General features: G+C 59.2%; 43 protein-coding genes, 1 tRNA gene and 1 pseudogene. 18 read left to right on the forward strand and 27 right to left on the reverse strand.

Features of this window, described 5'->3' with window-relative positions; all coding sequences use genetic code 11:
• Positions 1-28: 28 nt before the first annotated feature.
• The 3 genes from QP093_RS09370 to QP093_RS09380 all read right to left on the reverse strand — a co-directional run bounded on the left by QP093_RS09370 (position 29) and on the right by QP093_RS09380 (position 3,751).
• A complete protein-coding gene (locus tag QP093_RS09370) occupies positions 29-1,354 on the reverse strand; it encodes a HAMP domain-containing sensor histidine kinase (protein WP_285016249.1) in 1,326 nt (441 codons plus the stop codon).
• Positions 1,355-1,578: 224 nt separating this feature from the next.
• The gene (locus tag QP093_RS09375; protein ID WP_285016250.1) at positions 1,579-2,259 is read right to left on the reverse strand and encodes a response regulator transcription factor; all 681 of its coding nucleotides are present in this window, start codon (positions 2,257-2,259) and stop codon (positions 1,579-1,581) included.
• 235 nt (positions 2,260-2,494) lie between these two features.
• Entirely contained in the window at positions 2,495-3,751 is a 1,257-nt protein-coding gene (locus QP093_RS09380; protein WP_285016252.1) for an adenylate/guanylate cyclase domain-containing protein, read from the reverse strand.
• 268 nt (positions 3,752-4,019) lie between these two features.
• Here QP093_RS09380 and QP093_RS09385 point away from each other — a divergent pair, with 268 nt between their 5' ends.
• Positions 4,020-4,853, forward strand: a complete 834-nt coding sequence (locus tag QP093_RS09385) for a Maf family protein (protein WP_285016253.1) — start codon at positions 4,020-4,022, stop codon at positions 4,851-4,853.
• A 199-nt stretch (positions 4,854-5,052) separates the two neighbouring features.
• Complete coding sequence (gene dapD, locus QP093_RS09390) at positions 5,053-6,075, forward strand: 2,3,4,5-tetrahydropyridine-2,6-dicarboxylate N-succinyltransferase (RefSeq protein ID WP_285016254.1); 1,023 nt, start codon at positions 5,053-5,055, stop codon at positions 6,073-6,075.
• A gap of 612 nt (positions 6,076-6,687) precedes the next feature.
• Here dapD and QP093_RS09395 read toward each other — a convergent pair.
• From QP093_RS09395 to fdxA, 3 genes are all read right to left on the reverse strand, one after another.
• Entirely contained in the window at positions 6,688-8,046 is a 1,359-nt protein-coding gene (locus QP093_RS09395; protein WP_285016256.1) for a citrate synthase, read from the reverse strand.
• Between the two features lie 136 nt (positions 8,047-8,182).
• Positions 8,183-9,361, reverse strand: coding sequence for a succinyldiaminopimelate transaminase (gene dapC, locus QP093_RS09400; RefSeq protein ID WP_285016258.1), 1,179 nt, complete (start codon positions 9,359-9,361; stop codon positions 8,183-8,185).
• Positions 9,362-9,451: 90 nt separating this feature from the next.
• The gene (gene fdxA / locus QP093_RS09405) at positions 9,452-9,790 is read right to left on the reverse strand and encodes a ferredoxin (RefSeq protein WP_058237065.1); all 339 of its coding nucleotides are present in this window, start codon (positions 9,788-9,790) and stop codon (positions 9,452-9,454) included.
• Positions 9,791-10,096: 306 nt separating this feature from the next.
• Here fdxA and QP093_RS10145 point away from each other — a divergent pair, with 306 nt between their 5' ends.
• On the forward strand, positions 10,097-10,282 hold the full coding sequence (locus QP093_RS10145) for a putative acetyltransferase (RefSeq protein WP_058237840.1): 186 nt from the start codon (positions 10,097-10,099) through the stop codon (positions 10,280-10,282).
• 79 nt (positions 10,283-10,361) lie between these two features.
• Here QP093_RS10145 and typA read toward each other — a convergent pair whose 3' ends face one another.
• Positions 10,362-12,281 carry a translational GTPase TypA gene (gene typA, locus QP093_RS09410; protein ID WP_285016259.1) on the reverse strand — a complete coding sequence of 640 codons (1,920 nt, stop codon included), beginning with the start codon at positions 12,279-12,281 and terminating at the stop codon, positions 10,362-10,364.
• 339 nt (positions 12,282-12,620) lie between these two features.
• On the reverse strand, positions 12,621-13,838 hold the full coding sequence (locus QP093_RS09415; RefSeq protein ID WP_285016260.1) for a hypothetical protein: 1,218 nt from the start codon (positions 13,836-13,838) through the stop codon (positions 12,621-12,623).
• A 696-nt stretch (positions 13,839-14,534) separates the two neighbouring features.
• Between QP093_RS09415 and QP093_RS09420 the strand changes: the two genes are divergently transcribed.
• Entirely contained in the window at positions 14,535-15,449 is a 915-nt protein-coding gene (locus QP093_RS09420; RefSeq protein WP_058237068.1) for a D-hexose-6-phosphate mutarotase, read from the forward strand.
• 163 nt (positions 15,450-15,612) lie between these two features.
• On the opposite strand, the gene QP093_RS09425 is transcribed toward QP093_RS09420, so the two are convergent.
• Positions 15,613-16,476, reverse strand: coding sequence for a DUF3825 domain-containing protein (locus QP093_RS09425; RefSeq protein ID WP_157886376.1), 864 nt, complete (start codon positions 16,474-16,476; stop codon positions 15,613-15,615).
• Positions 16,477-16,908: 432 nt separating this feature from the next.
• Here QP093_RS09425 and QP093_RS09430 point away from each other — a divergent pair, with 432 nt between their 5' ends.
• Complete coding sequence (locus tag QP093_RS09430) at positions 16,909-17,232, forward strand: type IIL restriction-modification enzyme MmeI (RefSeq protein ID WP_285016262.1); 324 nt, start codon at positions 16,909-16,911, stop codon at positions 17,230-17,232.
• 219 nt (positions 17,233-17,451) lie between these two features.
• Here QP093_RS09430 and erm read toward each other — a convergent pair whose 3' ends face one another.
• A complete protein-coding gene (erm, locus tag QP093_RS09435; protein WP_070429178.1) occupies positions 17,452-18,306 on the reverse strand; it encodes a 23S ribosomal RNA methyltransferase Erm in 855 nt (284 codons plus the stop codon).
• 153 nt (positions 18,307-18,459) lie between these two features.
• Positions 18,460-18,903: a recombinase family protein gene (locus tag QP093_RS09440; RefSeq protein WP_223845690.1), complete on the reverse strand. Its 444-nt coding sequence runs from the start codon at positions 18,901-18,903 to the stop codon at positions 18,460-18,462.
• A gap of 288 nt (positions 18,904-19,191) precedes the next feature.
• Here QP093_RS09440 and cmtR point away from each other — a divergent pair, with 288 nt between their 5' ends.
• Together cmtR and QP093_RS09450 are read left to right on the forward strand one after the other, a co-directional pair.
• The gene (gene cmtR / locus QP093_RS09445; RefSeq protein ID WP_154878770.1) at positions 19,192-19,551 is read left to right on the forward strand and encodes a Cd(II)/Pb(II)-sensing metalloregulatory transcriptional regulator CmtR; all 360 of its coding nucleotides are present in this window, start codon (positions 19,192-19,194) and stop codon (positions 19,549-19,551) included.
• Positions 19,548-21,440, forward strand: a complete 1,893-nt coding sequence (locus QP093_RS09450; RefSeq protein WP_285016264.1) for a heavy metal translocating P-type ATPase — start codon at positions 19,548-19,550, stop codon at positions 21,438-21,440. The genes cmtR and QP093_RS09450 overlap by 4 nt, the downstream gene beginning before the upstream one ends.
• A gap of 272 nt (positions 21,441-21,712) precedes the next feature.
• Here QP093_RS09450 and ychF read toward each other — a convergent pair whose 3' ends face one another.
• Both ychF and QP093_RS09460 read right to left on the reverse strand, forming a co-directional pair.
• Complete coding sequence (gene ychF / locus QP093_RS09455; protein ID WP_285016266.1) at positions 21,713-22,795, reverse strand: redox-regulated ATPase YchF; 1,083 nt, start codon at positions 22,793-22,795, stop codon at positions 21,713-21,715.
• Between the two features lie 177 nt (positions 22,796-22,972).
• Entirely contained in the window at positions 22,973-24,091 is a 1,119-nt protein-coding gene (locus tag QP093_RS09460) for a 4-hydroxy-3-methylbut-2-enyl diphosphate reductase (protein ID WP_285016268.1), read from the reverse strand.
• 179 nt (positions 24,092-24,270) lie between these two features.
• Between QP093_RS09460 and xseA the strand changes: the two genes are divergently transcribed.
• The 3 genes from xseA to QP093_RS09475 all read left to right on the forward strand — a co-directional run bounded on the left by xseA (position 24,271) and on the right by QP093_RS09475 (position 27,139).
• On the forward strand, positions 24,271-25,572 hold the full coding sequence (gene xseA, locus QP093_RS09465) for an exodeoxyribonuclease VII large subunit (protein WP_285016285.1): 1,302 nt from the start codon (positions 24,271-24,273) through the stop codon (positions 25,570-25,572).
• 84 nt (positions 25,573-25,656) lie between these two features.
• Positions 25,657-25,941, forward strand: coding sequence for an exodeoxyribonuclease VII small subunit (locus tag QP093_RS09470; protein ID WP_070725725.1), 285 nt, complete (start codon positions 25,657-25,659; stop codon positions 25,939-25,941).
• Between the two features lie 259 nt (positions 25,942-26,200).
• Entirely contained in the window at positions 26,201-27,139 is a 939-nt protein-coding gene (locus QP093_RS09475; protein WP_285016270.1) for a PfkB family carbohydrate kinase, read from the forward strand.
• Between the two features lie 15 nt (positions 27,140-27,154).
• Here the strand turns inward: QP093_RS09475 and QP093_RS09480 are convergent, their stop codons facing one another.
• Positions 27,155-27,916: an isoprenyl transferase gene (locus tag QP093_RS09480; RefSeq protein ID WP_285016271.1), complete on the reverse strand. Its 762-nt coding sequence runs from the start codon at positions 27,914-27,916 to the stop codon at positions 27,155-27,157.
• A 249-nt stretch (positions 27,917-28,165) separates the two neighbouring features.
• Here QP093_RS09480 and trhA point away from each other — a divergent pair, with 249 nt between their 5' ends.
• Both trhA and greA read left to right on the forward strand, forming a co-directional pair.
• Positions 28,166-28,849, forward strand: coding sequence for a PAQR family membrane homeostasis protein TrhA (trhA, locus tag QP093_RS09485; protein WP_058237842.1), 684 nt, complete (start codon positions 28,166-28,168; stop codon positions 28,847-28,849).
• Positions 28,850-29,053: 204 nt separating this feature from the next.
• Entirely contained in the window at positions 29,054-29,539 is a 486-nt protein-coding gene (gene greA / locus QP093_RS09490) for a transcription elongation factor GreA (protein WP_058237079.1), read from the forward strand.
• Positions 29,540-29,738: 199 nt separating this feature from the next.
• Here greA and QP093_RS09495 read toward each other — a convergent pair whose 3' ends face one another.
• Positions 29,739-31,247 carry an AI-2E family transporter gene (locus QP093_RS09495; RefSeq protein ID WP_285016272.1) on the reverse strand — a complete coding sequence of 503 codons (1,509 nt, stop codon included), beginning with the start codon at positions 31,245-31,247 and terminating at the stop codon, positions 29,739-29,741.
• Positions 31,248-31,547: 300 nt separating this feature from the next.
• On the opposite strand from QP093_RS09495, the gene msrA reads away from it, so the two are divergent.
• On the forward strand, positions 31,548-32,168 hold the full coding sequence (msrA, locus tag QP093_RS09500) for a peptide-methionine (S)-S-oxide reductase MsrA (RefSeq protein WP_285016273.1): 621 nt from the start codon (positions 31,548-31,550) through the stop codon (positions 32,166-32,168).
• Between the two features lie 130 nt (positions 32,169-32,298).
• Here the strand turns inward: msrA and QP093_RS09505 are convergent, their stop codons facing one another.
• The 3 genes from QP093_RS09505 to QP093_RS09515 form a co-directional block, all read right to left on the reverse strand.
• The gene (locus tag QP093_RS09505; protein ID WP_058237082.1) at positions 32,299-32,697 is read right to left on the reverse strand and encodes an FKBP-type peptidyl-prolyl cis-trans isomerase; all 399 of its coding nucleotides are present in this window, start codon (positions 32,695-32,697) and stop codon (positions 32,299-32,301) included.
• 42 nt (positions 32,698-32,739) lie between these two features.
• Positions 32,740-33,699, reverse strand: coding sequence for a Bax inhibitor-1/YccA family protein (locus QP093_RS09510; RefSeq protein WP_092648739.1), 960 nt, complete (start codon positions 33,697-33,699; stop codon positions 32,740-32,742).
• A gap of 309 nt (positions 33,700-34,008) precedes the next feature.
• A tRNA-Leu gene (locus tag QP093_RS09515) sits at positions 34,009-34,082 on the reverse strand.
• A 196-nt stretch (positions 34,083-34,278) separates the two neighbouring features.
• Between QP093_RS09515 and nhaA the strand changes: the two genes are divergently transcribed.
• Complete coding sequence (nhaA, locus tag QP093_RS09520) at positions 34,279-35,700, forward strand: Na+/H+ antiporter NhaA (protein ID WP_285016274.1); 1,422 nt, start codon at positions 34,279-34,281, stop codon at positions 35,698-35,700.
• Between the two features lie 105 nt (positions 35,701-35,805).
• On the opposite strand, the gene QP093_RS09525 is transcribed toward nhaA, so the two are convergent.
• The 9 genes from QP093_RS09525 to galT all read right to left on the reverse strand — a co-directional run bounded on the left by QP093_RS09525 (position 35,806) and on the right by galT (position 47,793).
• Positions 35,806-36,804 (reverse strand): Ppx/GppA phosphatase family protein, encoded by a 999-nt coding sequence (locus tag QP093_RS09525; protein WP_285016286.1) that lies wholly within the window; start codon positions 36,802-36,804, stop codon positions 35,806-35,808.
• A gap of 77 nt (positions 36,805-36,881) precedes the next feature.
• Positions 36,882-37,421, reverse strand: a complete 540-nt coding sequence (locus QP093_RS09530) for a DUF501 domain-containing protein (RefSeq protein ID WP_092648742.1) — start codon at positions 37,419-37,421, stop codon at positions 36,882-36,884.
• Positions 37,418-38,323, reverse strand: a complete 906-nt coding sequence (locus QP093_RS09535; RefSeq protein WP_285016276.1) for an FtsB family cell division protein — start codon at positions 38,321-38,323, stop codon at positions 37,418-37,420. Before QP093_RS09535 ends, QP093_RS09530 begins: the two co-directional genes overlap by 4 nt.
• A gap of 162 nt (positions 38,324-38,485) precedes the next feature.
• Entirely contained in the window at positions 38,486-39,766 is a 1,281-nt protein-coding gene (eno, locus tag QP093_RS09540; protein ID WP_058237087.1) for a phosphopyruvate hydratase, read from the reverse strand.
• A 200-nt stretch (positions 39,767-39,966) separates the two neighbouring features.
• On the reverse strand, positions 39,967-40,563 hold the full coding sequence (locus QP093_RS09545; RefSeq protein WP_070725737.1) for a hypothetical protein: 597 nt from the start codon (positions 40,561-40,563) through the stop codon (positions 39,967-39,969).
• Positions 40,564-40,756: 193 nt separating this feature from the next.
• On the reverse strand, positions 40,757-44,434 hold the full coding sequence (gene mfd, locus QP093_RS09550) for a transcription-repair coupling factor (RefSeq protein WP_285016278.1): 3,678 nt from the start codon (positions 44,432-44,434) through the stop codon (positions 40,757-40,759).
• Positions 44,435-44,528: 94 nt separating this feature from the next.
• Positions 44,529-45,140: an aminoacyl-tRNA hydrolase gene (gene pth / locus QP093_RS09555; protein WP_285016279.1), complete on the reverse strand. Its 612-nt coding sequence runs from the start codon at positions 45,138-45,140 to the stop codon at positions 44,529-44,531.
• A gap of 141 nt (positions 45,141-45,281) precedes the next feature.
• Positions 45,282-46,583 (reverse strand): galactokinase, encoded by a 1,302-nt coding sequence (gene galK, locus QP093_RS09560; protein ID WP_502929424.1) that lies wholly within the window; start codon positions 46,581-46,583, stop codon positions 45,282-45,284.
• Position 46,584: 1 nt separating this feature from the next.
• A complete protein-coding gene (galT, locus tag QP093_RS09565; RefSeq protein WP_285016280.1) occupies positions 46,585-47,793 on the reverse strand; it encodes a galactose-1-phosphate uridylyltransferase in 1,209 nt (402 codons plus the stop codon).
• A 304-nt stretch (positions 47,794-48,097) separates the two neighbouring features.
• On the opposite strand from galT, the gene QP093_RS09570 reads away from it, so the two are divergent.
• From QP093_RS09570 to QP093_RS09585, 4 genes and pseudogenes are all read left to right on the forward strand, one after another.
• A complete protein-coding gene (locus QP093_RS09570; RefSeq protein WP_058237091.1) occupies positions 48,098-48,640 on the forward strand; it encodes a 2'-5' RNA ligase family protein in 543 nt (180 codons plus the stop codon).
• Positions 48,641-48,767: 127 nt separating this feature from the next.
• A complete protein-coding gene (locus tag QP093_RS09575) occupies positions 48,768-50,492 on the forward strand; it encodes a YhjD/YihY/BrkB family envelope integrity protein (protein ID WP_285016282.1) in 1,725 nt (574 codons plus the stop codon).
• 1,027 nt (positions 50,493-51,519) lie between these two features.
• A complete protein-coding gene (locus QP093_RS09580) occupies positions 51,520-52,197 on the forward strand; it encodes a DUF6318 family protein (protein ID WP_285016283.1) in 678 nt (225 codons plus the stop codon).
• Positions 52,194-52,677 (forward strand): annotated as a pseudogene (locus QP093_RS09585) (hypothetical protein); the annotation flags it as partial. The gene QP093_RS09580 and the pseudogene QP093_RS09585, both read left to right, overlap by 4 nt.

The raw sequence follows: 52,677 nt of genomic DNA on the forward strand, positions 1-52,677 counted from the left end.
CGCGACCACTCGGCACACACAATAAAAATCAGAAGCGCCGCGAGCGCCTTCCCATTGATACCAGGGGTCCCTGCGGCATGACTCGATCGGGGTCAATCGATGCGGGAATGGCCGCGAGTGACACGGTGAATACCGGTGGCGCTGCCTGCGTCAGTTCCAGTCGCCCGCCCATCGCTTCGGTCAGGTCGTGCGCTAATCCCAGCCCAATTCCACTGGACCCGTGACCGGATACGCCGTAGTCAAAAATCTCGGGAGCCAGTTCCTCAGAGACACCCTTGCCCTCGTCACTCACATCGATCATCACACCGCGCTTCGTGGGTGACTTGCGGGAAACCACTCGCGTTTCGCCGGCACCGTAACGCAAGGAGTTTTCGATCAGTGTTGCCAGCACCTGCCCGAGCTTCGCTGCATCGGCCAGCACCGAAGCACCCGATTCATCGGTGAAAGTCAAAGTCCGACCGGCCTGCGTGAAAGCACTCTCCCACTCTTCGCGAGCCGTGTTGAATACTTCCACCACATGGATAGCCTCGGTGTGCCCGCTGGTGCGTTTGGACGTGTCGAGCAGGTCCGTCACCACGGTCGTCAAGCGCTCGACCTGTTCAAGACAGCTGGATGCTTCTTCACGCACTTCGTCTTGCTCAGCGATCATCTCGATCTCCTCGAGCCGCATCGACAGAGCCGTCAGAGGCGTGCGCAGCTGGTGAGAAGCATCAGCGGAAAAACGGCGTTCTGCCGCCAAGCGCCCCGCCATGCGCTCTGCTGTTCTGGCCAGTTCATCCTGGACCAAGTCGATTTCCTCAATGCCGGATGGCTTCACTCGCGCACGCACCATACCGGCGCCAATTTGCTCAGCCTGAGCAGCCAGATAAATCAACGGGGCGGACAGTCGTCGCGACAGCCGCTTCGCCAAAGCCCAACCAACCAGCATCGACAGCGCTGCACCACCGATGAACAGGACAATCACACCGATCACGCGACGGATCGCGGGCATCGCGGAAGTTTCCATCGTCACGATCGTCCCCAACGAAGATGATTCCGACGACCTGAGTTTAGGGCCCGAAATGGTCTCCCCCACCACGATTTCATCCTGCCCGCGAGCTTTCACACGTGTCCATGCATCAGCCTCTTCCACGATCAGCGGTGTCGCCCAGGCTTCAACCAGATGCTCAGAAATCTGTGTGCCCTCCGAAATGCGGCGGTCGGATGCACGCATGAGGGATTCGACGCGCGCATCCAGAGCATTTTGCTCACTTTGCCACGCCATAATGGAGCCGATCGTCGCGCCCGGAATACCCATCAGCAGGACAACGACTGTCACGGCAGCCAGGATCATTTTTGCTGCTCGGCGTCCCATCGTTCCCTCCGATCTTGGCGTCAGCCCATCGTTTTGTGCAAGCGCTGACCGGTTGCACCGCAACGTGTAGACACCGGTTGGCTGCGAGCGCTTACATGCGCCGGCAGGGTCTAACAGGTGTCAGCGTTGGCTCACTGCTGGGATGAGCATTCACCATTAAGCCCCGCCAATTCTAAGCGCAGCGCAGCAAGGGGAGCGCAGTAAGGGGTTAGAGCAGGAGCGGCCTAGTGACCGTTCTTTTCGAAACGGAAACCCATTCCACGCACGGTTGTGATGTATCGCGGCGATCCGGCATCGTCTCCGAGCTTGCGGCGCAGCCACGACACGTGCATATCCAGCGTCTTGGTCGACCCTGATGGGTCGGACCCCCACACTTCACGCATCAGTGCTTCACGCTCGACCACGTTACCGGCTTCACGTACCAGCACTCGCAGCAGCTCAAATTCTTTGGCAGTCAGATGCAGTTCACGCGATCCGACGAAGGCCCTATGTGCAGAGACATCGATTGTCACGTCCTGAGCGCTGATCTCACCCTCTGACACGTCACCGACCGAGCGGCGCAACAAAGCGCGCACACGAGCCAGGAGCTCAGCCAGGCGGAACGGCTTGGTCACATAGTCATCGGCACCGGCATCCAGGCCTACGACCATGTCTACCTCGTCAGTGCGAGCGGTCAGAATCAGGATAGGTGTGGGGCGGCCTTGCGAGCGGATTTCACGCGCAACCTCAAGGCCGTCAATGTCAGGCAAGCCCAAATCGAGGACAACTAGATCGGCGCCGTCAATCTCATTGAGAGCGCCTTTACCAGTGCCATGAGCTCGGACCTCGTAGCCTTCACGCCCAAGGGCGCGAGCCAGAGGCTCGGAAATCGCGGGATCGTCTTCGACGAGCAGTACTGTAGTCACGGCTTAATGGTACATCCTAGGAGCGCTCTTTCACATTACTTGACCTTTTTCATCTCAATTTGCACCGTTCTTTAACGAGGAGAACGCGGCCTTTGAGCGGGCGAGGTCACACCGTTGTCTCACGTGGCAGGTGTTTTGAGCAGGCCGGAGGCGAAAGCAGCGAGATGGAATTTTATGCGCGCAGCTTAAAACAGACGCTGTAACTGACGCGGCGCTCTCCCCTCGTCCACCACCGTTATTCGTATTGACGCGAGAGCAGGTACGGAGAGACGAGGCCGAAGCCGCGAAGTTCTGTGCTGGGGAAGGTTTCGATCGCATAGCCTTCTCCGCCTTTACCCGCGGAAACTGCCGCGGCGGTAGTCGGGTCAGTCAGGATTCGCCCAACCGGCGCGATATCCACCAGCCGAGACGCGAGGTTCACCGGCGGTCCAAATACGTCACCTGAACGGGAGAACACGTCACCCCGTACGAAGGAAGCGCGAACCGGCAAAATGTCATCATCGGCGTTAAGGCGCTCAATCAATGAGGTCACCACATTCAGTCCGGTGGGCAAATCGTCAGCAATGAAGAACACGGCGTCACCAATCATCTTGACGACTCTGCCGCCTGCTTGAGTCACAGCGATTCGGCTCGCGTCCTCAAAACGTTGGATCAGGCCAACTAGCTTGCCGCCCAGGATGGTCGAGGAGGCCGTGTATGAGACCATGTCGACAAAACCGAGGGATCGGTTCAGCGGGAATCGACGCCTGGCTGATTCGTGCCCGCGCTGCGAGACTTCATGGTCGACGCGATCCAGGAGCGAGTGCAGCTGTCGCTGCCAGGAGTATACGAGAGTCTCGCCCAGCAGGTCGACGTACTGGCGCATCTGGTCGAGTGTGACGAGGCGGGCCGCTGTATCATCAAGCCTCAGGCGGCGGACAGAATCTTCCACGAACGCTTCCACCTGCCACAACGCCAGGCGGTCGGTGATGTGGGAGTGGGCTCGGAGCAAAGACTGTGCGGTGGATCGGTCGACACTTCCATCGGCGACGAGCTGAGTCCACTTGGCGTAAATTTCCTGGTCACGGTGGGTGAAGAGCGGCGATTCGGGGTCGGCGTCCGGGAAGCCCATCGTCGTCCAGAAATCATTCACGTCGTCAACGGTTCCGCCAACCGCGTTGGCAAGGTCTTCAACGGTCAGATGCGGGATTTCGCCTAGCAATTGTTCCTCGTACTCGCGTATCGTGGCTCCCGCCCCGCGGCTCACTCCCGCCTGCACGCTTCCCCGTTCTTCCCCCGCTTGCGCCGAGTGGTCGCGTGCAAGCGACTGCTCGTGATGCATAGAAGATGGCGAGCCCGGCTGCGCGGACGGTTGATCGTCTTCTGAGGGCACAACTGAACTGGCCGGACGTGAGGGCGGGTGCTCAGAAGTTCTGCTCGACGAAGCATCACTGTGACCGTCTCGCTGATCATTGTTGCTGTCGTTAATGTCAGCTTCGCACTGTCCAGTCACGCACCATTCCTCCCTTCCGTACTCGCATCCTTCTGCATCAGTATTCTGCATCGCGCAGCGTAAGCCGTAGCGTTATCTCTTCGCCTGACACACTTGTGAAAGTAGCGTTCGTGTCGCCCCAACGCGGAAATTCTCCGCGATTGGCATGCCACCTGCATGAATGCAACCTTCCATAGCATAGCGCCTTATGTGTCGATCGTCACGTTCCTCGTTATCCGCGAGTGGTCGCGTGCACGCGACCACTCGTCGAAGTGACACACTAGGCGGTATGCATCTAGTTTTGGCTTCCCGTTCGCCGGCGCGCCTCGCGACGCTCCTATCAGCAGGAATCACACCGATTGTCATGGTGTCAGATGTTGATGAGAACGAAGTTCTCCGACGGCTCAAAGAAGCCTTCTCTTCGTCAAGTGACCCTTCACACGAAGACCCATCGCCTGCCGACCAAGTTCTCGCTTTGGCTCAGGCAAAATGCCTCGCGGTGGCAGACAGGCTGGCCTGCGCTTCCCTCGACCATACGGCCGTCGACGAGGCTCGTGCCGAAGATCGCACACACGAAGACCTTATCGTCGTGGGCTGCGACTCCATGTTCGAACTGGATGGCGTCATGTATGGAAAGCCGCATAACCGCCTGACTGCCATCGAACGCATCAGGTCGATGCAAGGACGCAGCGGCACGTTGTGGACAGGGCACTACGTCGCCCTCCTAACAGCGCAAAGCCACAATTCGATTGACGAAGAGAGTGCCTCTCCCCTCGCTGGCGTGAAGCCGTCCCGTGCCCCCGAACCCGCCGCTGACACGCCCAAGTCGACGGACGTGGCCTATCAAGTTGCGCGAACGGCCGGGCGTTCAGCTTCCACAACCGTATATTTCGGCTCAATGACCGACGAAGAAATCAAAGCGTACGTTGACTCGGGTGAGCCGCTTGAGGTGGCGGGCTCATTCACGATCGATGGTCTTGGAGGGGCATTCGTCCGGGGCGTCGAGGGGGATCCCCACTCCGTTGTTGGTATCTCCTTGCCGCTCCTTCGGTCGATGCTGGCTGAGCTGGACGTATTCTGGCCCGACTTATGGGATCAGCACAACAGGCCCAACGGGCACTGACACCCATTCAAACCATTCGACGATCTCACAATATGGGAAAACCTGATCGCGTTTCAATCCTCTTGTGTGCCGAGTGGTCGCTTGCAAGCGACCACTCGGCACATGTCTCGTCGACTATGGCACCCACCTGCAAGCCGCCTGCAGCCCTCCCCCTCGCCAAAGTCCTTCCGGGAAATGCCAAGCACCGTAAACTGAGACCATGACTGAGGACACAACTGAGACCCACAATATGAACGCATGGGGAATTGGGCTGGCAACAGTTGCCGACGATGGTCACACACTGGACGTGTGGTACCCGCACCCCCATTTGGGCGAACGTTCTAACTCGGCCCCAGACGCCGAGCTCTTCGATATGCTCTCCGAACTGGAACGACGCGATGAGGCTCGCGGAGTGCACACACAGGTTGTCACCTGCACCGCTGACCTAGAGGATCGCCCTCAATCCACCGCCGATGCCTACCTTCGCCTGCATCTTTTGTCCCACCGGTTCGTCAAGCCCAACACGATCAACCTCGACGGCATTTTCTCGCGCCTCCCTTCAGTTGTGTGGACGTCGGCAGGCCCGTGTCCGATCGATGACTTCGAAGGAACCCGCCTTCGCCTGCGCCAACACCTCGGCCGTCCTGTCACCGTAACCGGCGTGGATAAGTTCCCCCCGATGGTGAACTACGTCGTGCCAGATGGAGTCAGGATCGCTGACGGTGCGAAAGTTCGCCTGGGTGCCTACCTGTCGAAGGGCACAACAGTCATGCATGCCGCGTTCGTGAACTTCAATGCGGGCACGCTGGGCCGCAGCCTGATCGAAGGCCGTATCTCGCGCGGCGTTGTCATCGGTGATGGATCCGACGTAGGCGGCGGAGCTTCGACCATTGGCGCTCTGAGCGGTAGCGGCGACGACCAGGTCCGCTTGGGCAAACGCTGTCTGCTGGGCGCAAACTCCGGCTTGGGCATTCCGCTGGGTGATGACTGCGTGATCGAAGCCGGACTGTTCCTGACAGCCGATACCCAGGTGGCGCTCATGCCTGGAGGCGGCGTCATTCCGGGCGCGAACGGTCTTTTCGCAGAACCGCGAACAGTGGAGGCTCGTGAACTTGCCGGAGCCTCGAATGTTCTCTTCAAGCGCTCCGTGTCCGGCAGAATTGAAGCCCACGCGCGCGGAGGCCGCTCAATCGAGTGGAATGACCCGCAGCAGCATCATCGTGAAAACCACGAGGACGACTAGCCGAGCCGCATACTTGAGCTCTCCCCCACCGTTAGGTCTTTGAATGGAGGCCAGCCTCCTCGTGACGTGATCGTGATGCTGGGTGCAGCGACGCGTGGCGGCACGTCCGGGTGCTAATAAGCCGGAAGCCGCATCGCATTTGAGCGTCACGTGGAGATAGCGGGGTAACGTCATGTTCCTCGCTCCCAGCAAATAGGACCTCCGCGATCAGTCATTTCCTAGTGGGCCAGCCAGCTTCTAGGTGCCTGGCTATTGCAGGGGTGCTGGGCGCTGCTTATGCCCGTGGTTGATACTGCACGAGGGTGGCTCACGCTATCCACAATTTCGTCAATTTTCTCATATTTTCTGTGGATTACTGCACCTTTTCAGTAAGGTCACACCCTGTAGCGCACCCAAACTTAATTGTCAAATTGGCGTCTTTTCAACGATTTCCGGGACTGCGCCGACTGGTTCCACACAGTCCACAGTTTTATCCACAGTCCTCGCGTCCAGTCGCCCGCAACTAGGCCACACAGACCGAAACGCGGAAGGAGAAGTCCCCCAGCCCTCAACAAGATCTCGTGAGTGGTCGCGTGCAAGCGACCACTCGCGAAAAAACAAAAACTGCGCGGACTAGCTACGCTGGCGTAACGGCACGTAGTCGCGTTCAACCTCACCAATGTAGACCTGACGGGGCCGACCGATCTTCGTTGCCGAGTCCTCCGTCATCTCCTTGTACTGCGCAATCCAGCCGGGAAGACGCCCCAGCGCGAACAGCGGTGTGAACATCTTGGTTGGGAAGCCCATCGCCGAGTAAATCAGGCCAGTGTAGAAGTCAACATTGGGGTACAACTTGCGTTCCTTGAAGTAATCGTCATTCAAGGCAATATCCTCGAGCTCCATCGCGACATCCAGCATCTCATCGCGTTTGCCCAGACGAGACAGCACATCGTGAGCCGTTTCTTTTACGATGGCCGCCCTCGGATCGTAATTCTTGTACACACGATGGCCGAAGCCCATCAAGCGCACGCCCTCTTCCTTGTTCTTAACCTTCTCAACGTAGGACTGAACTGATTCGCCCGATTCGATGATCTGGTTGAGCATCTTCAGCACGGCTTCGTTGGCACCGCCGTGAAGCGGACCTGCCAGCGCGCCAATTCCCGCTGCCACTGATGCATACAGGTTGGCTTGCGAGGAGCCGACGAGGCGGACGGTGGACGCCGAGCAGTTCTGCTCATGATCGGCGTGCAAAATGAACAATGTGTCGAGAGCATGCACCAGCGCCGGATCAATGTCATAGGACTGGTACGGCATGCCGAACGTCATACGGATGAAATCCTCAGTGTAGGAACGTTGAGCATCTGGGTACAGCAGTGGCAGGCCGGCGGCTCGCTTCGCGATGTAGCTGATCATGGTGGGAAGCTTCGCCAGCAGCAATACGAGCGCCACGTTGAGTTGCTCGGGGTCGCGCGGATCCAGCGTGTCCTCGTAATAGGTGGCGAAACCGGCGACACCTGCCTGGAGGATCGCCATCGGGTGCCCGCGGTGCGGGAATGCTGTAAAGAATGCCTTGAAATTCTCGTGAAGCAGGCGGTGACGCTGGATACGACGGATGAACAGCTCAAGTGTCTGCGCGTCGGGAAGTTCACCATAAATCAGCAGGTAGGCAACCTCGAGGAAGGAGGAATGCTTCGCGAGCTGTTCAATGGGGTATCCACGATAACGCAGGATTCCTTTCGCGCCGTCAATAAACGTGATGGCAGACTCGCACGATCCGGTGTTGACGAAGCCGGGGTCCAACGTCACAACGTCAGTGTCTGAAAGCATTTTCGTGATGCGTACGCCATCAGAGCCGGCGGTCGCATGGACGCGTTCAAGCGGCAGCGTCTTGTCACCAATAGTCAGGCAGCCGTCCGGTTTAGCTTCGGCGTCATGTGGCTTTGACGAGGACGGGGCTGCTTTCGTTGACTGATCGGAAGCTTCAGTGCTCATCGGTATGTACTACCTCCTCAAACAGGCGCGACTACATCGACGCATGGGCTTATAGTCCTACTTTAATACCCCCGAGGTCAGCTCGCGCAGGGATCTCGCATCCAGTAGCGCAGCCCCATCCTCGTCGCATTGGATCTTAGCGACTATTCGCGCTCGCAAACCCGTCAGAAATGAGGCGGCGGGCCGCAGTTTGGATGCGTTCGTCGGTTGCGGTCAGGGAGACTCGTACGAAGTTGGTTGAGCGTTCTCCGTAGAAGTCGCCTGGTGCCACGATCATTCCACGCTCGGCAAACCAGTCGACAAGGTCCCAGCCGTTCATGCGTCCACTCGGATCGCTTACCCATAAGTAAAGACCTGCTGCCGAGTGCGGGTCGACGCACAGCCCCGCGTCCTCAAGGGCACGCTTCAAAATGGTGCGGCGAGCTCCATACAGGGCGTGCTGGTGCTCAACGTGGTCGGTGTCCGTGAGTGCGACAGCCATCGCGTGCTGTATGGGCGCGGGGAGGATCATTCCGGTGTGGCGTCGCACGGTGAGAACTCGAGAGATCAGGTCGCGATCCCCCGCCATCAGTGCGGCTCTGTAGCCAGCCATGTTGGACTGTTTCGACAGGGAGTACAGGACTATGATTCCGGTTGGGTCACCGTCGCAAATGTCGCGATCAAGCAAGGATGGGACACCCTCGGAAGTAAAAGGAGCCTGCCAAGGCAAGGCGGCGTAGCACTCATCCGAGACCACTATCGCGCCCTTCTCTCTCGCCCATTGGACGCTTGCATGCGACTTCTCGCGAGTGAGGACGTGCCCAGTGGGGTTCGACGGCGAGTTCACCCAGACGAGGGATGCGTCAGGCCACGTGTCGACGCGCTCTGGATCCACGCGGATGCATCGCGCACGGATGAGGCGGGCGCTGATGTCATATGTAGGGTAGGAAACTTCCGGCACAAGGATGGTGTCATCGCTAGTCAGCCCCAGTTCGAACGGCAGCCATGCGACCGCTTCCTTCGACCCGATCGTCGGAATGACGGCCGCCGATTGTGCAGTTGCCTCCCGTGGAGATTGGAGAGGAACCATACCTCGCTTCGATGCCCACAGAGCCATTGCCTCCTGGAGTTCCAGCGTGCCTTCAACCCGAGGATATCCAGCAGCATTAGTGGAATTGGCGAGGGCGTCCTGGATGATCGTGGGTGTGGGGTCGACCGGTGTGCCGATCGAAAGGTCACACACGCCACCGGGATGCTCCGCGGCGCGTGCGCGCGCCGGCTCCAGACTATCCCAGGGAAAGTCAGGCAAATTCAAGGGACGGAGCAGAGCATTCATACAAGTCTCCAGCAAATAAGTGGCGAGTGGTCGCTTGCACGCGACCACTCGCCAATATAGTCATCACAGCGATGCACTGATGGGACTGCCTCAGTTTTGGGACAGGTACTCCTCGTTTTGAGGCGGAAGATCCTGAATCATCTCATCGTCGAATTCTTGTGCTCCGACACGCTGCGCGCCGCCTGGCGAGCCGAGATCTTTGAAGAAGTCGACATTCGCGCGGTAATAATCCGACCATTCTTCCGGAAGATCATCCTCGTAAAAAATGGCCTCGGTCGGGCACACAGGTTCGCATGCCCCGCAATCAACACATTCATCGGGATGAATGTACAGCGATCGTTTCCCCTCGTAAATGCAGTCCACAGGGCATTCATCCACGCAAGCACGGTCTTTGACGTCCACGCAAGGTTGCGCGATGACATACGTCATGAGATCCCTCCCTCTTCTCAACGCGACGTGCACTCGAGGCCATCACATATCCCACGGGACTGCCGGCTCATCGCACAGCTCGACGCGTTGACTATATTAGTGCCACTATTATCACTCATATGCGACAGCATTCAGCCTGCGACCACCATTTGCGCGTGGACTCTCAGCGATTTCTCCTGTAAAGACGCCACTTAGTCGCAGTGGCGCCCAATCAATCAAAGAAAGCTCATGTACTCAGAAAACACGTCACAACCTGCCAATAGGGCTCAACACGGCTTTCCTAAACAACCGCCTGAGCTTCCTTGGATGAGATGGGCAGTTGGCACTCGGGTCGTGGTGAGGTATCGCGAAGGCGAAGGCTTTCGCGATGCTCTGGGGACTTTACTGGAAGTTGCGCCCGACCACGTTACTATCGAGGCGCGGCGGGGAATCGTTCGTGTCGAAGCGGACACGATGGTGACCGGAAAAGTCGTCCCTCCTGCGCGCTGGTAGCAGGGCACGAAAAGGCAACCATCCCTGAAATTTCGCCGAGTGGTCGCTTGCACGCGTCTACTCGGCGAAAAAACCTAGACTACTTATCTTTACGACGTTGACGCGCTGCGATCTTAAAACGCTCCTGCGAATCCAACACGACCTTACGAATACGAATCGCCTCAGGCGTGACCTCAACGCATTCATCATTAGACGCGAACTCCAGCGACTCTTCCAGCGTCAGTTTTCGCGACGGAGTCAACGTTTCATACACATCAGCGGTGGCCGAACGCGTATTCGTCTGCTTCTTCTCACGCGTGATATTGACGTCCATATCCTCGTTACGGGGATTCTCCCCTACAACCTGACCTTCATAAACCTCTGACCCCGGCTCAATAATGAACGATGCGCGCTCCTGCAGGTTGGTCATCGCGTAAGGCGTTGCCTGCCCTGCACGGTCAGCAACCAAGGAGCCGGTCAGCCGCTGCTCAATCGTCCCCTGCCACGGAGCGTATCCCTCCGAAATTGACGAGGCGATTCCCGTTCCACGAGTTTCAGTCAAGAAACGCGCACGGAAGCCAATCAGCCCGCGGGCAGGGATCGTGAACTGGAGGCGGATCCAACCACTCCCGTGATTAGCCATCGAGTTCATGCGGCCTTTACGCTGAGCCATCAGCTGGGTCACCGCGCCCAGATACTCCTCAGGAATGTCGATGGTCATCTGCTCCATCGGCTCGTGAACTTTACCGTCAATTTCCTTGGTCACAACCTGTGGTTTACCGACAGTAAGCTCAAACCCTTCACGCCTCATCTGTTCGACGAGGATTGCGAGCGCAAGCTCGCCTCGTCCCTGAACTTCCCACGCATCGGGCCGAGAAGTCGGCAAAACCCGCAACGACACGTTACCCACCAGTTCACGATCGAGACGGTCCTTAACCTGGCGAGCAGTCACTTTCGCACCCTTGACACGCCCAGCCAGCGGCGAGGTGTTGATTCCCACGGTCATGGAAATCGCGGGGTCATCCACCTTGATCAAGGGAAGTGGACGAGGATCGTCGAGGTCGACCAGCGACTCACCGATCGTAATATCGTCGACGCCGGCAATTGCAACGATCTCGCCGGGGCCAGCCTCTTCAGCAGGCACGCGCTCCAAACCTTCTGTGCGTAGTAGCTCCGTGACGCGAACAGACTTGATGGTGCCGTCATGACGGGCGAGCCCGACGTTCTGTCCCTTTTTCAGGGTGCCGTTGTGCATGCGCAGCAACGCCAGACGCCCTAGGAAAGGAGAGGCATCGAGGTTGGTGACATGGGCTTGTAGAGGAGCCCCCTCGTCGTAACTGGGACCGGGAATACGTTGCAAGATGGTTTCAAAGAGTGGCTCGAGGTCTTCTTCCGGAAGCTTGCCGTCGCCGGGATTCGTCAATGAGGAGACGCCTGCTTTAGCTGATGCGTAAATCACGGGCACGTCCAGCAATGCATCAACATCCGCTTCCACGCCTTCGTTCATAAGGTCTTCAGCCAAGGACAACAGAAGGTCAGTGGTTTCCGAGACGACCTCTTCAATGCGCGAATCGGGGCGGTCCACTTTGTTGACAACAATGACGACCCGCAGTTGAGCTTCGAGGGCTTTGCGCAGGACGAAGCGTGTTTGCGGCAGCGGACCTTCAGAGGCATCGACGAGGAGGACGACGCCGTCGACCATGGACAGCCCGCGTTCAACCTCGCCGCCAAAGTCGGCGTGACCTGGGGTGTCGATGACGTTGATGGTCACGCCTTCGGCCAGACCGAGTTTTTGCGCAGCGGGCCCGCGGTAGTGCACAGCGGTGTTCTTGGCGAGGATCGTGATGCCTTTTTCACGCTCAAGATCACCCGAGTCCATGACGCGTTCGCCGGTCTTTTCCACCGAATCATGTTCGGAGAAGGCTCCTGATTGCCAGAGCATTGCGTCGACAAGCGTGGTCTTCCCATGATCCACGTGGGCGACGATAGCGACGTTACGAATGTCCTGACGCACAGGCATTGCCTGCCTCCTTTATGGCGACGATCGAAGAAAATGCGCCGAGTGGACCCGTGCACGCGACCACTCGGCAATAAACGTCTGGGGTTGCCAGTTGAGTGTAGGGGTCGATTCCTCTTCACGCAGCTGTGCACACGAAATACCAGATTAATCACTCATCGGCGTCTCCGATAGAGACGAGCATGCGAAATCGAACACTTTACGACACTCAATGTGTTCCGTTTCATCCTGGAACTGCGGCTCTTATCGATCACGACGTCTCATCGTGTACTTGTTCTCATTCTCTAAGATCGAAGCGGCTTGGTCAGCATCGCGACGTTTCGGCCGCCGCTCGGTCTAGGGTCAGCACACCGCCGCCACTTGCCAGCTATGGCTCACCGACTCGTCCCGCGTCCACGCATTTCGACGCCGATCAAAAAGCGCCTTCTTCCACGAGCGCCGCATGGGAATGGAAGCCGAATGGCCTAACAGCTGGGCAATCCTTCTTTCGAGATACGGCGTCTCGCCGCGAAGATCTTTACGACGAACCACGAGGATAGTCCACCCAGCCTCCTCAAGAACCTGGATCCGCCAGCGGTCATGTTCGGCCTGTGGACCAGTTTCCGGATGGAACTCCTCGCCAAAATATTCGACACCTATCTTCACCGCTGCGTTTTTTAACCCGCTTGAGATCTCACCACTAGCCCCTCCGGGCACATGGTGCGCGCCCTCGCTCCGCACCCCTGTCGAGTCCGCCCACGACCGTCCGAGGCTGCATATTTGCCGCTTCGAGCGCCCACCATCTTGTGCAGGCAGGCACCATCCCAGATCGATTCGGAACGAGCCTTTACCGCTGGCATGCCCTCCACACAAGTTGGTGCTGTTCTGCGGGCAAACGAGGGACTCTTCGCTGTCCGTCACCGAGTCCCGCGCCTCACTCATGCTGCTACTTTTCGCGATTCGGCCTTGCTGTGTGGCGCTGACACGCACAGGGATTTGAAGAATTGGACGGGGAAGGCCTGCTTCACGTAAACGCAGACGAAGGGCAGTTTCCTGAACTGATTCGGATCTGATGTCGGCATTGTTAATCGCAGCACGTAAGATCCGTACACCTCGCCTGCCAGCCCTCGCCTGCGCGGCTTCTACCAGCTCGTCCACTGTTACGAGTCCCTGGCGCAAAAAGCCTTCAATCCACGCTGTCGCGAGGTCAATCGTCGCTCCCATCGCAACATCGCACACTGTGCGCAAAGCGCTCGTGACGCGCATGCCCTCCATGCTCACGATTTCGCTTTCATCAACTTCCATAACTCTGCATGCAACACCAGGTCGGCGTACTGCGCGAGTGCCGGCCGGGCGAAGCACACAGATCCGAAAGGCGTCATCAGCCTCATGGCTATCCCGCACACTAACCCCATACATTAAAGCGGCGGTTTCACCGGCAAAAACAGCATCATCAGGCAAAATCGCCGCGACCGCATGCATCATTTCGCCGTCGAATAGCCGGCGCGATACATACCATCCGCGCGCCAGGTGAACAATATGTCCAGAGCGGCACGCGCTCTCAATTTGTGAGGTTTCCACTCCAGCCCGCCGCAGTTCATATGTCGATGTCACGACGCGCGAGCCAACCATTTCACGATCGGCACACATGACCGAGGGAGGCTGCGTCACTCCGCCGAGTTCTTTAAGGTCTGTCTGCCACTGCTCGAGGGTGCGCGAGCGGAAACGCAAAACTGGTGAACCACGCGAGGCAGCAAAGCGCTCGCAGTGCGTCAAGGTTCGGATCCTCTCGCGAATGGGCCTCGTAGCAGATGAGCCCGGGTTCTCGCCGTGGGTATCGCCACGCGCCTCTTTCGACTCCGTGGGGATCGTGACTGTGCCATTGCGACGGAGTTCTGGCTCGCTGTTTATGCCTTTCCTAGTGGTCATGGCAGCCACTGTGCAGTACGACGCGGCCACCTGGCAGTGGCCGTCACCGAGTTGTGGACGTGGCCTCCACGGGTGAAAGTAGTGTGGATAAGACCATAGCCAGCCACATGCCTGTGGATACTGCTCATCCACGCACACGGCACCTCCCCAGAATTACTGATTCACCAACTCCGCCCCCTCCCTCGCACCGCTTCGGGCTCCTGTAGTTCACGGTGAAGGCAACAGCGCATCAGCCTCCCTCGCCAATGCCCCACCGAATGGCGCACAGCCCGAATGATGTTGTTCCTTCTTGTGCAGCCCGCATGGCGAATGCGCCCATGAAAGCCTGTTTCGCTCTACTCTTAAACCATGACGGATTCATCAGCACTTCCCACTCCCCTTAACCTGGAAGGTTCATCCTCGCGGGCGTCGATCTCCCCGTTCGGCGCTCAGGTGCTCGAGTGGACGGTTGACTCTGATACACCCGTGATCTGGATGTCTCCGCTGGCAGCACACGATGGTGTCCGTACGCCACGAGGAGGGGTCCCAATATGTTTGCCGTGGTTCGGAGCTCATCTGAGTGATCCTGAAGCTCCCAAACACGGTTTCGCGCGCACCGCTATGTGGACTCAGATCAGCCCAGATCCTGCCGACAAGGACATTGCGCGCGGGGAAAGCGACTCCACGTATGCCGAATTCGCCCTGGCTCATTCTCCTTCACAGAATTCCAGCCAGTCGGACCAGCCAGTCCAGCCAGGCGCCGACGGCTATTTTCCTTTCAGTTTCGAGGCGAACCTTTCGATCGACGTAGCCGATTCCCTGATGATGAGGTTGACTGTGACGAACACAGACACTCGACCGTTTACCTTTCAGGAAGCTTTCCACACCTATGTGGCGGTTGGCGACATCAAAGACGTCACGATTGAGGGCCTCGACGGCGCTTTCTACGACGACAAGTCGCTTGCACGCGACCACTCGCGCAAGCAAATTGGTGAGGTGACGTTCGTACGGTACACGGACCGGATCTATCACTCTGATGCGAACGTGCAGATCCGCGATCCCCGTTTCCGGCGGATCGTCTCGATTGAAAAGTCCGGCTCGGCCAACACGATCGTGTGGAACCCCTGGTCAGACACGGTTGGCCAATTTGATGATCTTGAATCGCGCGCATGGCAAGAGTTTGTTTGTGTCGAGTCCGGCAACGTTGCAGACGAAGCGATCGAACTCGAACCCGACCAGTCTCACACCATGACTGTCTCGATTTACGTTGACTCGATGGAGTGAGCAGCGATCCCTCACCGAGGAGCTATGGCACAGCGCCTCACTCGCGAGGTCGCACCAGATCCTTGCTCACCAGTGTCACCTAAATCTCACTCTCCGAAGTGCCCTAGATCCTCACTCCCCAATACCGCCGCTGAGCCCCACTGAACAGCGCTGCCCCACCGCCTCAGTCGACCTCGTCAGGTTCTCCCGCGCTGGGTAGAAGCCACTCGGAGTCAGGACGAGCGACGAGGCGGGCATTCGAGTACGCCATCTCCAATGTCAACACGGTGTGTCCGCGGTATATGCGCTCATTAGCCTTGGACACTACCAGCGCCAGATCTGCTCGACCATCACTGTCAAGATCCAACGGCATCAGGAACTGTGCCGTATCTTCAGGCGCGGCCGGATACCACTGAGGCACGACCACTTTATAGTTGCGGCGAGTCTTGCGCAGCGCCCAGTTCACCGCAGAATCAAGCGCCTGTCGCGCGCGGACCGGGTTCGCCTGCAAATCCAGTGGAAAGCGGTCAATGTTATCGCCCAGGATGTGACTGTAAGCCAATTTGAGTTCGCAGCTGCAGTCGTATACGAGGTCGCCAGCTGTTCTCACGTACTGTGCCATCTGCGGCAAGGGGTCAAAATTAGCCAGAAGATCTCTGTTGGACTCGGTAACCCATCCCTTGAAAAACCAATCTTGCGCGTCATCGTTGCGGAAGTGGTTCCTCTCAAAAAGCGCAAAGAGCTCCTCTGAAAGTGCAGTCAGCAGTCCAGTATTAAATGCAGCGTATTGCCCATCAGCGCTCACATCGATCTTGTCTTCGGTGACGAGGCGCTTGTACGTGTAGTTGACATAGTTGTTGAGGATCGGATGGTCGAGTGACCGGGTCGCCTCGCCCCAGTCTTCGTCCTCGGCAAGCGCGGCAAGCTCGTTCAGTGTCTGGTTCCACGCCAAGAGCGGACTGTAACGAGGCGCAGCGCCGCGCTCATATTTCACACGAAACGGGAAGAAAGCAAACTCACGGAGCCGATCCGGATTTCCATTCGTCACGTAAGCCTCCTCAGCAGGTTCGAGGTTTTCCTGTCCTCGCATATAGTGCGTCACTCCTGATCTCTTACTCAGCGCCTGTGCCGACGCGCGCTCGCACCCAACTGTGCGGCTGGCTCGCGCCCAAGCTGGCGATTGCCACGCCTCTCTCTCGGTGAGAATCCGACGTGCGCAGAGACCACTCTATTCACACGTTGAACCGGAATTCGACGGAGTGTCGGCGATAAATAACCATTTTATTCGCAAGTGCGGAAGTAGCAACGAAATACCGCTAAAACGGACAACATGGGGGTGCACAGAAATACATATAGGTTCTGCGGAAAACCTATAGGGATCGTCGCTATAAACCGCTGTGCGTGGAAAACATAAAGGGTTTACGGACCCGGTCCCAGCCCCCTCAATACTCTGAGCCGGGAGAATGGAAAATGGAAGTCGATGTATCCCCACTATTCATTTTTCCGTTCTTCGGAGTACACCGGGAGCTACTCCTTCGGACCAGCTCCGTGTGAACTAGATGAGAAAGCGCAGCAGCGAATCATCGACGCTGGACAGTTGGTACTGCGGGCCCGCGAGCGGCACCCCGAGGGGTCACTCGCGGAGCACTACAACCCGTTAGCGATGGACCAAACTCTGCTCAAGGCTCACGACGAAATGGACCGAGAAGTAAATAAAGCTTTCGGTGTGGCACGCAAACTCACCAACGAGCGCCAGCGCCAGGAGCTACTGTTCGCCAGCTACGGGGAGTTGTCGACGGGCTAATCTCCTCGCTTCCATCAAAATCGAAACCACCAGCAGGGTCGTTCCCCGTGCGGGTAATTTTGATCGGCCCCGCTGCTGGGTATAGAACCCTGTCGCCGGCAACGCCGGGAACTATGACTGTGCCCGACGAGAACACGTCACTGTCATAACCCGGCTCACGGTAGACCAGCACTGGTCGTCCACTACTACTGGTGGATTTCGGTTTGGGTGGCGGGGAGATTAACGCCGCCGGCCTCGTTTTTTGCGTTGAGGAGGGCGTTGACTACTTCCCGATTGTGAAATTGGCCGATGGTGCGATGGAGAGGAACCAGTCACCTGAAAGAGATCGATCCAGTCGCTGGTGCGCAATCTGGGGGGTAGGGTTGCGGGGTCGATTCCTCGCGAGCGCAACCATGATTGTGTATCTGAACGTGATGAAAACAACCCTGCCCTTCGGAGAATTTCCCCTATCCCGCGTCCCCGGGCGGTGAAAACGGTGTGCACCATAGCCTGAAAGGCTTTGCGTTGCTCTATCGGGATCTTCGGGTCACCCACCCGGCGGATCACTAAGATCCCCCCGTCAACGTTAGGCTGTGGACGGAAAGCAGACCTTGGTACTCGGGAACCAAGGTGAAACGTGAACCATGGGGACCACTGAGCCGTCATCATCGTGCTTGCGCCTACCCCGGCCCGGCGGCGAGCGACTTCCCACTGCATGAGGAGTACAGCGTCAGTCCATGCCGGCGCATGCAACAACTTTCGAAGAATGGCAGTGGTGAGGTGAAAGGGAATGTTTCCCACAATGACGCAGGGAGTGGCGGGTAACGGGAAGTTAAGGAAATCATCATGGACCACTTCGACCGACGCCGAGGCGGTCTTTTTTGTGAGTTTGGCAGCTAGTTTTGCGTCTACCTCAACTGCCGTTATTGCCCTCCCCAAGCGGGATATCGGGTGAGTGAGGGCACCGCTTCCCGGCCCGATCTCGATGATGGGGCCGGTGGTTTGTTTTACAAGATCGACGATGGTGTTGATGATCTTTTGGTCTGTGAGAAAATTTTGGCCATGTTCGTGACGGCCGTATCCGTATGTAGACATCAGGTGTGCTCCGTGGAGTTGAAACGGAGCCGGGCATGGCAAATGGCCGCCCGGCTAAAGGACCGGAGCGGTTTTTGACCCGCGGGAGGGAGAAAACCGCCTTAGCGGTTGGTGAGCGGCCGCATGAAAACGGAACCTGAAATCAACATGGTTCTATCGTATCCAATTAATTTCGCAGGGTGCAATACGGTGAGAAAGAAGACAACCGCACCGCAACAGTGCAAGACCTCTCTGGATTGGAATTTGTCCTACCTTCGGGGCGTCATACAGACGCCACTGGCGTATTTTGTCTCTGGGCAACGAGGGGGAGTTACCCCCACCTCCGAATGTTTTTAAGGTGCACCCCTGATTACGCTGGGGTGCGGGAGTAATTCTGTCCGACCGATCGGACTGTCCAGCGAGGTCCCAGCAGATGATCGCGTCGATTTCGCCGCGTTCGAGGGATGCCACCATGGCGTCGTAGTTGGGGCGAGCCACATTCTTCTTTGACGCGGAAATGGACTGATCGACGTCGTTATGTCCTATGTCCAACGTGCAAGCCACGCTGCTTTGCAATGACTTCACAGTCCTGAGGCTGCAGGTCGATGGTGCGGCCATCCACGTCAGCGTCTCGTGAGATACGACGGCAAATAGGAGCGCGTGTTGTCAAACGCTATTAATAAGGCCTAGCTACACATTGAACTTAAATTCAACGGTATGTAGTTGCAAAGTTACTTTCTCGAGAACCTCGCCGCCCACGTCGCTCCCGCGTTGGGCGGCAGCCGAACCACAAAGGATCAGTCATCTGCTATCCCATCGACTAATTCTTGCAGGTCGCAGGACCTTCGCGTAACTGTCAGTTCAGCGCATTTTGAATAGTTCAGCACACGATGTATTGTTCAGCACATGCTGACCATTGCTTCACGCCTCGACGTCATGAACCGGCTCGGCCGGGCCATGGCGGATCCGACGCGCTCCAGAATCCTGATGACACTACTCGACGGCCCGAGCTACCCAGCCGTGCTTTCGCGCGCCCTGGACCTGACCCGCTCGAACGTCTCGAACCACCTGACCTGCCTGCGCGACTGCGGCATCGTCGTCGCCGAGCCGGAGGGCCGCAAGACACGCTACGAAATCGCCGATCCGCACCTCGCGGCAGCGCTCAACGCGCTGGTGAACGCGACGTTGGCTGTCGACGAAAACGCCCCGTGCATCGACCCTGAATGCTCGGTGCCCGGCTGCGGCGAGAAGGGAGCGGACGCATGAGCTCGGCATGTGGATGCGCACACGAACCCGCCAAAGAGATCGAAGAACTCGATCGGCCATGGTGGAAGGACCCCGAGTTGCTACTGCCGATCTTCTCCGGCGTAGCCCTCTGCGTAGGCCTGGCGCTGGGCTGGTCCGGGCTAGCGACACCCGCGACAGTACTGTTCTGGGTCGGCCTGCTGCTAGGGGCGTATACGTTCGCGCCCGACGCGATCCGAAACCTTGTCACGAAGCGCAAGCTCGGCATTGGTTTGCTGATGACCATCAGCGCGGTCGGCGCGGTAATCCTCGGTTACGTCGGAGAGGCCGCGGCGCTAGCGTTCCTGTACTCGATCGCCGAGGCGCTGGAAGACATGGCGATGGACCGGGCGCAGGGCGGACTGCGGGCACTGTTGAAGTTGGTACCGCAGACCGCGACGGTGCTGCGCGACGGCACGTCGGTCGAGGTCGCAGCGAAGGACCTCGCGGCTGGTGAACTGATGCTCGTGCGCCCCGGAGAGCGGATCGCCACGGACGGCATCATTCGGTCTGGGCGCTCCAGCCTTGACACCTCAGCGATCACCGGAGAATCCATTCCGGAGGAGGTTGCGCCCGGCGACGAGGTGCCCGCGGGAGCGATCAACTCCGCCGGTGTGCTGGAGGTCGAGACGACCGCAGCTGGAACGGACAACTCGCTGACCACACTCGTGGACCTGGTCGAGCAGGCGCAGGCGGAAAAGGGCGACCGCGCCCGGATCGCCGACCGGATTGCCCAACCCCTAGTGCCCGGGGTGATGATCCTGGCGGTGCTAGTCGGCGTGATCGGCTCGCTGCTGGGCGACCCCGAGACGTGGATCACCCGTGCGTTGGTGGTTCTGGTCGCAGCGTCGCCGTGCGCGCTGGCAATCTCCGTGCCGCTGACGGTCGTGGCCGCGATCGGCGCGGCCAGCCAGTTCGGCGTGGTCATCAAGTCTGGCGCGGCGTTCGAGCGGCTCGGCGGCATCCGTCACCTGGCGGTGGACAAGACCGGAACCCTCACCCGCAACCAGCCCGAGGTTACCGGCGTGGTCCCGGCAGACAGGTTTGATCGGGCGCAGGTGCTTACTTTCGCGGCGGCAGTTGAGCAGCAATCGACGCACCCACTCGCCGCGGCGATCGCGGCAGCGGGGCCCGAAGCGCCCGCCGCCCAGGACATCAGCGAGGAAGCCGGGCACGGCATCAGCGGCACCGTCGAAGGCCGACGGGTGCTGGTGGGCAGCCCCCGGTGGATCGACGCCGGGCCACTGAAGGCAGACGTTGAGCGCATGGAGTCCGAGGGCCAGACCTGCGTCCTGGTCACCGTCGATGACGCTCTCGCCGGAGCGATCGGTGTCCGCGACGAGCTGCGTCCCGAGGTTCCCGAAGCCGTGCAGACCCTGCGCGCCAACGATGTGGAAGTGAGCATGCTCACCGGCGACAACACTCGCACCGCCCGGGCGCTGGCTGAAATCGCCGGAATCGACGACGTGCGCGCCGAGCTGCGCCCTGAGGACAAGGCAAGCATCGTCGCCGAACTCTCCTCCAAGACGCCGACGGCGATGATCGGCGACGGCATCAACGACGCGCCGGCACTGGCGGGCGCAACGGTGGGCATTGCGATGGGAGCGACCGGCTCTGACGCCGCGATCGAGTCCGCTGACGTCGCCTTCACTGGCCACGACCTCCGGCTGATCCCGCAGGCGCTGCAGCACGCCCGCCGAGGCAGCAGGATCATCAACCAGAACATCGTGCTGTCTCTGGCCATCATCATCGTGTTGATGCCGCTTGCGATCAGCGGTGTGCTGGGCCTGGCCGCCGTCGTGTTGGTTCACGAAGTCGCCGAAGTCATCGTGATCTTGAACGGCCTGCGGGCTGCACGAGCGAAACGCTGAGGCTGTGACCGGCAAGTCTTATAAGAGTTAAACCACGCGCCGAGCGCACACACGTTGGACCAGGCGAGTCATTCGAGTTCACCACCTGGTCCTTCTCGATGCGTGCAGGCACGGGAACTGTGGGTGAACCTAATAGTTCAACGGCCCGATACCGCTTGCAGATTCTACACACGAGGTAGCGGAATGGACCGAGGCCGAACGAAAACCGGAGTTAGAGACAGCGCTCTTCAACCTCCCCCCCCAATAACGCGAAACGTCATTAACGCTCCGCGTTACACATTAAATTTGAATTCAACCACGTCACCGTCCTGCATGACGTAGTCTTTGCCTTCCATACGCACCCGCCCGTGAGCGCGCGCCTCCGCCATCGAGCCCAGTTCAACCAGCTCGTCGTAGCTAACGACCTCGGCTTTAATGAAACCTTTCTGGAAGTCGGTGTGGATGACGCCGGCAGCTTCGGGGGCGGTATCTCCCTGGTGAATCGTCCATGCCCGTGATTCCTTGTCACCAGCGGTGAGGAATGTTTGCAGTCCGAGGGTGCTAAATCCCACGCGCGCCAGCTGATCCAAGCCAGATTCTGCTTGCCCTGACTCTTCGAGCATTTCGCGGGCGTCATCCTCGTCAAGTTCAATGAGTTCGGACTCGAATTGGGCGTCCAGGAAAATGGCGTCAGCGGGTGCGACGAGGGCGCGCAGTTCATCCTGCTTGGCGCGATCTGCCATCCCCTCGGAATCCATATTGAAGACATAGATGAACGGTTTCGCCGTCATCAGCTGGAACGATTTAAGGGCATCCTGGTCGAGCGCTGCTCCCTCGGGCCCGGATAGTACGGTGCCTTGTTCAAGAAGTTCGAGGGCGGCTTTCGCCGTCGCCAGAACTGCTGGATCTGTTTTCTTACCCTTGACCTCTTTGTCGAGGCGAGGGATTTGCTTTTCAAGGGTCTGAATATCAGCAAGGATCAGTTCTGTTGAGATGGTCTCAATGTCACTGGCCGGATCAACTTTGCCTTCGACGTGGACAACGTCGGGGTCGTCGAATGCGCGTGTGACCTGGCAGATTGCGTCTGCCTCGCGAATGTTGGCAAGAAACTGGTTGCCCAGGCCTTCGCCTTCAGAGGCGCCACGCACGATGCCCGCAATATCAACAAATGAGACGGTGGCGTGAATGATCTTTTCTGAGTTGAACATTTTTGCTAGAACGTCCAGACGAGGATCAGGCAGCGGTACCACTCCCACGTTTGGTTCGATCGTGGCGAAGGGGTAGTTCGCTGCGAGCGCTGATGCGCGCGTCAGGGCGTTAAAGAGGGTCGACTTGCCGACGTTGGGCAGTCCCGCAATTCCAATAGTCAAAGACACGTGCCCTATTGTAGGCATTCCTGTGCGCGTATGCGGAAAGCCGTGTCCTGCGCCTCATTCATGTGTGTGCCGAGTGGTCGCGTGCAAGCGACCACTCGGCACACACCAGAAAATTCGCGCAGATATCTTGTGGTGAGTCAGCAGCGCCTCGCGCCTTCGTTGCACCGGGCGTCACTGTCAGTGCGTGTGGTTCGCACCTGACTGCCGCGGTGCGTGCGGGCGCGCATCGATCAGCCCCGACTTCTTGAGCTCCATACGCAAATTACGCGGCAATGCAAACGTTGTCGTCTCGGTTTCGGTGCGCACTTGCTCAACGTGCGTCAAACCGCGTTCTTTCAGCCACGCGATGACGTCTCGCACCAACACTTCCGGCACGGACGCACCCGATGTAACACCAACCGTCTGAGCACCTTCAAACCATTCTTCGCGCAGCTCACTTGCTCGGTCAACACGATGAGCCGAACCGGCACCGGCATCCAGCGCAACTTCCAGCAGCCGCACAGAATTCGACGAATTCGCCGATCCCACCACGATCATGACATCAACGTCAGGCGCAATCGACTTCACTGCAACTTGCCGGTTTTGCGTCGCATAGCAAATATCGTCACTGGGAGGATCCGTCAGCTCCGGGAATCGTTCACGCAGCCGGTCAACCGTCTGACGCGTCTCGTCAACAGACAGCGTGGTCTGCGAAATCCATACCACGCGCGAGGGGTCACGCACCGTCACCGAGTCGACCTCGTCAGGCGATCCAACGACCTGAATATGGTCGGGAGCCTCACCAAACGTCCCCTCGACTTCCTCGTGCCCCTGATGGCCCACCAGGATAATGTCATAGTCTTCGCGCGCAAAACGCACCGCTTCGCGATGCACTTTCGTCACGAGCGGGCACGTCGCATCGATAGTGGCGAGGTGACGCTCCTGCGCTGCGGCCGCCACCTGCGGTGACACTCCGTGCGCGGAAAACACGACCCGAGCTCCCTCGGGAACTTCGTCGACTTCCTGCACGAAAATCGCGCCGCGCTCAGACAGAGTTTCCACCACGTATTTATTGTGAACGATCTCTTTGCGCACGTAGATAGGCGGCCCGTACAGTTCGAGCGCTTTCTCCACGACGTCGACCGCTCTGTCCACGCCCGCACAGTACCCACGCGGCGCAGCGACGAGCACGCGCCCGCCTTCAGGCGTCTGTCCCTGGCCTGATCCGGCCCCACCATCATCTTGCGGCGGCCGTGGGAACGAGGGCGACGGAAGCGACACGGAAGATGCGCGATGCGCAGCGGCGTCCTGATTCATACGTCCAATCTAACGTCTATGACACCTATTGACATCCTCAGCGTAATGAATCCCACGTCACGGCAGCGCTCCACCGTCCGCATCGTCGTGTGATGTGACATCCTTGGATCGTGTCATTTTCACAGCCTCCGCATATGCCAGATGGCCGCCAGCCCGGAAGCGGCCGGCCACCCTCGTCAATGAACGCGGGCCAGCCCGGTGCGCGCACGCTCGCCCCCAAGGCAGCGATGACGACGAGGGAGAACCCGTGGCCTCTGCGACTGCTTACTGAGAACATCAAGACCTATGTCGAAAAGATGTCGACACTGTGGGTTGAAGGCCAGATCGTCGAATACAAGCCGCGACCTGGCACTCGTATGGCGTTTTTCGTGCTGCGTGACGTGCAAGCGGATACATCCATGACTGTGACCGCGTTCCCTTCGGTACTGGACCGCACCGGCCCGGGCTTTGAAGAAGGGGCGCGCGTGGTGATTCGTGCGACTCCTGTGTTTTGGGAGAAGCGCGGGACGCTCAATCTGCGGGCTGAGGAGATCCATCTGCAGGGACTGGGCGATTTGCTCGCGCAGATTGAGATGCTGCGCCGCAAGCTTTCGGCCGAGGGCCTGTTTGCTCCCGAACGCAAAGTCCCGCTGCCGTTCGCCCCGAAGGTGATTGGTTTGGTGTGTGGCCGCAACGCCAAGGCAAAAGATGACGTCGTGGTCAACGCGAGCGCGCGCTGGCCTGCGATCAGCTTTGAGATTCGTGAAGTTGCTGTTCAGGGCGTGCACGCGGTGCGGGAGGTGTGCGCGGCGATGACTGAGCTGGACGGGCTGAGCCATGTTGATGTCATCGTAGTGGCCCGTGGTGGCGGCTCGGTCGAGGACCTTTTGCCGTTTTCTGATGAGACGATGGTGCGTAATGCGGCAACGATTCGTAAACCGCTTGTTTCAGCCATTGGGCACGAGGCCGACGCTCCTCTGCTGGATCTGGTTGCTGATTTTCGTGCGTCCACGCCGACGGATGCGGCCCGCCGTGTCGTGCCGGATTTGGCGCAGGAGACTGCTGGGCTGACTCAGGCCGCCTCGCGCATGCGTTCTGCGGTTGCGCGCGTGGTAGGCAGGGAGCGCGAGCGTCTCTCGTTGGTCACGTCGCGTCCAGTGATGGTCGAGCCAAGGGCGATTGTCGAGCGCCACGTGCAGGTTGTGGACGGTTTGCGCGGCCGTCTGTCAGTGGCGCTGTCGCGAATGCTGTCCCGCGAGCAGACGGGGTTGGCTCGAGCGATCGGCACGTTGAGGGCTCTGTCCCCTCAGGCAACGTTGGATCGCGGGTATGCCCTGTTGCGCACGCCGGGTGGAGATCTGATTCGCTCCACTGATCAGATAGCGAAAGGCGATTTACTTGAGGGCGTCTTAGCGTCGGGCCGACTGGTCGCTCAAGTGTTCGGCTTCACTCCTGCTACCTCGGATACCTCCGCATCAGAAGATGATCCCCTCGCCAATTAATGCGCAAAGCTTTGTTCATTGTGCCGAGTGGTCGCGTGCACGCGACCACTCGGCACACACAAGAAAACTGGGAAGGAAAAGTTTATGAGCCAGAATGGCACCTCACCTGTGGAGAACCGGCCGGATGCCTCCACTATGGGATACGAGCAGGCACGCGATGAACTCGTTGAGATCGTCGGTGTTCTTGAATCAGGCAAGGCTCCCCTCGAAGCAACCCTTCAGCTGTGGGAGCGAGGTGAAGCTCTCGCCACGCGCTGCCGCACGATCCTGGACCAGGCTCAATCCCGCCTTGAACAGGCAGACGCCTCAGACCAGCCACACGACGATGCGAGCGGCTCATCTGAACAAGCAGACGGTGCTCTCAGGTAGGCGACCACTCGCGGTCACGTCGCCTCTAGCACCGCCCGAGCGCACACCGTCCCTAGCACCACCCGGGCGCGCGTCGCCCCTGGCGCCACATGACCGCACTCCGCCCCGTTCTCCTCGACCATGGAGTCTGCAGGCGTTGCCAATTTCCGCTGCATACCCACATTCGATAGGCTAAGCACAGAACGCACTCGTGCGCTCTTCCCCACCAGTTCGGGCGCACCCGCACAGAAGCGTGTACGTCACCAGTCAGGAAGTTTCAATGGATATCTTGTCTGCCCCGCATATCCTCGCCATCGGCGAGTCCCTCGTGGATATTCTGCACCGCCCCGACCGCCCCGATGATGTTGTGGAGACACCCGGCGGCTCTCCCGCAAACACGGCGATGACACTGGGTCGCCTGGGTCGTCCGATTGTGCTGGAAACGTGGCTGGGCCGCGATGAACGAGGGCGGACAGTAGCTGAACACTTCCGCGACTCCCACGTCTATATTCCACCGGAATCTTTCGGCGCAACACGCACAACGACGGCGACCGCCACATTGAATGAGCGAGGTGCCGCGACCTACACCTTCGATATTGAGTGGGCTCCGCGCACGCCTATCCCTGTTTCTCCCAATGCCCAAATCGTGCATGCCGGGTCGATTTCCGCTGTTATTCAGCCAGGTGGCCCCGCCATTCTTGACGCGCTGCACCGCGCACACGATCAGGCCATCGTCACCTACGACCCGAATATCCGCCCCGACATTATGGGCTCACCGGAAGAATCGATCGACACGATCCTCGACTTCGTGCGTGCAGCTGACATCGTGAAGGTCTCAGATGAAGACATCGCATGGCTGACGAATGATGCACCACTGGACGAGGTCGTGTCTGATTGGCTCGGACTTGGCCCGTCGCTTGTCATCGTCACCCGCGGAAGCAAGGGTGCCATGGCTCGTTCAGTGAGTGGCATGCAGTGCGCCGCCACCCCTGCTGATATCCCAGTGGTTGATACTGTCGGCGCGGGTGATTCGTTCACTGGCGGTATCATTGACGCGCTGTGGGGTCTTGGCCTCGTGGGGGCTGACGCGCGCGAAGCGTTGCGGACCCTTGACGAGGCGACCGCAATGAAGATTTTGACGCGAGCCTCACGAATTTCAGATATCACTGTTTCGCGTGCCGGCGCCAACCCACCGTGGCTGTCGGAGCTGAACGACTAGCTCGCCTGCGCGCAATCAGCGCCCCATACGCCGTTCACGTTGCGCATAGGAGCGTAGCGCGCGCAGAAAATCGACGCGTCGGAAGTCAGGCCAGTACGCCTCACAGAAGTACAACTCGGTGTGAACACTCTGCCAGATCATAAAGCCGGATAGCCTCTGCTCACCCGAGGTGCGAATCACAAGATCCGGATCAGGCTGCCCCTTGGTGTACAGATGATTCGTGATGTCCTCGTCAGTGAGCGAATCAGCAACTTCTTCCAGCGTGCGCCCTTTCGCAGCAGCATCTCGCAGCAAAGAGCGCACCGCATCAGCAATCTCATGACGCCCGCCGTAGCCAACCGCGATGTTGACGCTCAGGCCATCCATATCTTTCGTCGCGTCCTGGGCGCTGCGCAACTCATCGGCAAGATCCTCGCTAAGCAGTGACAAATCACCGACAACACCGATTTTCCAGCGACGCTGAGCGGCCAAGGCGCGCACGGCCTGTCCAATAATGTCAAAAAGCTCGTCGATCTCATGCTGATCGCGCTCCAGATTGTCGGTAGAGAGCATCCATAGCGTGACGATCTCAACTCCGACCTCTTCGGCCCACTCCAAAAATTCTGCAATTTTCCCGGCACCGGCGCGGTGACCGTGAGACGCTGTGGTTCCAATGGAACGCGCCCAGCGGCGGTTTCCATCCAAGATGACCCCGACGTGACGGGGAATCGACCCATGAGCGATTTCAGAGCGTACTCGCCGTTCATACAGGTCGTAGAGCAAATTCCATTGCGCCATCGGGACCTCCCATATGTTCTTGCACCAACTGTATACCTCACGCCTCGAACTCAGAGGGCGAAGGATTGCCCCGTGGATTTCGCCTGTGGAGATTGTGGCGGTCCCGCTACCTAACTTACGGTATCGTAGGGAAGAGGGCGGGGTGGTCATCACGGCCCCATCACAGCGCCACCGCGGAGCCACCGCGGCCCCCACCAACGCGTCACTGTCCCTGCGAGAATGCGAGTTCGGTAAGGAGAGATGTCAGACATGAAGATTGCATCTATTCACCCCACCCAGTGGGTTCCAGAACAGCTCATTAGCGTCAAGCCGCACTTTCGCGGATGGCTCCATCTGGTCGCCACTCCCCTGTCACTGGCCGCCTCGATCGTTCTCGTGTGCCTGGCACCTACCACAGCGACTACATGGGCCTCGGCTGTCTACCTTGCCGCATCGCTCATCCTGTTCGGCATCTCGGCGCTTTACCACCGTTTCTACTGGGCTCCCAAATGGGAGACGCTATGGCGCAGACTCGACCATTCAAACATTTTCCTGCTGATCGCCGGCACCTACACACCGCTGGCTGTCGCCCTCCTGTCCCCGCATGATCAGGTTGTTCTGCTCTCGATCGTGTGGACAGGTGCCATCGCAGGCATTCTCATTAACCTGTTGTGGCCGGCAGCGCCCCGCTGGCTGGCAACGCTGCTGTACGTTGTGTTGGGCTGGACCGCCATATGGTATCTGCCCGCTCTGTGGTCTGGTGGTGGCCCCGCCGTCGTGTGGCTCGTCATTGCAGGTGGTTTGCTGTATACACTGGGTGCCCTCGTCTATGCGACGAAATGGCCGAATCCCTCGTCCAAGTGGTTTGGGTTCCATGAGATCTTCCACTCGTTCACGATCCTGGCGTGGGCGTGTCAATGCGTCGCCGTGTACATCGCGGTCCTGACTGCTTAAGCGTGTGCCACCAGCGGCGTTGGTTGTTTTGTCGTCATTGACGAGGGTGACCCATGCGCCGTTTCGTCCGGAGATGAAAACGCGACTTTCGCCGCTTTGAATATGGCTTTAGTCGCTCTTATTGTTACACTGACCCCAGTTCATCGTTTTGTCGCTCCGGCACCACACCACGGTGCCGGACTTTTTCATTGAAAGGAAGGAACCATGGCGGACACTCAGTGGCTGACACGAGCCCAATATGATGCCCTCAAGGCAGAGCTGACTGAGAGAATCGAGCAGCGTCGCCCGGAGATCGCCAAACTGATCGATGCGGCTCGCCAGGAAGGCGATTTGAGGGAGAACGGCGGCTACCATGCTGCCCGAAATGAGCAGTCCATGAACGAAACGCGTATCCTCGCACTTCAGGAGATGCTCGAGCATGCGGAGGTGGGAGAAACTCCCGCCAACGATGGCGTGGTGGAGCCTGGAATGGTCGTCACTGCAACGGTGGCTGGCCGTGAGCAGAAGTTCCTGCTCGGCTCACGCGATGCCGGCGGCGATCTGGGTATCCAGGTGTTCTCCGCTCGCGCACCGCTGGGTGCAGCGGTGATGGGACATAAGCCTGGCGACAAGCTGACCTATGAGGCGCCCAACGGTAAGACCATCGAGGTTGAAATTCTCGAGTGTGTGCCTTACGGACAAGAAGGATAATTACTCTCCAGACGGGTGCTCCCCGAAAGAGCGGCTGACTGTGTTCAACCGTCTCTTTCGGGGAGTTTGCTATATGAAGGGCCCACGCGCATGCACCTGCCAGCCTACGAGTGAACGTTTAATTAGAGTTTTGGTTCACCGCGTCGATGCCGGCTCAGCGTGATCGCCGAGCGCATCAACGCTTGCTCGAGGCGTCAGCTCACCGCGTTGAGGAGGATGAGCCTGCTGGGTCGCCCTCGTCGCTGGATGATCCACCCCGGGCTGCAGCAATTTCGTTGCTGTCACCCTGCGCTCGATCATCGTCAGCGTGAGAATCATGAGCGTCAGCGTGGCTGCCGCTATGGGAAGTATCCTCGTCTGAATCTGACTTGACGGCTTCGTTCTTGTTGTCCTTGATGCCGTCACCGTCTTCGTCATCATCAGAGGCATAGGACTGCGCGACCATCTCATCCAACATTCCTGGCGGGCCTCCAGGTCTGTCCTCCTGATCGCGAAGGGCGGGTATGGGGTCATATCCGTGCAGGTAAAGGAACGTTGAGTTAAGGAATGCTGCGATCGGCACGCCGAAAAGAGCGCCGGGAATGCCGGCGACCGCGCCGGCACCTGCCACAACCAGCAGGACGGCGACTGGGTGCAGGGATACTGCAGAGGACATGAGCCAGGGCTGCAGAATATTACCTTCGATCTGCTGGACGGCGAGGATGATCAGCAGCATGAACAGTGCGCGCGCCACGCCCTGATCCACCAATGCAACGAGGACGGCAATGGTTCCAGACACCAGGGCGCCAACGATCGGGATGAACGAGCCGAAAAAGACAAGCACGGTGATGGGGATCGCCATCGGCACGCCCAGTGCCCACGCACCGATACCGATACCGATTGCATCAATTGCGGCAACTTTGATCTGCGTGCGCACGTATGCCGACAGGGTGACCCATCCGCGGATCGCTGATTCGTGGACCGGGCGGCGCGCTGGCGCCGGGAACAGGCGTACCACCCATAGCCAGATCCGCCTGCCTTCGCGCATGAAGAAGAACAGGCAGAACAACATAATGAGGGATCCGGTCAGAACTGACGCAAGAGAGCTCGTCAGGCTCAGTGCGCCTGTTGCGAGGGCCGAGGAGTGTGCGCTCAAGAACTGGGTGACTTCTGTGCGGATTGTCTCGATGCCCTGTTCAATGGTGGCCGTCTCAAGTCCAAACGGGCCGTTAGATACCCATTCGACCGCTTTATCGAGACCTTGGGAGGCTTTGGAGACAAGGGATGGGACCTGCCGGATGAGTTGTCCGGCGGCTCCAGCGATGATTGTCACGACGACGAGGAGGGCGACGACCAATCCGGTGGCAGCTGCGGCTGTCTGCGGAAGGCGAACCTTGACGTGCAGGAAACGCACCAGCGGCTCCAGCAGGACTGTCAGAAGGACGGCAATCGCAACCGGAAAGACAATCAGGGACAGTTGGACCGCTCCCCACGCCACGACGGCAACGGCAGCGATAATGATCAGGAGGCGCCACGACCATGCTGCAGCCACACGCACAGACCATGTCACGCCCTCGCTTGCGTCACGAGACCGAGGCGAGACAGCAGGCTCGTGGAAGCTCACGACTTCGTCGTGGTCGCGAGACGATGAATGGGAGCGGCGTCGTGGCCATTTGCCTATCCAGTTATTCAGCCGTTCCGTATACGGCGTGTCGTGGCTTTGCGCCATGGTGATCCTCACTTTCAGTGGAGCGTCAACAGTCAACCTGCATCTGGCTGGCGCAGTTCGCGTCGCGGGCTAGCGCGCCCGACCTCGTCAAAAATGCACGGTGCCTCTGATCTGAGGCGGCACGTGCCAGCTCGAGACAGTTCTCATCGTGGGATGTGTGCGAGAAGAGCTTGAGGCACAGGTTAAATGTCGCACGATAGTCTACGTGACATTCATGTTCTCAGCGCAATTAAGGGGAAGCGGGTGGGCATTTGCATACGGCAATGAGACAATATCGGCACCAAGAGAAAGCGAGCCACAATGTTTGAGTTCCACAACGCCATCAATGTGCATGATGATCCGAACCGTCACGTTGTCCTGGGAACTCCGCTGGATATGGAACCTGGAGAGGGCCAGGAGCTGATCTATTTCGCTGCTGGCTGCTACTGGGGAGTCGAAAAGATTTTCTGGGAAACACCGGGGGTTGTGGCCACTGCCGTCGGCTTCATGGGCGGGCATGCTGATCATCCAACTTACAAGCAGGTGTGTGCCGGCGGAACCGGGCATCTCGAGACTGTGCGCGTCGTGTATGACACGTCGAAGATTTCCACCGGCCAGATCATTGCCACGTTTTTTGAAATTCACGATCCCACGCAGGGCGATCGACAAGGCGGCGATATTGGCCATCAGTACCATTCGGCGATCTGGACGACCACCGATGAGCAGTACGACCTTGCCGTGCGCACGCGCGAGGCCTACCACGACACAATCAGTGAGCATGGCTTCGGAGCCATTACCACCCATATTGCGACGGCAGCCGATGGCGGGCAGTTCTGGTACGCGGAGGATTCCCATCAGGGATACCTGTTTAAGAACCCCGATGGTTATCAGTGTCATTCGCGCACAGGCTATGCGTGCCCAGTTCTGAAGTCCCGTTCCTGAAGCTGGCGCTGCTGCTCGAGTCGCTCTGATCTCAGCCGAGGTCTCAGTCTTTTAAATCAAAAGGGTCCTTGCGGATGACTCCGCAAGGACCCAGTGAATTGAAACGTATCGATGATGCCTCAAGGTAGTGCTAGTGCACTCCCAGAATGTCAGTCACGAAGACCAGGGTGTCTCCACCTTGGATACCTGCCTGCGGTACCCCGTGGTCGCCGTACCCGTATTCTGCCGGAATTGACAGCAAGACGCGTGAGCCAACACGCTGCCCGACCAGGCCATCATCCCATCCGCGGATCACCATTCCCACACCGATCTGGAAGCTCAGTGCCTGGCCTCGGTCATAGGAGTTGTCAAAAACCTGTCCGTTCCACACCTGGCCCAGGTAATGGCACTGAATCGTGTCGCCCGGCTCCACTTCCTGGCCATCACCCGCGCGCAGCACTTCAATCAGCAGCTCATCGGAGGGCTGTGCATCTGTGAATGCGACAGTCGGCTTGCGTCCAAACTCGCCTTCGACGTGAACGTTTTCCATAGTGCGTTGTCCTTACTGTGACGTGTAATGATGAAAGCGAGTCTACTCGCGGAAGTATGACAGGAGGCGCAGAATCTCCAGATACATCCACACGAGAGTCACCATCAGCCCGAATGCGCATGTCCAGGCAAACTTTGAAGGAGCCCCCTGCTCGACGGCCACCTTGGCCACCTCGAAATCACCAATCAGGCAAATCGCGCCGATGAAGACGCAGAAGACACCGATGAAGACCCCCAGCGGGATTCCCATAACCGTGATGGAGCGCAGTGACGAGTCGAGCACGCCGGTGATGTTGAGCAGGAACGACACGATCGAGAAGGTGATGATGCCGAACAGAGAAATCATGGCAAACCTGGCCATCTTCGATGAGTAGCGAACTTTGCCAGACGCATACAGAGCCAGTGTGACGCCAAAAACGCTCAGAGTACCCACAACCGCCTGAAGGACGATCCCGGGATACACGATTTCCATGACTGATGACACGCCGCCCAGCGCGAGGCCTTCAGCAGCTGCGTACACCATCGTCAGTCCCGGCTTCGGTGAACGTGAGAACGAAATAATCAAAGCCAGCACGAATCCGACGGCCAGGCCGCCAAACATCAAACCAAGCCCCATCGACGGGTTGGCACGCGTGACAGCCCATGCTCCGGCAGCTGCGACAAGCAGAATCCCAAAAAGGATTCCGGTCTTGACGATGACATCGTCGATTGTCAGTCGGCCACGATCCACCGCATCAGCAGACGGCTGGTTGTAACGCTGCTCAAATTCCTCAAACTGGTCCGCCTGCTGAGGGTAACGAGGGTACCCCTGCTGCGTTGCAGTGCCGGCCGAAGCGCCAGCGCCAGCCTGATGGGCGTAAGGATCAGCGTACTGCTGCGACTGGTAATTGGTATATCCGCTGTTGCCGGGGGCATACCCTGGCATTCCTGGATAGCCAGCTGGAGTGGTCTGCGCCGAGCGCGTCTCGTCTTTCACCAGTTTCTTCAATACGGGGTTGGACATTGTGCCTCCTTCTGGCCAGCGCGCCCCGGGAACAGGCGTTGCCGGAAACAGACTGACCCACTACTACCTGTCTTAAGGTTTTCACGTTTGCGGCCCGACCGCTAGCCCATCGGGGTCTTTCTTATTGAGCCGACAGCGAGATCTGGCGATCCCTTTCGGCGCACCTCTCGCCCTTCACCAATCCAAGGCCAGCTCTCCACAGAAGAGTTTCCGAGTCAGAATTCGCATGGGACTCCCTCGTCAATGAACCTGCCGCGTCCGGCAAAGACCCGGCGAGCATCATTTCTGCCGCTTGCGTGCCCGACTCCGTACCCCCAGTCAGATTCGAACTGACAACACATCGATTTTAAGTCGATTGCCTCTGCCAATTGGGCCATGGGGGCATGCCAACCTCACAAGCCTGGCTCATGGCTCGTGACGGCAGCGTGCCTAGTTTACACGCACTTCCGGCCGTCATCCCACACGAGCCGCGCCCACGCCTCGACAACGCATTACCCACACATTGCCTGTGCCTTATGATCGAAGGTAGCCACATCTCCATCACAGCGGTTCCTCGTCGCGAAGGAAGGTTCGATACGAATGACTCTCGGCTCGTCTGAAGAAACTACCTCCACCGGTGGAGCCACACGCGAAAAGCGCGACATGCCTCGAATCCCGTATCGCAGTGATGGGATTGTGCATCGCTCACGTCATAACTTCCCTGGTGCGCGCCTCCAACAACGCCCACCGATCCTGGTATCAGCTCTGCCGCGCAAACGAGTTTATGCATCCTCGTCGAACGCGAGTGTGGGGCACCGTATTCGCAATGCATTCCAAGCCATTCCGCGATTCCTCGCTGACGAGACGCGAACCGGTTTGCTGCTCATTGTCGTTGCACTCATCGCTCTCTTCCTGGCAAATTCCCCCTGGGAACCGATCTACAGCGCTATTTCGCACTATGAATTTGGCCCTGAATCGCTCGGACTGCATCTGTCAGTGCACGAATGGGCGGCCGACGGGCTACTGACCATCTTCTTCTTCGTTGTCGGCCTGGAGTTGAAGTCAGATTTTGTGACCGGACCGCTGCGTGACATCCGGGAAGCGGCACTGCCCATGTTGGCGGCCGCTTTCGGCATGGTCGGACCTGCCACCATCTATGTGCTGATCCAAACCATCACTGGTTCCGATCACTTCCACGGGTGGGCCGTGCCAACTGCAACTGATATTGCCTTCGCGGTGGCACTCCTGGGGATCTTTGGACGAGGCCTCCCACCTGCCGCGAGAACCTTCCTGCTGACTTTGGCAGTTGTCGACGATCTGCTGGCCATCATCGTCATTGCAGTGTTTTACTCATCTGGCCTGAACTGGCTGGCGCTGGGCGGAGCACTGCTGACGATCGTGGTCTTTGGTTTCCTGGTGCAGCGCCAGATCACCAAGTGGTGGCTGCTCATACCTTTGGCTGTGGTGGCGTGGGCACTCATGCTGAACTCCGGCGTTCACGCGACGATCGCAGGTGTCTGCCTGGGCATGGTTGTGCCTGCCAAACGCATCAGGAACCGCCAGCTCACTCACGAGTTTGATGAGAAGCTCAGTCCGTGGTCAGCGGGCCTGGCTCTTCCCGTTTTCGCATTCTTCGCCGCTGGCGTACCCGTCATGGGTGGCGAGGGTGGCCTGAGCGCAGCGCTAACCGACCCAATCACTATTTCCGTCGCAGTCGCACTGCCGCTGGGCAAGCTGATCGGCATCTGGGGGTCGGTCGCTATTCTGACGCGCTACACCCGCCTGCGCTTGGGCAACGGAGTGGACCTGCCCGACATTGCCGCGATCGGCCTGCTGGCCGGCATCGGATTCACGGTCGCGATGCTGGTAGCCGGGCTTGCGTTCCCGGGCGAAACCGAAGTGTTCCATGCTCGCTTCGGCGTGATTCTCGGTACATTTGCTGCCGCGTTGTTGGGGGCTATTGCCCTGCACCAGCGTACAAGCGTGCGCGCCCGTGGAGCGCACGCGTCAAATCAGCGCTGAACGTCCGAGCACGGCGATCCGACGCTGAGCGATCGCGACACAGACCCAGACTTGGTCAGCACTGCGCGGTTTACGCCGCCGGCGCACTAAACACCTGCTGAGCGTCTACTCCTTCACCTGAGACAAGGCGATCCCGTCCAAAATGTCGTGCTCGGACGTCACCCAGCGATCGATTGTGCCGAGTGGTCGCGTACACGCGACCACTCGCGCACAAATGCGGGACCAGATCAGTGCGCCGCCGGCGATCACGTCTTCGCGTCCTTTCGGCATGAACCCCAGAGCAGCCTTGACCTTGACAGGCTGATCGATCATGAAGCGGATGGCGCGTTCCCCCTCGTCCATCGTGAACACGGCACCGTGGATGCGTTCAGGCATGTAGCGATCCAAGCCCAGCGCCTGCGCGGCAATAGTCGTCACCGTGCCGGCGACGCCCACCAATGTTCCCACTGCGCCAAAATCAATGACCGAGGCAGCACGATCCAGCTGCTCGTCGATCCACCGTGCGGCTTGAGCTTCAGCCTGCGGATCAATCCCCTGCTCAGAGTCACAGTGCGCGAAGAAACGTTCCGTCACTCGCACAGACCCCATGTTGAGCGAGATCGCCTGTTCGACGCCTGTTGAGCCGATGACCAGCTCAGTGGAGCCACCACCAATGTCCACCACCAGTGTCGGACGCCTCGCCTGAGAATCCAACGCGCTCATCGCTCCAGCAAAGGACAAAGCGGCCTCTTCCTCGCCGGGCACCACTTCAGGCTCCACGTTGAGCAGTTCACGCACCCCGTCGACAAAAACATCGCGGTTCTGCGCATCTCGGCTAGCCGAAGTCGCCACAAAACGCACGGAATCCACATTGTGACGCTTAATAAGCTCCGCGTATTCTTGCACCACTTCCAGCGTGCGTTCAATTGCGTCGGGGTCGAGACGCCCTGTCTTATCAACGTTGTAGCCCAGACGAACGATCCGCATCAGGCGCGTGATGTCCCGCATCCGCACAGATCCCGTATCGTCTCGCTCAACGTCTGCGATCAGGAGCCTGATTGAGTTGGTCCCGCAGTCGATGGCTGCCACACGCCGAGGGTGGCGCAGCTGTTCTGGTTCAGTCATAGTCACGGCGCTCATTGTGTCACGTTTGAAGGCGGTGTGGATGTCTCGCTGCAGGCCATCGTATTGTCGCGACTCGTCTAGCACATGCAGCGGTCAGACTGCCACAGATTGCGCTCGGCAAGGATTTCGAGTGCTTTGTCGCCCACCGGGTTGCCTCCGGGGCCTGCGACGAGGGAGTGCGCGACAAGCGCGTGCAGACATTTCACGCGAGTTGGCATGCCACCGGCAGATACGCCGTCGATCTCCGGCACTTCACCCAGCGTCCGACGAAAAGCGATATAGGAGTTGTGAGCATCGCGGTAGTGCCTGGCAGCGTCCTCGTCAATCCTGATCCACTCATTGAGGTCTTCCATCACATGCTCTGCTTCCAGCGTGGAGCATCCACGCACGATCGGTGGGCACGTAAGGTAGAAAGTCGTCGGGAAAGGCGTACCGTCATCCAGGCGCGGGCGAGTCACGACAACGGTGGGCCGTCCGCACACACATCTGGCGCCGATAGAATCCACTCCACGCGGCAAGCGTCCGAGCTGCTCGCGCACCACTTCCAGGTCCTTTTCGGTGGCCGGCGACAGCTCCGGCAACTGCCTTGCGTCAGTGTCGCTGCCGTGGATGTTCATTTCTCGTCTCCTGATTGACTGAAGTTCAGTGGAGTCTGGTCTTTGGCGTCGTGGGTTGCTTCTTCAGGGTTGTCCGCATCGATGACCGATTGGGCAAGAATCTGAATCCACGGCTTATCCGGGCCTCGTTTGTCGTTTTCCTGCGAGGAGGCATCCTCGTATCCTGGCCCTGGGTCCTTGACCGTGTACTGGGTTTCTCCCGGCTGGACATATCCGAGGCGTGAGCGGGCCTGCGATGCCACGTACGTCGGGTCCTTCCATAAGTCGAGCTGTTCGTGAAGCTCGGCGTTGCGTTCCCTGGCCTGTTCGACACGCACCTGCATATCTTTCAGGTCCTGGCTCTGCCTGAACCATTGGTACGCGGAGGGAATGAGTAGGACAGCAAGCAGCGCAGCCATGATGCTGATTGCGAGGAATCGGACCGAAATTGTCAGTCCGCCGAAAGAGATGCTGCGCGACGAAGCGTCACTGCGTGCTGTCTTTGCGCCCCGTCCGCCACTACGTTCCTTCGTCTTCGTCGCCGCGTCCGGTTGACGGTTCCGGCGAAAACGTGATGCGACAGATGCTGAGCGTGAAGAGTCCGAGCCTCCTGTTTTCAGGCGGGGTCCCGCCAAGCCGATGCGGCGCAGGCGATCCGAATGGAAGCGGCCCTTCGGCGAATCCTGACTCGCTTCGGCGCCCAACTCACGCGATGCATCTGCCCTGTCGTTTACTGCGCCGAGAGAGGGCCGAGTAGATATCTGGCTGTCGCTATGTGAATCCGTTTGATCTCCATGGGATCGCCGGATTGGGCGAGAGCGACGCTGCTGGCTGGCTGGCGTCGACGAGGGGCGTGACGCACCAGAAGTGCGTCGACGAGGCGCGTGAGGGCGCCTCGGATCATGATGCGACGAATCAGCCATGTTCTCATCGTGCCTTAAAACACTTCGAGCCGGGCGATCCGCTTGCGGCATGTCACAGTCGTTCTGGTCATATTCCCGTGAAACAGCTGTGCGCCGAGTGGTCGCATGCAAGCGACCACTCGGCGCACATTAAAAAAATAAGCCGTCAGGGCTTCAGTGTTCTCAGGCCTTGAAGCGTGGGAACGACGATGCACCTGCGTACACGGCTGCTTCAGCAAGCTCTTCTTCAATGCGCAGCAGCTGGTTGTACTTGGCGACACGCTCTGAACGTGCCGGAGCACCGGTCTTGATCTGACCGGAGTTGGTGGCAACAGCAAGATCCGCGATCGTCGTATCCTCGGTCTCGCCGGAGCGGTGCGAGGTCATCGTGCGGTATCCGTTGCGGTGTGCTTCCTCAACGGCATCCAGCGTCTCGGTCAGGGAGCCGATCTGGTTGACCTTGACCAGCAGTGCGTTAGCCACGTTCATCTCGATGCCCTTGCGCAGGCGATCGGGGTTGGTGACGAATAGGTCGTCGCCCACCAGCTGAACACGGTCACCGATCTGAGCGGTCAGTGACTTCCATGCGTCCCATTCGTCTTCTGACAACGGGTCTTCGATGGAGACCAGCGGGTAGTCAGAGATGAGCTTCTCGTAGTAGGACACCATGTAGTCAGTGGAGCGGCCTTCACCCTCGAACTGGTACATGCCATCAGCGAAGAACTCGGTGGAGGCAACATCCAGTGCCAGTGCCACGTCTGCGCCCGGCTTGTAACCGGCCTTTTCGATGGCTTCCACGATCAGGTCGAGTGCTGCCGAGTTGGACTCAAGGTTGGGGGCGAAGCCGCCCTCGTCCCCCAGGCCGGTGGACAGGCCACGACTCTTGATGACGCCCTTGAGGGTGTGGTAGACCTCTGCACCCCAGCGCAGTGCTTCACGGAAGGTCGGAGCGCCGATTGGGGCAATCATGAATTCCTGAATATCCACGTTGGTGTCTGCGTGAGAGCCGCCGTTGAGGATGTTCATCATCGGGACAGGCAGAACGTGTGCGTTCGGGCCGCCCAGGTAACGGTACAGGGGCAGTCCGGCAGACTCTGCGGCAGCCTTGGCCACTGCGAGCGACACACCCAGGATGGCGTTTGCGCCCAGCTTGCCCTTGTTGTCGGTTCCGTCGAGGTCCAGCATGGCCTCGTCGATGACGCGCTGGTCGGTTGCGTCCTCATCGATCAGCTCAGCGCCGATCACCTCGGTCACTGCATCGACAGCGTCCTGTACGCCCTTGCCCATGTAACGATCCTTGTCGCCATCGCGACGTTCGACCGCCTCGAAGGCACCGGTTGATGCACCGGAGGGAACGGATGCGCGGGAAACGGTGCCGTCCTCCAACAGAACCTCGACCTCTACGGTCGGGTTGCCTCGAGAGTCGAGGATTTCGCGTGCCCCGATTGTCTCAATCCTTGCCACGTCATTCTCCTTCGTGATTGTGTGCGTGGAGCTGTCGCGTCTCACAGTAGTACGCAACGGTTGTAAAACACACCCCTGATGCTCGAAAAACGTGCTCGTGACCTTCACGTGTACGTGTTGACCTGCACTTGAGCGACATTGGTCCCTCATTCGGCGTGAGCCGCGCAGCGTGCATCGAGGTATGTCTCACGTTTTAAATTTTAGTGGGTATGGCCGCTTTGGCTGTCTGTGTCAGTCGATGCATCCCCGTCGCTCTTCGGCGCCTTGACATCTGCGGGTGTCACGATGTCGGCAAGCGTGCTGGCCTGCTTTGTGTTCGCCTGGGCAGTGTAGTACCGCGGGTTAATGTCGATTTTTTCCTTCGTGTAGTACTGTTCCAGTTCCTGCTGGATCGTCTGGAGATCATTGCCGTCGACCTGCAGCTGCTGCAGGACCATCTCTCCTCTGAAGACGTCGAGGACGCTGGCGGGTACATTTTCCGGGGCTTCAAGACCACGAGATGCAGCTACTTGCTTCATGAGGTCAAGAACCTGGTCGTCAGTAAACGTCACGTCTTTGTCGTGTCCCATGCGATTCTGGAAATAGCTGGAGGTCAGGAGCCTGAGCGCATCCACGCGACTGACTCGCTGTGCCAGGACATCGGGAAGCGCAGTGGCAACTTCCGTGACGGTTTCTTCGCTGATGTTGTGGTCTCCGATTCGCGCCGCCGCACCTGGGTGAGCTGAACATCCCGTAATGACGAGTGCCAGCCCGGCAAGAGTTGCAACGAAGCCAGCTATTCCCCGTTTCTGTGCCACCGAGATCCTCCTTAGGTCTTGTGCGTGTCTATTCTACGTCACGTTGACCGATGTGCCGCACCAAGGGGTGAGAAGTCCCGCTCCCCTCGCTCATGAACGAGGACGACTCACCCAGGTACTTGCGCCGAGTGGTCGCATGCACGCGACCACTCGGCGTTTCAAGGTGTCGGGCTTCTATGTTCGCGGGGAGTGATTACCGGTCTTTAACGCCGGGGGCGCCGCCTTCTGATGAGGCGGCGAAAGGCACGATGATCGTGTCAACGACATTCAGCGTCCACTCGATGAGGGCGCTGTCTGCCAAGGGCTGCCCACCGATGTGGGCGGTCATTGGGATGGGAACCAGGATCTGACGCACCGCAGTCTTAATGACTGCGCCAGGGTGCAGCCGCTTCAGGCGCATCATCTGTGAATCAGCAAGTTCGACGGGTGCGAACTTGATGTACCGTCCCTGAGTGGCGACCTCTTCGACACCGACCTGGCGCAGGCGCTCACGCAGTCGCGCAATGTCGAACAGCAAATCCACCTGAGGAGGAATTGGGCCGTATCGGTCGGCCAGCTCATCGCGCACATCGCTTTCCTGTTCAGGCGTGCTCACGCCTGCAATCCTGGCGTATACCTCGAGCCGCAGGCGCTCGCTCGTCACATATTCGGCAGGAATATGCGCATCCACGGCCAGATCCACTCGCACGTCCACCTGTTCGGCGGGGCGCTCCCCTTTAAATGTTGCCACTGCGCCAGCCACCATACGCACGTACAGATCGAACCCCACGCCCTCGATATGACCTGATTGCGCGCCACCCAGCAGGTTGCCGGCACCGCGGATTTCGAGGTCTTTTTGCGCAACGTGCAGCCCGGCGCCCAGATCCGTGAACTGGGCGATTGTCCGCAACCGTTCATGGGCCGTTTCGGTAAGAGTGCGGTCAGCTGGGTAAAAGAAGTAAGCGTAAGCGCGTTCGCGCCCTCGTCCCACTCGGCCACGCAGCTGGTGCAACTGTGAGAGTCCGAACGCGTCCGCCCTGTCCACAATCAGTGTGTTCGCATTGGAAATATCCAGGCCGGTTTCCACGATTGTCGTGCACACCAGCACGTCGAAGTCGTGGTTCCAGAAATCAACGATGACGCGTTCAAGTTCGTGTTCGGACAGTTTGCCGTGAGCGACACGGATGCGCGCTTCGGGTACCAGTTCGCTGAGGTGAGCAGCCACCGTGTTGATGGATTCGACACGGTTATGGACGTAGAACACCTGCCCGTCACGCAACAGCTCGCGCCGGACTGCAGCGATAACCTGCGCATCCGTGTATGCGCCCACAAATGTCAGAACCGGCTGACGCTCTTCTGGCGGTGTCTGCAGGATCGACATTTCACGGATACCGGAAATCGCCATTTCCAGTGTTCGAGGGATAGGTGTTGCTGACATGGACAGCACGTCCACATCAGTGCGCAGCGCTTTGAGTGTCTCCTTATGCTCGACACCGAAACGCTGCTCCTCGTCAATGACGACTAGACCTAGGTCCTTGAAGCGGACCGTGCCCGTCAGCAGGGCGTGTGTGCCGATCACCAGGTCAATACCACCGGACGCAAGTGCCTCCTTGACCTCTTCAGCTTCTTTCGGCGTGGAAAAACGTGACAGTGTCCCAATTGTGACGGGGAAACCGGCATAGCGAGCGCTGAAGGTGTCATAGTGCTGCTGGACCAGCAAGGTGGTGGGAACCAGCACAGCAACCTGCTTGCCGTCCTGGATGGCTTTGAACGCCGCGCGCACAGCGATCTCGGTTTTGCCGTATCCCACGTCTCCTGTCAGGAGCCGGTCCATCGGCATGGACTTTTCCATATCAGCTTTGACTTCATCGATTGTCACGAGCTGATCAGGGGTTTCCACATATGGGAACGCATCTTCAAGTTCGCGCTGCCAGGGGGTGTCAGCGCTGAACGCGTGCCCTTTTGTTGCCTGGCGCGCGGCGTACAGGCGGATCAGCTCAGCGGCGATTTCCTTGACGGCTTTACGAGCTTTGGCTTTGGTCTTCGCCCAGTCAGCCCCACCCATCCGGGTCAGTGTCGGCTGATCCGATCCCGTGTATTTGGAGACCTGATCCAGCGAGTTCGTCGGCACGAACAGACGGTCCCCAGGTTGTCCCCTGCGCGAGGGAGCGTACTCAATGACAAGGTAGTCGCGCGTGACGGCGGACGCTCCCCTGCCGACAGTGCGTGAGACCAGTTCGAGGAAGCGTCCGATCCCGTGCTGTTCGTGAACAACCAGGTCGCCGGCGTGCAGTGTCAGCGGATCGACGCCCTTCCTGCGCCGCGACGGCATCTTCCTCATATCGCGAGTGGTCGCTCCCACGCGACCAGTCAGGTCCTGTTCAGTAAGGACTGCCAGGTGCTGATCGGCCATTACAAACCCGGCGCCGGCTTGCGCGGTCGTCACGTGCACGACACTTTCTTCAGGCGCGCGCGTCAACTCCTCTACCACTCGCGCCGGCACGTGCGCATCGTTCAGTATCGAGGCGATTCGTCGCCCGGGCCCAGGGCCTTGAGTGGTCACCACCATGTTCCACCCGGCGTGTGACAGCTCAGCCAAATCGGCGCACGCTCGATCAAAGTCACCGCGATATGGACGTACTTCTCGAGCACCGACTGTCATCAGTGTCGGTGAGACCACCACGGCGTGCGCCTCGTGGGCCTGCAAAGCACCCGGCTCGTCGTCCGTATCCACACCTCGGTCATCCTCGACAGCGATCAGCGCATCGGCCAGTTCTGCCGGCGCCAGTGAGGAGACCTCCCACCGCGCAAGTCCGGAAGCCTGCCACACTTCGTCCAGGTCACGGAACGAAGCGTCGCGCGCTTCCAGTGGAACAGTGCCGCCATCGGCCGCTGCGGTCCATGCTGCCTGGAGGAATTCCTCGGTGGTTGACACAAGGTCGGCTGCGCGGGCACGCACCCGCTCCGGCTCATCCATGATGAGCACGCTGCCCTCGGGAGCGATGTCAAGGACGGTGTCCATGCGCTCCACCAAAGCAGGGGCCAGAGACTCCAGGCCGGCGCTGTAGATCCCTTCACTGGCCAGTTCCAGAATCTGCGCCGCGCCCGGCAGGGTGTCAGCAGCATGGCGTGCCTTTTCACGGACCTCGTCGGTTAGCAAGAGTTCTCGACACGCCACCGCCCACAGGCCGTCGGTAGCTGCGCCGAGGGTGCGCTGGTCAGCCATGGAGAACCAGCGAATCTCGTCAACCTCATCGCCCCACAGTTCGACGCGTAAAGGGTGTGCTTCCTGAGGTGGGAAAACGTCGAGGATGCCGCCTCGGACGCTAACCTGTCCGCGTGCCTCCACCATGTCCACTCGCTCGTATCCCAGTTGTGTCAGACGGTCAACCATGCTGGGCAGATCCACCATGTCCCCTACTTTGACGCGCACCGGCTCCAGGTCGGCCAGCCCGTGGATGACAGGCTGGAGGAATGCGCGGACCGGCATGACGACAATGGACAGTGGCGCGGTCGCCGGGTCGGTTGGATCCGGGTGTGTCAGCCGGCGCAAGATGGCGATACGTTGAGCCATCGTGTCCACCTGGGGTGACAGTCGCTCATGCGGCAGGGTTTCCCACGAGGGGAACATGCCCACATTCGGCACCCATGCAGACAATGCGTCAGTCAGCCTTTCGGCTTCTCGCCCCGATGCCGTGATGATGATCAGAGGTCCAACGGTGGACGGGTCCGCCTCGTCAATGAGCCTTTCGCGCGATGCAAGGGCGTACATGCCGGGTCGAATGCCTTGCGGGGCGACGATGGTGCCGCTCAGGGACCGTGACAGTGAAGTGGCGAATTGTTGAACTGCCTGGTCGGCTCCGATCAGGTCCATCAAGCCGTTCAATTTCATGACATCTTCCTCATGTTTCACTGGGATGGGTACATGTGGCGAGGGCGCTCAGTGGGCGGGCGGAATCACTGCGATGGCGCAAACACAAAGGATTTTACTGCGGCGAGCTATGCGAATGCAGGCGCTGTTGGGCCTCCGGGAAACCGTTCAGTGCCACGTCTTTAATCACGTCAGCGGCCTTTTCCACTGTCACGTCCCACTCAGTGCGGTCGCGCGCTGAAAGCTGTGCCAAAACGTAGTCTGCAGGGTCCTGCCTGCCCGGAGGCCTGCCGATTCCGACACGCAACCGGTGGTAAGCCCGCGTCCCCAGACACTGACTGAGCGATTTCAGGCCATTGTGGCCGCCTTCTCCCCCGTCAAATTTCAGACGCAGGTCGTGTTCGGGCAGGTCGAGGTCATCGTGAATGACGAGGATACGGTCGGGCGCTATGTGTGCGAAGCGAGCCAACGCACTGATCGAGCGACCCGACGTATTCATGTATGAATCGGATGTGGCCACGAGAACTTGCGGTCCTGGCGCGCCCCCTGGTCTGATGCCCAGACGGATACTCGCCATGTGCGTCCCGCTCTTGTGTGCGGTCAAGGTCGCACTGCATCGTCCCGCCAGAGCATCGATCACCATGTGACCGACATTGTGACGGGTGCGCGAATACTGGGCGCCGGGATTTCCCAGCCCCACAATCAGCCATGGGGTTTCATCACTCATAGATCTGATTGTGCCATTGTGGGAGTTTTCAGCTGCCACGGCTGGTCGAATGTCACATCTGTCGACGATTCGCCACCACAAGGGCCGCCGCGGTATTTCAGCCACTGATCGAAGTATTGACGACCCCTGTGACGCGCCACGTTACTCAGCGACTTTTCCTGCAGGTTCTTCAGGCGTAGCGATCAGGAACTGCGGCGCTTCGAAGCCGTGCTCAGCAAAGGCATCAGCGACAGCCCGGGCCACGTCTCGCGCAGCAGACTCATCGACGAGGGCGATCGCCGAGCCGCCGAAACCGCCACCTGTCATGCGTGCGCCATGTGCTCCACTGGCTCGCGCCGCATCGACGGCCACATCCAGTTCCGGACAGGTCACTTTATAGTCATCACGCAGCGAGTCATGGGACGCGTCCAAGAGCGCGGCGCAGCGATCCAGCCGCTCACCGACGAGCGAGCCGGAAGCCAGCTCGTCAATGAACGTGCGTGTGCGATCAATCTCCGTCAGAACGTGACGCACGCGAGCGCGCATCACCTCGTCAGGCAGCTGATCCAATGCCGCTTGTTCATCGTCGATGTCGGCCAGCAGATCGACACCGAGGATGCCTGCGGCCTCTTCGCAGGCCTGTCGGCGCTGGGCGTATTCGCCGGTTACATGCGAATGCTCGGCGCGCGTGTCGATCACCAGGAGTGCCAGGTGGTCGTGAGCCAGGTCAAATGGGATCGACCGCACGGACATATCGCGGCAGTCAAGCTCCAGTGCGTGTCCCTTCGTGCAGCGCATCGATGCAGACTGATCCAGCCCACCTGTATTGGCACCCGCAATGTCGTTTTCAGCGCGCCGTGCGGCATCCACCAGGAGTGCGCGGCCCGCATCATCATCGTCACCACCGAGCAGGTTGAGGTCTTCCATGTCGTTGATCGCCACGGCCATCGCGCATTCCAAAGCGGCAGAAGACGACAGTCCTGCACCCAGAGGCACACAGGAATGCAGCGCCGCATCGAAGCCGCGCAGCGGCCCAAAGCCGGCCTGCTCCAGGGCCCATGCCACGCCCACAAGGTACGCAGCCCAGCCGGATACTTCGCCGTCAGTCCCGCGCCGGTCAACGGTGTCGAGGTCGAACTCGTCGATATGGTCGCGCGTCTGCGGAGACACGAGGCGTACGTGGCGGTCAGATCGCGGTGTGGCAGCGATAAATGCACGGTGTGGCAGCGCGATCGGCAGACAGATGCCACCGTTGTAATCCACGTGCTCACCGATGATGTTGACACGGCCAGGTGCGTGCCACACGCCATCCGCATCTGCGTTGAATGTTTCGCGGAACAGGGTGCGCGCGGCGAGGGCCCCCTCGTCAAATGTCAAGGGGTCGTTGAACGTGAGGTCCTCTGTCTTGGCTGAGCCGCCCTCGTGCATGGAGTCAGCCTGCTCGGGTGTGTGTGGGGTGGTCATATCACCACACCTCCTTGAAACGGTCAGCGATCTTTTCGGGAGACGTGTCGGAAATCCACGCACCCATACCTGATTCCGAACCAGCCAGGTACTTCAGTTTGCCCGGCGCGCGCAGGAATGAGAAGAACTCTAGGTGCAGGCGCAGTTCGTCGCCTTCAGGTCCGATTGGCGCCTGATGCCAGGCCGCGATGTACGGCAGCTCGATGGCCGAACCGTCCGGGTTGACGAAGAAGCGATTACCTGCCTGTAGCAAATGCAGGTAGAGGTCAGCCAGTTCTTCACGTTCTTCCTCGGTCAGATGCGCAATGTCGCGTACGTGGCGACGTGGGACGAGGTGAGCTTCGACGGGCCAGCGCGCGGCTCCGGAGGTGAACAGCACCCAGTGTTCGCTTTGATCGAGGATACGGCGTGCACTGCGCAGCTCGGTGTCCACGATATCGTCGAACAGGTTGCGACCAGTCGCTTCGCGGTGGGCCTGAGCCTGAGTCAGCATTTGGCGGGTGCGGGGCGTCAGATAGGGGTAGGCGTAGATCTGGCCGTGTGGGTGCGAGAGTGTGACGCCAATTTCCTTGCCGTGGTTTTCAAAGCAGAAAACCTGTTTGATGCCGGGCATTGCTGACAGTTCGCGGGTACGGTCCGCCCACGCTTCGATCACGGTGCGCATGCGCTCATGGGAGACGGTGGCGAGCGAATCTTCGAGGTTGGGGGTGAAGCAAATGACTTCGCATCGTCCCGCGGCTGGCGCCCTGCGGTACAGGTCATCACCGTCGAGACCGTTCACGGGGATCACACCGTCAGCTGCTGCGATTTCCTGCGCCTGTTCTGGGGTTGCCATGAGGGAGGGGAAGCGGTTTTCGAAGACGACGACGTCGTAGTCTGTGTCGGGTATCTCCCCGTCGGAGTATTCGGCGCCCGGTCGTGCCGGCGCCAGCGGGTTCGCGTCTGCTGGCGGAAGGAATGTACGGTTCATGCGGTGGGTCGCCATCGGGATCCAGTCCCCGGTCAGCGGGTCTTTGCGCATCTGAGGTCCGGTCACGGGATGAACGGTCCCGTCCTCCCCTTCAATCGGTGCGAAACGATCCGGCAAGGGCCGCGGGTCATCGAGGCGACGAGTGCGCTGTCCTGATACATATTCGGGGGAATCGTCGAAATAAAAGAGGTCTCGCCCATCGGCAAGTTTGGTGGCAGTTTTGCGCACCTGAGCACTCATCGCTGTGTGTCCTTCCACGTTGTCAACGAAGTTCTTGAGAGACGTTCATTTCTCGGTGCCCCGTCCGTGTCCCCACAGGCAGGCCACGTCATAAGTTTACGTTGCCATAGAGGTTTGTCACCACCACGGGGACGGCTCGTGACCTAGGTCATGGCATCTACCTGCGTTGCGACCTTCACCTCACAGCCGCACCACCTTCACCTCACAGCCGCGCCATCCCATGTACTCTTAAAAGGTCAGTCGCGCAGCGGCACCCCGGCCGCTTCGCCACGCAGCTACCTCATTGCAGAAATGGCGGTGATCCATGTTCCTGCCTCCGCGCCTTGACGGCCAGGAATGGATGGGAGCAGTCATCGCCATTCCGGAGCCTTGGGTCAGCGAACTGACAGAGTTGCGTCTCGGGCTGGGTGACGTCAACGGCTCTCGTGTCCCCGCCCACATCACCGTCATGCCGCCGATTGCCGTGCCGGTGGAAGATCGCACCCGAATCATTCGCCACCTCCGCTCCGTCGCGCAACGCCGCCAGCCATTCCGCATCACCATTAAAGGTACTGACACGTTCCGCCCTCTGTCCCAGGTGGCGTTCCTGACTGTGACGCAAGGCGTGGATGAGTGCCGCAGCCTTGCAGACGATGTGCGCACCGGCCCACTTGACTACACCCTTCGGTTCCCCTACCACCCTCACGTCACACTGGCTCAGGATGTTGATGACCCAGCCATTGACCTGGCTCTCGACGTCGCCGCAGATTTCGAGGCCTCTTGGATGGTTCCAGGATTTCGCCTGGACCGCGTGGACCCCACTGGCATGTATTCCTCGCTCGCCCTTTTCGATTTCGAAACGAAGTAGGAACGCGGGTGCGGCAGCTTCCCTCGTCAATTTTCGTGATCGACGAGGGGAGACGGCCGTCCCCTGTTGAGCAAATTCTGCCTATGCATAGCGAGCGCGCGCCGCGTCAACACCGTAGATTATGAATATGACGGCAAGCACGAACGATACTCAACACGATTTGTCGGCTACCAACGTGGGATCCACCGTTGCGCCGCCGAGCCCGCGCTCAGTACCCGGAACGTTCACGGGCACCGTGCGCGAATCGGATCTGACCTATCGTGATGAGCCATCTCCGAATGCTCCCGGTTATCATTCAGCCGAACTGGCCGGCACATATTCCGACGAAACCAAGCGCGCCTCGCATCTGCGCGGCCCGGGATTGCGCGAGACCCTCGCTACTCCGGGTCTGGTCGACAAGATCAAGGCACTGATTCAGTGGTGGAACCGGACGCGCCTGGCGCGAGCATTGGCGCGATACAGTAAGCGTTCCGGTGGCTTGATGTCAGGCGGTGTGGCGCTGACAACGCTCCTGTCGCTGTCCGCAGCACTGGTCGTTGGCTGGACCATCTTCATGGCGGTGCTGGGCAATAACGCGGAGCTCAAAGAGGCTGTCATCAACGGTGTCAACAATGCGATGCCGGGCGTCATCGATGACGGCACGAACGGCGGGCTGGTCAATCCCGACAGTCTGCAGGTCTCCACCGCAATGTCAATCACGTCGATCGTTGCCTTCGTCGGCTTGGTGTGGTCCGCTCTGTCGGTTGTGGGGTCGCTGGGCATGGCGATTCGTTCGATGTTTGGGCTGGTGAGTGCCCCGGTTCCCATCTACAAGTCAATGCCGCGTAACCTGGTCGGCGCTCTCTGCCTGGGCGTAGGGGTGCTGGTGAGCGCCGTGTCCTCCGTAGCCCTGCGAGTGTTTGGCGATTGGATTTTCTCGACTCTGGGAATCGACGCCGGTTTCGGTAAAATTGCATTGAACATTGCGAGCCTGCTGGTCGGTTTTGCGGTTGATTTCGGCGTGTTCATTGTTCTGATTCGAATCGTGGCGCTCGTTCATCCACCTCGACGCGACCTCATGTGGGGTGCCGCATTGGCTGCCCTCGCCGCCGGGGTGCTGCGCTTCCTGGGAACGTCCGCTGTTGGCGCCGTGTCGGGCGCAGTGTTGACCACTGCGACGACGCTGGTCACGCTCATTTTGTGGATTAACCTGCAGATGCGTGTCATTTTGCAGATCAGTGCGTGGGTTGCGAATCCACCTGCCATCCCGCCGACCGATAAGTCGTCTCTGATTCACTTCAGTGAGACGCCGAACTATGTCACGCTGCGTGTCCCTCGTACTCTGGAGTGGCCACACCACGCTGTGACCGGAGAGGTCGAACCGACCCCCGATCCCCCCAAGCTTTCCGATGCTCCGCTGGCCATTGACGCCTCATACCACCCCTCATTCAGCGAGGGCGAATTGGCGGCTCTAGCCAGCATGTCGCCGGAAGAAATTTCTGAACACCGTAAGGAGAAGCAGGCTCGTATGAACTTCCATCAGGCAATGAAACGTGGAGAGAATCTGGCTGACGAACGTGAAGCTCGCGGTGAAAAAACTCCGTGGAACGTCGAGGACGCCAAGCGCGAAAAAGAGGAGAAGCGTCGTCAGGCCGATGCGCGCGAACAGGTTGACGCACTGAAAGAGGATGCGGATAAGCGTCACGAAGATGAGAATCGGCGTGATGCTTTGGCTCTGGGCGAACGGCTGCTCCAGGAGCGCGAGGCTGCCGGCACTGCTCCTGACAATGCTGAGAGCACGTCAAGCAAGGATTCCGCTCAGAACACCGACATGTCAGGTACGTCCGAGGTCATCGACCGCGCCGACAAGTAGCAGTAGTTTCAAGCCCCCCTTGCGTGAGGGATTCTGGTGGGCGGGGGCTCTCGTGGGCGAGGGAAGTCCTCTGCTCCCCTTATACTTATAACTTGCCCCCTTTATACTTTGCCCCTTTTCGGACCTTCGCCCTCTCGTGCGTCTCCCGTCCTATACCCTCAGCCCCTTCGCGTCTCCTCCTTCAGGCCTCTATCCCCTGCGTCTCTGCCCCCACTTCGATCCTTCGCCCCTTTGCGACTCTCCTCCTTTTCAGGCCTCCGCCCCTTTTGTGCCTTTAGTCGCCGCGCATGGGCCCCGCACTTGACGCAGTGCAGGCAGGGTGCTGACACCTCTTTCAGCCTCGCGATGCGTGTGCGTAAGCAGTCTTGGCGCCTCCACGGGCGGGGGCTTGCCTTGCTTCCCCCTGTCGCCGTGCGCCGGAGGCAGGAACGCCTCTCTATTTGAGCTAAGAGCGACCTGAGAGATGCCCTCTTTTCTCTGTTCCCGAGGTTCGATTTGGCGTGGTGGTGGGTTCGTTGTGTGGCTGTGGGTGTTGTTTGCGGTCGGTTGGACAAGGCTTGTGACCTGCAGGAATGTGGGGCCGGTGTGGTCAGCGTGGGGCGTTTGGGATTGGGGTGCGTGTCGAGTTCGAACCTAGGGGACGCGCGTGGTGGTCTTTTTGGATTATCGAGGGGAGGCGAGGCCCGCGGCTTGCGGGGGTGAGTGAACCTTGTGTCTCATTGCGGGGCCTGAGGGCTCTTCCGCGCGGGGCGCAAGCGTGGGTGGTTCTTTCCCACATTTTGAGAATTCTTCTTCCCGCTCCCTCCCTTTCTCCCTTTCCCCGCCTGTCGATCTGAAGGGCAGGTCACCGGCAATCGCACCCACGGACGAGGCGTTTGCACTGGTCAGGAGTTACCTATCGGGAGGTAGAGCCGTGATGAATCCAGTGAGAGGCTTCCAGATCGACAGGTGGGTGCAGGAGGAATTTGGTCCACAATTATGAATTGGGGCTGTACGGGCAGCAGTACTGTTCCGTAGTGTGGTGCACATGACACGACGATCACGACGCGCCGCGCGCACTAGGCTGCTGGTTCCAGTATTGGCCGGAATGATCATGCTGGCTGCATGTAGCCAGGCACAAGACGGGCAAAGCAACAACATTGAAGTCTCTGCCAATCAAAGTGGGTCAGGCGATGCAGCTCAAAGCATGCCGATGTCGGGCGAGTACCCGGTCTTGCCCAACGGGAAGCTGGGCAGGCCCGTGGACTGGGTGGAGCCACACGAACCACAACTGCCTAGCGCCGCGACCAAAATGGACGCGTTCGGGGCGCGATACTTCGCCGAGTACTACCTCAACCTCCTCGCCTATTCCATCAACACCGGCAACACCACCACCCTCAAAAAAGTCAGCAGCCCAGACTGTAAAGTCTGCCAATCTTTCATTAGCAGAATTGATAGGCAGTACGCAGCTGATGGCTGGAATGAGGGGTTGGAGTACCAAATAAAATACCTCAACGACGCAATTCCCCACCCCACAGAACCTAACCTGTTCTATGTTGAGGCATGGATCTATGCACCGTCCTACATCGCACTCACAGAAAAGGGACTCTTAGGGCAAGCCAAGGAGGCCAGCGAACGCCTCGAAATTGAAGTGCGTTCTACTCCGAACGAGTTCGTCCTAAACCGTTTATACGCAGAAAATGACCTTTCGGAGAAGCAATCATGAGATCCCTTAGTCTTTTCTGTTTTATTGCAGCCGTCCTCGCGCCGCCGTTCTTGTCACCCACCGGAGAGCCTCCGCAACTAGACCAAAATGAGGCTTATAACCTTGAGGCCACTACATTGTCGGAAGGCGAAATATTGATTCAAGCTGAGTATTCAGAGAGTCTTACTAAAATCTCGCCTCCTCCGACGCTTCAGCAAGGAAGCATCGTAGTTCAATCGGTTTCACCGCAAACCTTTCAAGATCCGGTTGGTGGGTTTCGTGTACCGGGCTGGCAGGTGCGCTGCAAGATCGGCACCGGCACAGCCGGCGCCACACCAGCAGACAAATGCACCCCACCACCAACAGAAAAACCTGAAGGAAAAGAACCAGACCAGCCCGCCACTCCGTCAACCGACACCATCGTACGCACAGCCCTAAACACCATCACCCTACGCGGCGCAGGCCTGACCATCCAACCACACCAACACGCCTTCACCGAAG

Origin of the sequence: Pauljensenia sp. UMB10120, from assembly GCF_030212035.1 — a bacterium.
GTDB classification, from domain to species: domain Bacteria; phylum Actinomycetota; class Actinomycetes; order Actinomycetales; family Actinomycetaceae; genus Pauljensenia; species Pauljensenia radingae_A.

Excerpts from the sequence above, each read along its gene's own strand:
- QP093_RS09370 (WP_285016249.1), bottom strand. The coding sequence starts at position 1,354 with ATGGGACGCCGAGCAGCAAAAATGATCCTGGCTGCCGTGACAGTCGTT.
- QP093_RS09385 (WP_285016253.1), top strand. The coding sequence starts at position 4,020 with ATGCATCTAGTTTTGGCTTCCCGTTCGCCGGCGCGCCTCGCGACGCTC.
- dapD (WP_285016254.1), top strand. The coding sequence starts at position 5,053 with ATGACTGAGGACACAACTGAGACCCACAATATGAACGCATGGGGAATT.
- QP093_RS09395 (WP_285016256.1), bottom strand. The coding sequence starts at position 8,046 with ATGAGCACTGAAGCTTCCGATCAGTCAACGAAAGCAGCCCCGTCCTCG.
- dapC (WP_285016258.1), bottom strand. The coding sequence starts at position 9,361 with ATGAATGCTCTGCTCCGTCCCTTGAATTTGCCTGACTTTCCCTGGGAT.
- fdxA (WP_058237065.1), bottom strand. The coding sequence starts at position 9,790 with ATGACGTATGTCATCGCGCAACCTTGCGTGGACGTCAAAGACCGTGCT.
- QP093_RS10145 (WP_058237840.1), top strand. The coding sequence starts at position 10,097 with ATGAGATGGGCAGTTGGCACTCGGGTCGTGGTGAGGTATCGCGAAGGC.
- typA (WP_285016259.1), bottom strand. The coding sequence starts at position 12,281 with ATGCCTGTGCGTCAGGACATTCGTAACGTCGCTATCGTCGCCCACGTG.
- QP093_RS09420 (WP_058237068.1), top strand. The coding sequence starts at position 14,535 with ATGACGGATTCATCAGCACTTCCCACTCCCCTTAACCTGGAAGGTTCA.
- QP093_RS09430 (WP_285016262.1), top strand. The coding sequence starts at position 16,909 with ATGTATCCCCACTATTCATTTTTCCGTTCTTCGGAGTACACCGGGAGC.
- erm (WP_070429178.1), bottom strand. The coding sequence starts at position 18,306 with ATGTCTACATACGGATACGGCCGTCACGAACATGGCCAAAATTTTCTC.
- QP093_RS09440 (WP_223845690.1), bottom strand. The coding sequence starts at position 18,903 with ATGGCCGCACCATCGACCTGCAGCCTCAGGACTGTGAAGTCATTGCAA.
- cmtR (WP_154878770.1), top strand. The coding sequence starts at position 19,192 with ATGCTGACCATTGCTTCACGCCTCGACGTCATGAACCGGCTCGGCCGG.
- QP093_RS09450 (WP_285016264.1), top strand. The coding sequence starts at position 19,548 with ATGAGCTCGGCATGTGGATGCGCACACGAACCCGCCAAAGAGATCGAA.
- QP093_RS09460 (WP_285016268.1), bottom strand. The coding sequence starts at position 24,091 with ATGAATCAGGACGCCGCTGCGCATCGCGCATCTTCCGTGTCGCTTCCG.
- xseA (WP_285016285.1), top strand. The coding sequence starts at position 24,271 with ATGAACGCGGGCCAGCCCGGTGCGCGCACGCTCGCCCCCAAGGCAGCG.
- QP093_RS09470 (WP_070725725.1), top strand. The coding sequence starts at position 25,657 with ATGAGCCAGAATGGCACCTCACCTGTGGAGAACCGGCCGGATGCCTCC.
- QP093_RS09475 (WP_285016270.1), top strand. The coding sequence starts at position 26,201 with ATGGATATCTTGTCTGCCCCGCATATCCTCGCCATCGGCGAGTCCCTC.
- QP093_RS09480 (WP_285016271.1), bottom strand. The coding sequence starts at position 27,916 with ATGGCGCAATGGAATTTGCTCTACGACCTGTATGAACGGCGAGTACGC.
- trhA (WP_058237842.1), top strand. The coding sequence starts at position 28,166 with ATGAAGATTGCATCTATTCACCCCACCCAGTGGGTTCCAGAACAGCTC.
- greA (WP_058237079.1), top strand. The coding sequence starts at position 29,054 with ATGGCGGACACTCAGTGGCTGACACGAGCCCAATATGATGCCCTCAAG.
- QP093_RS09495 (WP_285016272.1), bottom strand. The coding sequence starts at position 31,247 with ATGGCGCAAAGCCACGACACGCCGTATACGGAACGGCTGAATAACTGG.
- msrA (WP_285016273.1), top strand. The coding sequence starts at position 31,548 with ATGTTTGAGTTCCACAACGCCATCAATGTGCATGATGATCCGAACCGT.
- QP093_RS09505 (WP_058237082.1), bottom strand. The coding sequence starts at position 32,697 with ATGGAAAACGTTCACGTCGAAGGCGAGTTTGGACGCAAGCCGACTGTC.
- QP093_RS09510 (WP_092648739.1), bottom strand. The coding sequence starts at position 33,699 with ATGTCCAACCCCGTATTGAAGAAACTGGTGAAAGACGAGACGCGCTCG.
- nhaA (WP_285016274.1), top strand. The coding sequence starts at position 34,279 with ATGACTCTCGGCTCGTCTGAAGAAACTACCTCCACCGGTGGAGCCACA.
- QP093_RS09525 (WP_285016286.1), bottom strand. The coding sequence starts at position 36,804 with ATGACTGAACCAGAACAGCTGCGCCACCCTCGGCGTGTGGCAGCCATC.
- QP093_RS09530 (WP_092648742.1), bottom strand. The coding sequence starts at position 37,421 with ATGAACATCCACGGCAGCGACACTGACGCAAGGCAGTTGCCGGAGCTG.
- QP093_RS09535 (WP_285016276.1), bottom strand. The coding sequence starts at position 38,323 with ATGGCTGATTCGTCGCATCATGATCCGAGGCGCCCTCACGCGCCTCGT.
- mfd (WP_285016278.1), bottom strand. The coding sequence starts at position 44,434 with ATGAAATTGAACGGCTTGATGGACCTGATCGGAGCCGACCAGGCAGTT.
- pth (WP_285016279.1), bottom strand. The coding sequence starts at position 45,140 with ATGAGTGATGAAACCCCATGGCTGATTGTGGGGCTGGGAAATCCCGGC.
- galK (WP_502929424.1), bottom strand. The coding sequence starts at position 46,583 with ATGACCACCCCACACACACCCGAGCAGGCTGACTCCATGCACGAGGGC.
- galT (WP_285016280.1), bottom strand. The coding sequence starts at position 47,793 with ATGAGTGCTCAGGTGCGCAAAACTGCCACCAAACTTGCCGATGGGCGA.
- QP093_RS09570 (WP_058237091.1), top strand. The coding sequence starts at position 48,098 with ATGTTCCTGCCTCCGCGCCTTGACGGCCAGGAATGGATGGGAGCAGTC.
- QP093_RS09575 (WP_285016282.1), top strand. The coding sequence starts at position 48,768 with ATGACGGCAAGCACGAACGATACTCAACACGATTTGTCGGCTACCAAC.
- QP093_RS09580 (WP_285016283.1), top strand. The coding sequence starts at position 51,520 with ATGACACGACGATCACGACGCGCCGCGCGCACTAGGCTGCTGGTTCCA.